This is a genomic window from Streptomyces orinoci (assembly GCF_003121295.1).
In the GTDB taxonomy this organism is placed as follows: Bacteria; Actinomycetota; Actinomycetes; order Streptomycetales; family Streptomycetaceae; genus Streptomyces; species Streptomyces orinoci.
On sequence record NZ_PHNC01000031.1, the window covers coordinates 1635768 to 1693438 of the forward strand.

The following is a 57671-nucleotide window of genomic DNA, read 5'->3' on the forward strand; positions in this document are numbered from 1 at the left end:
TACGCCGCTTCACCCGCCGCGCCTTCGCCGGCTCCACGCTGGCCGTGGCCCTGTTCTTCCTGGCCGTCTTCGGCGCCTTCTACTACCTCACCCAGCATCTGCAGTTCGTCCTGGGCTACTCGGCCCTGGACACCGGGGTGCGGATGCTGCCGCTGGCCGGAGCGGTGTTCGTGGGCGGCGCGCTGACCGCCTTCCTCACCCCCAAGGTGGGCATGAAGGTCACCGTGGCGCTGGGCATGACCGTCGGTACGGTCGCCATCGCGCTGCTGACCCGGGTGGACGCCTCCTCCACCTATGACGACTTCGTCCTGCCGCTGATCATCCTGGGCCTGGCCATCGGCCTGTCGCTGTCCCCCTGCACCAACGCCATCATGGGCTCCTTCCCGGAGACCCAGCTGGGCGTGGGCGGCGCGGTCAACAGCACCTCCATCGAGATGGGCGGCTCGCTGGGCATCGCCATCCTGGGCACGGTGCTGGCCAAGACCTACTCGTCCAACCTGGCCGACGCCGCCCACAAGGCGGCCGCCGCGGGCGCGCCCGGCCTCCCCGGCAAGGCGCTGTCCGCCGCCCAGGACTCGGTGGGCGCGGGCCTGTATGTGGCCAAGGAGGCCGGCAAGCAGGTGGCGGCCCAGGCCGCGCCCAAACTGGGCCCGGAGAAGGCCGCCGCGCTCGGCGCCCAGCAGGCCCAGCAGATCGTGGACGCCGTCCACAAGTCCTTCGCGGACGCGGTGGCGCACACGAGTGTGGTGGGCGCGGTGGTGCTGGGGGTTGGCACGGTGGTGGTCGCGCTTCTGCTGCCGGGTCGTAAGGCGACGGCCCACCAGGCCGAGCCGGTGAGCGAGTCCCGGGAGGCCGAGCGCGTCTGAGTCGCCCGGCCCGCCCGGGGCCCGCTTTCGGGTGCGGGCCGTCGGTGGCTGGTCGCGCCCACGCGGCGGAGCCGCATACGTGGCCGCCCCGCGCCCCCATGGGGCGCCCCCTGCGGGGCGCCCCACTCCTACCGGGCCGGGCGGAGCCAGACCGTGGCCAGGGGCGGCAGCGTCAGCTGGACGCTGGCCGGGCGGCCCTGGTGGTGGACCGGTTCGGCCTTGACGGGGTCGGGGTGGATCACGCCGCCGCCCCCGTAGCGCAGGGCGTCGGTGTTGAGGCACTCCTCCCACAGCGGGATGCCGCCCGGCACCCCCAGCCGGTAGCCCGGCCGCACCACCGGTGAGAAGTGGCTGACCACCAGCAGCGGGCTGCCATCGGCGGCGAACCGCAGAAAGGCGAAGACATTGTCCTCGGCGGCGTCCCCGTCCACCCAGGAGAAGCCCGCCGGATCGGTGTCCCGCTCCCAGAGCGCGGGCAGCTCGCGGTAGCGGGTGTTGAGGTCGCGTACCAGGTCGCGGACGCCCCGGTGGTCGGCCTCGGCCGCGTACGAGGGGTCCAGCAGCCACCAGTCGGGGCCATGGCTCTCCGACCACTCCGCCCCCTGGGCGAACTCCTGGCCCATAAACAGCAGTTGCTTGCCGGGATGGGACCACATAAAGCCCAGGAACGCCCGGTGGGTGGCGCGCCGCTGCCACCAGTCGCCGGGCATCTTGGACACCAGCGAGCGTTTGCCGTGCACCACCTCGTCATGGGAGATGGGCAGCACATAGTTCTCGCTGTAGGCATAGACCATGGCGAAGGTCATCTCGCCATGGTGGTACTTACGGTGGACCGGCTCCTTGGAGACGTACTCCAGGGAGTCATGCATCCAGCCCATGTTCCACTTCAGCCCGAAGCCCAGCCCGCCGAAGCCGCCCGGCCCGGTCAGATGGGTGGGCCGGGTGACACCGTCCCAGGCGGTGGACTCCTCGGCGATGGTGACCACCCCGGGGCAGCGGCGGTAGACGGTGGCGTTCATCTCCTGGAGGAAGGCCACCGCGTCCAGATTCTCCCGGCCGCCATGGGCGTTGGGCGTCCACTGGCCGGGCTGCCGGGAGTAGTCCAGGTAGAGCATCGAGGCCACCGCGTCCACCCGCAGGCCGTCGATATGGAACTCCTGGCACCAGTAGACCGCGTTGGCCACCAGGAAGTTGCGCACCTCGGTGCGGCCGAAGTCGAACTCCAGGGTTCCCCAGTCCGGATGGGCGGCCCGCTGCGGGTCCTGTGGCTCATACAGCGGACGGCCGTCGAACTCGGCCAACGCCCATTCGTCGCGCGGGAAATGGGCCGGTACCCAGTCCATGATGACCCCGATGCCCGCCCGGTGCAGGGCGTCCACCAGGTACTTGAAGTCATCGGGGGTGCCCAGCCGGGCGGTGGGGGCGTAGAAGCCGGTGATCTGGTAGCCCCAGGAGCCGCCGAAGGGATGCTCGGCGACCGGCAGGAACTCCACATGGGTGAAGCCCAGATCGGACACATAGGCAGGCAGCTGCTCGGCCAGCCGGCGGTAGCTCAGCCCTGGGCGCCAGGAGGGGAGATGGACCTCATAGACGGAGAACGGCGCCTGGTGCACCGGCCGTTCGCCCCGCCGGGCCATCCACTCCTGGTCCCGCCACACATGGTGCGACCGGTGCACCACGGAGGCGGTGGCGGGCGGGGCCTCGGTACGCCGGGCCATCGGGTCGGCGCGCATGGTGTGCGAGCCGTCCGGCCGGGTGATCTGGAACTTGTAGAGCTCTCCCTCGCCGACGCCGGGGACGAACAGCTCCCACACCCCGGTCGCGCCCAGCGAGCGCATCGGGTGGCCGGTGCCGTCCCACAGGTTGAAGTCGCCCACCACGCGCACCCCTTGGGCATTGGGCGCCCAGACGGTGAACCGGGTGCCGTGCACCCCCTGGTGCTCCATCGGCCGGGCGCCCAGCGCCTGCCACAGCTCCTCGTGCCGGCCCTCGCCGATCAGATGCAGATCGAGTTCGCCCAGCGCGGGCAGGAAGCGGTACGGGTCCTCGATCTCGGTCTCCGCCTCCGCGTAGCGCACCAGCAGCCGGTAGGCGGGGATCCCGGCCAGCGGCAGCACCGCGGCGAACAGCCCGTCCCCCTCGTCCAGCAGCTCGGCGCGCAGCCCCTTGGCGCAGACCGTCACCGACTTGGCGAACGGCCGCAGCGCACGGAAGACCACCCCGCCGGGGGCATGGTGCGCCCCCAGCAGGGCGTGCGGATCGTGGTGGGCGCCGCGCAGCAGCCGCTCGCGCTCCCCGGGGTCCAGCGGGCCGGCCGGCCGTACCCCATGGCGGCCCGGCGCGGGCACGGCGGGCACGGCGGGCGCCGATGGCGGTGCCGGCGGGTGCGCGGGCCGGGCGGGGCCGGGCAGAAAGGTGGCCGGGATGTGCCCGGGGCCGGGATCCCGGCGGGGCGGCGGGCCGGACGGCGGTCGTGCGGTCACGGGGTGGTCCTCCCAGAGGTGGTCGGTACGGGGCGGGGCTTCAGGGGGCGGCCGCGGTGCCCCGTTCCCGGCGGGCGCCGTCGGCCCGGGCGGCCAGCCGGCGGACGGCGGACATCGGGACCGGCAGCCAGTCCGGCCGGTGGCGGGCCTCGTAGAGGACCTCGTAGACGGCCTTGTCGGTCTCATGCGCCCGCAGCAGGAGCGGGTCCTCACGGGGGTCGGTGTGCACCCGGGCGTAGCCCTCGCAGAACGCCTCCCGGGCGCGCTCGGCCCAGCTGCCGCCCTCGGCCCGGCCCACCGCGGCCGCGTAGTCGAAGGACCGCAGCATGCCGGCGATGTCCTGGGCCACCGGCTGCGGGCGGCGGCGTTCGGCCAGCGGGCGGGCCGGCTCGCCCTCGAAGTCGATCAGTGACCAGCGGCCGTCGGCCGGGGTGCGCAGCGCCTGCCCCAGGTGCAGATCGCCATGGATGCGCTGGGCGCGCCGGACGGGCCCGCCGGTGCCGGAGGCGGCCAGGTCCGCATAGGCGGCCCCCAGCGCCGACCGGTAGGGGCGCAGTTCGGGCACGGCCTCGGCGGTGGCCTCCAGCCGCCGGGTCATGGCGGCGGCCAGCCGGTCCAGCCGGGCGGCGTCCAGCCCGGCGGTGGGCAGTACGGCGGCCAGCGTCCGGTGCACCTCGGCGGTGGCCTGGCCCAGGGCGCGGGCGCAGGCGGAGAAGTCGGCGGCCATTCCCAGTGCGCCCAGGGCCAGTTGCCAGCCGTCGGCGGAACCCGCCAGGAAGGGCTGGAGCACCCCGAGGGTGGCCAACTCGCTGCCTTCGCCGGGGAGTTCGGCCTCGGCCCAGGCGGCCGGGGCGGGTACCCGGGTGCAGCCCGCGCGGGCCAGGGCGCGGGGCAGTTCCAGGTCCGGGTTGAGGCCCGGGGCGATCCGCCGGTAGAGCTTGAGGATAAAGGCGTCCCCGTACACCACCGAGGAGTTGGACTGTTCGGCGCCCAGCTGGCGGGGGGCGAGCCCGGCGGGGATGTTGGTGCGCGGTTCGCGGCCGAAGCGCAACGGTCCCAGCCGGCCGGGCAGTCGCAGCCGCTCCAGCAGCACGGTGGCCAGGCGCGGGTCGGCCAGCGCGTCATGGACGGCGCGGCCGCGCAGCGGCCCGGTGGCGGGGCGGCCGATAAAGGCCGGGCCCAGCCGGGCGGGCGGGGAGTCCTGGGCGCCGAGCAGCAGTTGATAGCAGTCGCCGGGGTGCTCTCCGTCCTGCCGCACCCGCAGCAGCAGATGCAGCAGGGCGCCATCGGGCAGCAGTTCGGTGCTGGTGACCGGGGTCAGCCCGGTGATCGGCCGTCCCTTGCCGGCGAACCAGCGCTGCCTGGGCAGCCAGGCGGTGAGCAGTGGTGCGAGCGAGGCCAGCGGTTCCGCCATGGTGTCCGGATGGGGCGGTGCAGCGTCCGACATGCGTCGCGTCCTTTCCCCGGGGCACACGACAGATTCGGGCAAAGTGTCCCGGATTGCGGCTTTGAGCGGTGCGCGGTGCGGGACGTGTCGGGCGAGGATCGTCCGTACGGAAGGGACCGCCACGGAATCGATCGGCTGGGCCCGGCTCGTGTGTAGTAGGGAGGGTTTCCCGAGGACGGCGTGCGAAACGTGTCCTTGCGCGGGGGCGGCCGGGCCCCCGCGCGGACGGCCCGGCTAGTGGTCCCGGCGCAGCCGGAACCAGTAGAACCCGTGCCCGGCCAGGGTCAGCAGATAGGGCAGTTCACCGATGGCGGGGAAGCGCACCCCGCCGATCAGCTCCACCGGATGCCGGGTGCCGAAGGCCCGCAGATCCAGCTCGGTGGGCTGGGCGAAACGGGAGAAGTTGTTGACGCACAGCACCAGGTCGTCCTTGTACTCGCGCAGGAAGGCGAGCACCGCCGGGTTGCTGGACGTCAGTTCGGTGTAGCAGCCCAGCCCGAAGGCCGGGTTCTGCTTGCGGATCTCGATCATCCGCCGGGTCCAGTGCAGCAGCGAGGACGGACTGCTCATCGCCGCCTCCACATTGGTCACCTGGTACCCATAGACCGGGTCCATGATGGTGGGGAGGTAGAGCCGTCCCGGATCGCAGGAGGAGAAGCCCGCGTTGCGGTCCGGGGTCCACTGCATCGGGGTGCGCACCCCGTCCCGGTCGCCCAGCCAGATGTTGTCGCCCATGCCGATCTCATCGCCGTAGTAGAGGATCGGCGAGCCGGGCAGCGACAGCAGCAGCGCGGTGAACAGCTCGATCTGGTTGCGGTCGTTGTCCAGCAGCGGTGCCAGCCTTCGCCGGATGCCGATATTGGCCCGCATTCGCGGATCCTTGGCGTACTCGGCGTACATATAGTCGCGTTCCTCGTCGGTGACCATCTCCAGGGTCAGCTCGTCGTGGTTGCGCAGGAAGATGCCCCACTGGCAACGGGCCGGAATCTCCGGGGTCTTGGCCAGCACCTCGGAGACCGGGTAGCGCGACTCCCGGCGCACCGCCATGAAGATCCGCGGCATCACCGGGAAGTGGAAGGCCATATGGCACTCGTCGCCGCCCTTGGCGAAGTCGCCGAAGTAGTCCACCACGTCCTCCGGCCACTGGTTGGCCTCGGCCAGCAGCACGGTGTCCGGGTAGTGCGCGTCGATCTCGGCCCGTACCCGCTTGAGGAAGGCATGAGTGGCGGGCAGGTTCTCGCAGTTGGTGCCCTCCTCGGCGAAGAGATAGGGCACCGCGTCCAGCCGGAAGCCGTCGATGCCCAGGTCCAGCCAGAACCGCAGGGCGGCCAGGATCTCCTCCTGCACCGCCGGATTCTCGTAGTTGAGATCCGGCTGGTGGGAGAAGAAGCGGTGCCAGTAGTACTGCTTGCGCACCGGGTCGAAGGTCCAGTTGGAGGTCTCCGTGTCCACGAAGATGATCCGGGCGTCCTGGTACTGCTTGTCGTCGTCGGCCCAGACGTAGTAGTCGCCGTACGGGCCCTCGGGATCGGTGCGCGACTGCTGGAACCAGTCGTGCTGATCGCTCGTATGGTTCATGACAAAGTCGATGATGACGCGCATACCGCGCTGGTGTGCCGCGTCCACGAACTCCACGAAGTCCGCCAGATCGCCGAACTCCGGCAGCACCGAGGTGTAGTCGGAGACGTCATAGCCGCCGTCCCGCAGCGGGGACTGGAAGAACGGCGGCAGCCACAGGCAGTCCACGCCCAGCCACTGCAGATAGTCCAGCTTGGCGGTCAGCCCCTTGAGGTCGCCGATGCCGTCGCCGTCGCTGTCCTGGAAGGAACGTACGAGAACCTCGTAGAACACCGCGCGTTTGAACCAGTCGGGATCACGGTCCTTGGCCGGAGTGTCCTCGAAGGTGTCCGGTACGGGCTCGTTGACGCTCATGGTGTGGGTGACCCTCCGATCGGTGAGGACGGTCGCAGCGAGAACACATGCGCGGGCGCCGGGGAACGGCCCGGCTCCAGGCGCACATAGTTGTCCCTGCCCCAGTGGTAGGTCTCGCCGGTGAGCTCGTCGCGCACCGGGACGGAGTCGTGCCAGTCCAGGCCGAGCTCCGGCATGTCCAACGAGACCGTCGCCTCCTGGGTGTGGTGGGGGTCGAGGTTGACGACCACCAGCACACAACAGGAACCGGAGCGCTTGGAGTAGACGATCACCGAGTCGTTGTCGGCGTGGTGGAAGCGCAGATTGCGCAGTCGGCGCAGCGCCGGCAGGCTCCGGCGCAGCCGGTTGAGCACGGTGATCAGCGGGGCCAGGCTGCGCCCCGCCCGCTCGGCCGACTCCCAGTCACGGGGCCGTAGTTGGTACTTCTCCGAGTCGAGGTACTCCTCACTGCCGCTGTGCGCCGGGATGTTCTCGCACAGCTCGTATCCGGCGTAGACGCCCCAGGACGGGGAGAGGGTGGCCGCCAGCACCGCCCGCACCTCGAAGGCCGGCCGGCCGCCCTCCTGGAGATAGGCGTGCAGGATGTCGGGGGTGTTGACGAAGAGATTGGGACGCATCACCGAGGCCGTGTCACGGCTGAGCTCGGTGAGGTAATCGGTCAGCTCCTGCTTCGTGTTGCGCCAGGTGAAATAGGTGTAGGACTGCTGGAAGCCGATGGCGGCCAGGGTGCGCATCATGGCGGGGCGGGTGAAGGCCTCGGCCAGGAAGATCGCATCGGGGTCGGTGCGGCCGATCTCGGCGATCACCTTCTCCCAGAAACACACCGGCTTGGTGTGCGGGTTGTCCACCCGGAAGATCCGCACCCCATGGTCCATCCACAGCCGCAGCAGCCGCAGCGTCTCGCGCACCAGGCCGTCGAAGTCCGCGTCAAAGGCCAGCGGATAGATGTCCTGGTACTTCTTGGGCGGGTTCTCCGCATAGGCGATGGAGCCGTCCGCGCGGTGATGGAACCACTCCGGGTGCTTGTCCACCCAGGGGTGGTCCGGGGAGCACTGGAGCGCGAAGTCCAGCGCCACCTCCATCCCCAGCTCATGGGCCCGGGCGACAAAGCGGTCGAAGTCCTCGAAGGTCCCCAGATCCGGGTGGATGGCGTCATGCCCGCCCTCGGCGGAACCGATCGCCCAGGGGCTGCCCACATCACAAGGGCCCGCCGTCAGCGCGTTGTTGGGGCCCTTGCGGAAGGAGGTGCCAATGGGGTGGATGGGCGGCAGATAGACCACATCGAAGCCCATCGCCGCCACTGCGTCCAGCCGCTTGGCCGCGGTATTGAAGGTGCCGCTGCGCACCGGTACGCCGTCCCGGCCCAGCACCGCCCCCTCCGAGCGCGGGAACAGCTCGTACCAGGAGCCGAACAGTGCCCGTTCCCGCTCCACCAGCAGCGGCAGCGGGCGGGAGGCGGTGACCAGTTCACGCAGGGGGTGGTCGGTCAGCGCCCGTACCACCTGCGGCACCAGGGCGGCGGCCAGCCGGTCCGCCGGGCGCAGCCCCTCGTCGCGCAGGGCCTCGGCGGCCCGCAGCACCGCCTGGCGGCCGTTGTTCTTGGGCACATTGGCGGCGGCCCGCTCATAGAGCCGGGCGCCCTCCTCCAGGACCAGTTCGGTGTCGATGCCGGCCGGGACCTTGATCCGGGCGTTGTGCCACCAACTGCCCACCGGATCACTCCAGGACTCCACCGCATAGGTCCAGCGGCCGGCGGAGTCACAGGTCACCTCGGCGCCCCAGCGGTCGGTGCCGGGCGCCAACTCCCGCATGGGGCACCAGGGTCCGCTGCGGCCCGCCGCGTCCCGGAGCACCACATTGGCCCCCACGGCGTCATGGCCCTCACGGAACACCGTGGCGGTGACCTCGAAGCTCTCGCCGACCACGGCCTTGGCCGGTCTGCGGCCGCAGTCTACGAGCGGGGCGAGGTCCAGGACGGGAATACGGCCGATCATGGAATCACCTGGGGGTTCGGGGGAGGGCGGAGGGAGCGGGCCCGGAAACGGCGGGTTCTGCTCTTTCTATCCGCTCGGCTGGCAGTCGGCTGGCTTCGGGCATGACTGCTCCTGTCCGCTTTCACTCGGGTGGGCGGCGGAAGATGGACCAGAACGAAGCGGAATCCGGACCATGGTCGGTGAGGACGGAAGCGCGTTTCTGTATACCGGTGAGCTTTCCCAGCAGGCGCGGGCAAGCATGCCCGTACCGTGCGAACTACCGGTGCGTAGTTCATTGGCGTGCCCCCGGCGCCGCCTGGGACGGCTCCCCGGCCTCCGTCACTCGTACGGAGTCTGCTACCCGGGTCGATCGGCTGCAATGCGAGGAAACGGGACGACCACGGGCCGGACGGCCCAGCGGTGCCCAGGCCCGCAGTTCGAAGGTCGCAGCGACTTCTGGCCTTGGAATACCTTAGGCGGACACCGGACGTATTTCTCGGTCGTACCGAAGCATCAACCGGTGGCCGACTCCTGACGGTCGTCAACTACGCGCCCACCGGCGGAGGTTCGCACCGGGGAACCGGGCAGCCGCAGTGGCCCCACCAGGGGGTGGGGGAAGTCCTTGATGCCGGCGGCGCAGGCGCGCACCGGATACCGGGCCGGCAGGGCGGCGAACTCCTCGCCTTTCATGGTCAGTTCACCGATCGTCCGGGGCGGCACCGGGTCCTCGGCCGGGCCCGCCACCGAGGGCCGAGACGCGGTACGCCGCCCGGAGCGGGCCGGGCCCGCCAGATTGAGCAGATGGCTACGCTCATCCGTGCTCGGCCGGAGGGCGCCCGCGATGGCCCGGAGCACCGCGTCCGAGGCGTTGGCCGACTGCCCCTGCTCCAGCCGCGGGTAGTACGCCACGCTCACTCAGGCCGGCTGGGCCGGCGCGGGTGTGTCCATGCACACCAGTCAACACGGGCTGGGTGCGCCCCTGACGGGGCCCCGTATCAGGCATAAGGAGGGACTTGGCCGCTTGAGCCCAACGCGAGCGCGTCGCGCCGCTACCGTCGTGCGGGTGAAGGCCATTCGTCGATTCAGCGTGCGCCCCGTCCTTCCGGAGCCCCTACGACCGCTCAGCGAGCTGGCGCGCAATCTGCGCTGGTCCTGGCATCCCGAAACCCGCGAGCTGTTCCAGACCCTGGATCCCGAGGGCTGGCGGGCCGCCGGCGGCGATCCGCTGCGGCTGCTCGGCTCGGTCTCCGCGGCCCGCCTGGCCACCCTGGCCGAGGACCGGCGGTTCCGCCGCCGGCTGGCGGCCGCGGCCGACGATCTGCACGACTATCTCACCGGCCGTCGCTGGTACCAGGAGCGGCCGCCCGGCCTCCCGGCGGCCATTGCCTACTTCTCCCCGGAGTTCGGCATCACCGCGGCTCTGCCGCAGTACAGCGGCGGCCTGGGCATCCTGGCCGGGGACCATCTGAAGTCCGCCAGCGACCTGGGTGTTCCCCTGATCGGCGTCGGACTGCTCTACCGGCACGGCTACTTCCGGCAGTCCCTCTCCCGCGAGGGCTGGCAGCAGGAGCACTACCCGCTGCTGGACCCCAATGAACTCCCGCTGTCCATGCTGCGCGAGGCCGATGGCAGCCCCAGCCGGGTCGCCCTGGCCCTGCCCGGCGGCCGCCGGCTGCTGGCCCATATCTGGCGGGCCCAGGTGGGCCGGGTGCCGCTGCTGCTGCTGGACTCCGATGTGGAGGAGAACGACAGCGGCGAACGCGATGTCACCGACCGGCTCTATGGCGGCGGCAGCGAACACCGCCTGTTGCAGGAGATGTTGCTGGGCATCGGCGGGGTGCGCGCGGTGCGCAGCTACTGCCGGCTCACCGGCCATCCGGCGCCCGAGGTCTTCCACACCAACGAGGGCCACGCGGGCTTTCTGGGCCTGGAGCGGATCCGTGAACTCGTCGAGCGCGGCGTGGAGTTCGACGCCGCGCTGGAGAGCGTACGGGCCGGCGCGGTGTTCACCACACACACCCCGGTACCGGCCGGCATCGACCGCTTCGACCGGGAGCTGGTCGCCCGGCACTTCGGCCCGGACGCCGAACTCCCCGGGCTGGACACCGAACGCGTCCTGGCGCTGGGCACCGAGAGCTATCCCGGCGGCGACCCCGCCCTGTTCAACATGGCCGTGATGGGGCTGCGGCTGGCCCAGCGCGCCAATGGCGTCTCCACCCTGCACGGCCAGGTGAGCCGGGAGATGTTCCGCGGGCTGTGGCCCGGCTTCGACGCCGAGGATGTGCCCATCACCTCCATCACCAATGGGGTGCACGCCCCGACCTGGGTCGCCCCCGAGGTCTTCCGGCTGGGCTCCCGGCACATCGGGGTCAGCAAGGCCGAGGAGGCCCTGACCGTGGGCGGCTCCGAGCGCTGGGACTCCGTCGCCGAGATCCCCGACGCCGATATCTGGGAACTCCGCCGCACCCTGCGCGAACAGCTGGTGGAGGAGGTGCGCGAGCGGCTGCGCGCCGCCTGGCGGGAGCGCGGCGCCGGCACCGCCGAACTCGGCTGGATCGACGGGGCGCTGGATCCGGATGTGCTCACCATCGGCTTCGCCCGGCGCGTCCCCTCCTACAAGCGCCTGACCCTGATGCTCCGGGACCGCGAGCGCCTCACCCGGCTGCTGCTGGACCCCGAGCGGCCGGTGCAGATCGTGGTGGCGGGCAAGGCCCACCCGGCCGACGACTCGGGCAAGCGCCTGGTCCAGGAGCTGGTCCGGTTCGCCGACGACCCCCGGGTGCGGCACCGCATCGTCTTCCTGCCCGACTACGGCATGGGCATGGCCCAGAAGCTCTACCCCGGCTGTGACATCTGGCTGAACAACCCGCTCCGCCCGCTGGAGGCTTGTGGCACCTCGGGAATGAAGGCCGCCCTCAATGGCTGTCTCAACCTCTCGGTGCTGGACGGCTGGTGGGACGAGTGGTACGAACCCGACTTCGGCTGGGCCATCCCCACCGCCGACGGCTCCGGCACGGATGAGGAACGCCGCGACGACCTGGAGGCCGCCGCCCTCTATGAACTCCTCACCAACCAGGTCGCCCCGCGCTTCTATGACCGCGGACCGGACGGACTGCCCGGCCGCTGGATCGAGATGGTGCGCAGCACCCTGGCCACCCTGGGACCCAAGGTGCTGGCGGGCCGGATGGTGCGTGAGTATGTGGAGCGGCTCTATGGTCCCGCGGCCGAGGCACAGCGGGCGCTCACTCCCGAGGCGGCGTGGGAGCTCGCCGAGTGGAAGGCGCGGGTGACGGCCGCCTGGCCGGGCGTCGCCGTGGACCATGTGGAGGCCGTCTCGGACGGCCCGCTCAATGGCACCGCCGAACTGGGCGCCACCCTCTCGCTGAGGGTGAGCGTGCGGCTGGGCGAGCTGGACGCCTCCGATGTGGAGGTCCAGGTTGTCACCGGCCGGGTGGACACCGCGGACCGCCTCACCGCCACCACCGCCTTTCCCCTGAAGCCCACCGGCGCCCCCGCCCTGGACGGTCGCCGCCTCTACGAGGGCCCCCTCACCCTGGACCGCACCGGCCCCTTCGGCTACACGGTCCGTATCCTGCCCACCCACCGGCTGCTGGCCCATGGGGCGGAACTGGGACTGGTGGCGGTGCCGGCGGAGGTTTCGGGGGAGGCGGCGGGGGTGTTGATGCGCTGAGTCCCCGGCGGCGGGTCAATGGCGGGTCAATTCGCCATATGGATTCCCTATGGACCTGTCGCCTTGCGAGGTGAATTGCGCGACTGGAGTGCTTTGTCCTGTGCCTACGATGTGCGCCGATCTCGGTTGTGGAAGGAGAGGCGCATGGGGGAGCCACTGCAGTCGCGCATCCTCGACTACTACGACGAGGCGGACCGGGAGAAAGGCCAGGACGACGGACTGTCCTATGCCACCCCGGTATTCGTCCCGGCCCATCCTCGTTACTGAGCTTGTCGGTGTGATGTCGTGGGGGCTGACGGGTGGTGATCGTCGCGGTATGCCCGAGTCATGAGGTATCCGCAAGGCGGTGGCTTGACCGCCGAACGGCGGGCATTCCGTGAGCGCATCCGTGTGGAAGCGGCCAGGATGTTCGCCGCCGGACAGGACAACGCCGTGGTGGCCAAGCGATTACGGGTCAGCGTGCGGTCGGTGCAGCGGTGGCGCCGTTCCTGGAACGACGGCGGCCCGAAGGCCCTGCAGTCCAGGGGCTCACCAGGCCGCCCCAAGCTGAGCGAGGCCCTGTTCGCGGTGCTGGAACAGGAGCTGGACAAGGGGCCGGTCGCGCACGGCTGGCCGGACCAGACCTGGACTCTGGACCGGATCAGGACGCTGATCGGGCGCTGTTTCCACAAGAGCATCACGCTGTCGGCCATCGCGCAGATGCTGCGGCGGCACGGGTGGAGCCACCAGGTCCCGGCCCGGCGTGCGCTGGAGCGCGACGAGGACGCGATCACGGGATGGGTGAGGGAGACCTGGCCGCAGGTGGAAGCACCGCGGCGGCGCTCGGTGCCTACGTCGTCTTCGAGGACGAGGCCGGCTTCTCGATGACGCCGCCCACCACCCGCACCTGGTCGAGGCGAGGCCGGACTCCGGTGGTCCGGGTCCGCGGACGCTCCCGGCGCAGAGTCTCCCTGGCCGCCCTGTGCTGCTACCGCCCAGGCGAACGTTCACGCCTGATCTACCGGCCCATGATGCACAAGGACCACAAGACCAAAGAGCGCCGCAGCTTCGCCTGGACCGACTTCCGTGACCTGCTCGTGGCCGCCCACCAGCAGCTCGGCGCCCCACTCGTAGTGGTCTGGGACAACCTCAACACCCACCGCGCCGCCGGGATGCGCGACTTCATCGCCGGGCACGACTGGATCACCGCCTTCCACCTGCCGCCCTACGCGCCCGACCTCAACCCGGTCGAGGGCATCTGGTCACTGCTGCGGCGCAGTTCCCAGACCAACACCGCCTTCACCGACCCCGACCAGTTCGTCCGGCACCTGCGGCACGGCCTGCGCGAGATCCAGTACCGCAGTCACCTCATCGACGCATGCCTCACCGCAACCGGACTCCCGCAGACCAGATCACCCTGACGACATCACAACGACAAGCTCAGTATCCGGCGAACGGTGAAGCGCCGTTGATCGCCTTTGAGTTGTTGCAGCATCCCTCCGGACCGGCGGTGCCGGTGGCCTTCACCACCCTGGAGAAACTCGTTGCCGCGCTGGGCCCGGCGCAGCCCTGGCTGGCCTCCTCCATCGGCCCGTTCACCGAGGCCATGCGGGACGCGGGCCTGCCGATGGTGCACCTCGACCCGGTGATCGAGCCGGGACACCACAACTGGACGCCGCAGGACCTTGAGGAATACGCCCGGAAGGTGAGCTGATGGCCGACCACGCGGCCAAGTACGAGGCCCTTGAGACGATGTACACGACCTTTCACCGGGAAGGGAAGAATTTCCGGGGGCTGGCTTCGAAGGTCAGCCCGGCGGTCGCGTCATCGGGAGATGCGGCACTCGACCATTCGATCAATGCCGTCGCTGAGTTGATCAAGGAATTGCATGATGCCCTCGCCACCCGGATCGAGGACCACGGCAAGAAGGTGGAATACGCCACCAACTCCTTCCGCAACAACGACGCCAATGAGGCAGAGGTCTATGAGGACCTGACGGACGACAAACACAAAGCCTGGTAAGCACCGGGACCAGACGGAACGCATTACGGAACGAAGTACGGATCGAGTACGGGGGAAAGCGCGGTGACGGACAGCTGGGTCGGCGGCGACATCGGCGGACTGGCGGCCATGGGCCTGGCCTACACGGACGCGGAGAAGGATCTCAACGGTCCGCTCAAGCCCCTTGGCACATCGGTGGATTCACTGGTGAAGGTCATGGGGTGGCAGGGCGAGTCGGCCACCGCCTTCCTGGCCAAATGGAGCACCGACGCCATGACGGCGGGCGCCTTCAGCGCCTTTGTCAGCTCGGTCGGCAAGGTACTGACCGATCTCTCCAATGACCTGAAGACCGCGGAGAGCGCGCTGCACAACGCGGAGGATGTGGCGGTACGGGCCGGGGTGACCATGCGCGGCCAGGGCCAGTCCATGGATCCCCCGGCAGGCGCCGATGACAAGGTCGTCAAGGCCAGGAATGAGTACGAGACCGCCCGCGCCGAGTGCCTGCACACCGCCCAGAAGGCCAGGATCGACGCGGCCCGCCGGCTCAACGCGCTCTACGACCAGGTCACGGCCACCTCCGGGCTGCAGACCGGCGACAAGGTCACGCTGGCCGACTATCTGCGCGGGCTCTATGCCATCGACGCCGAGGCCCACCGGGCAAAGGGCGACAAGGCGGCGGCCCAACTGGACTCCGCGAAAAAGGAGATGGAGGAGTCCAAGAAGGCGCTGCAGAAGGAGGTCGAAGCCTTCACCAAGGAAGGCAAGTCCCTGCCCGCCGAGTTCCCGGCGAAGTCCCGCTATGCGGATGCCATCAAGCAGGTCATGCAGCTGGACGCCACCATCAAGGACGCGGGCTCCGGGCGGCTGCCCGCCGACGGTCCGCTGAATGTCAAGGTGGCCGACGCGGCCGAGGCGCTCAAGATGGGCAGGGGACTGGAGGCCCTGCCCAAGTTCCTCCGGGAGATCCCGGTGGTGGATGTGGCCGCGGCCGGGGCCTGCGGCATTCTGGGCGCCCAGACCGACCACGACAGGGGAATGTCCTGGAAGCGCTCCCTGGTGATCAATGGCACGTCCAACTTCGGTGGCCTGGCAGCCGGTACGGCGGTGACCGCGCTGGCGCTGGCGGACGCGCCGGTGGCGGTGGCGGCCGGGGTCGGCGGCGTGGTGGTGATCGGAAGCACCATGCTCATCGACAACGCGCTGCATGAGCACTGGAAGGAGGACATCCACGATCACGGGGTGATCGGCGGAATCGCCTTTGGCAGCAAGCATATTGCCTCCGAGACCGCGCATGACGGCTGGAATCTGGTCAAGGGTGCGGGGAAGGGCGTCTGGCATGGCCTCAAGAGCATCTTCTGACCCGCTCGCCCCCGCCAAGCTCCCCGGTCTGGGCACCAGTTGGCACCATCGCGGCCCCGGCTACTGGATACGCCGGGTGGCGTCCCCCGCCGGAAAGCTCCTGGTCTATCTGGCGGTTGGCGGCTTCGCCTTCGGCGTCTACCGCCTCGCGGTGGCCTCCCTCCCCTCCTGGGCGCGGCTGGCCTGCCATCTGCTCCTCGCCGCCGCCTGTCTGACCGGCCTGACGCTCGGCTGGCGCTCGGCCCGCAAGCGGCTCCGGGAGCGGCTGCTGAATCCTCCCACCCCCGAACAGACCTGGGAGGAGCACCGTTCCGGCCGCCAACGCGGCGTCTCCGCCGCCCTGAGCGGCCGGTTCGCCGCCCTGCTCGCCCTGCCGCTGCTGCCCGCGCTGGCGGCGTACGGCGTGGGCATGGTCTGCGCCAACGCCTTCGTCCGCGAACTGCCCTCCGAGGCGGGGGCCCGGAGGGCGCTCGGGCAGCGGCCATGACGGCCACCTCACCCTCGGCGGTTGGCGCCGGCTATTGGCTGTGGCGGGTGCGCAGGACCGTTCTCGGCCTGGCCTTCACCGCGGTTCTGGCCAGCCTCTTCTACGACGCCCACCGCTCGGTGACCGAACACCTCCCGGAGCCTTACCGTCTCGCGCTCAACGCCGTGCAATTGGTGGCCTGCGCCATCGCCCTCTCACTCGGCTGGACGGCGACGCGCAAGGCGGAACAGGCGGACGGCCGATGGCGCCATGGCCGCCTGATCGCCGTGCCGTTGCTGCTTCCGCTGACCGCATATCTGCTGGGCGCGCTGAGTGCCGAGCTGACCATAAGAGACCTGCCACGCCCGTCCCGTCCCGCCGCTCCCTCTCGCCCCACGCGCCCTCCGGCTCCAGACAAACCGCGCTGGTCAATGCGCCTGGGCGCCCTGTTCATCCTGCTGATGGCCCTCGGCATGGGCGGCTATGCGGGGAGCTCACTCCCCTATGCGCTGGGCTGGTCCGGCACCCAGGGCACGCTCACCGTCACCGGAACCTACTGCAGCTACACCAGCCGTGGCGGCTGCTCGGTGGGATCGACCGGCACCTTCCGGTCGGATGACGGCAGGACCGTCGATCCCACGGCGACCATCGACACGGAATACAGGGTCGGCCGGCATGTCGCGGTCTCCCGTGACGGCGGCACTTACTACTCCACCAACGCATCGGCCGCCTGCGGCTGGCTGGCGGCCCTCAGCTTCTCCCTCTGCCTTCTGTGCGCCGGCCTGCCGGGCGTGCTCCTGGGCAGACGCATCACCAAGGAAGAGCACCCCAAGGCGGCACGCTGGACGACCCGCGTCCTGACCGGCGCTTTTTGCGCTGCGGTGGTGCTGGGTGTGGGGGCGTTGGTCATCGGAGATTAAGTGGAGGTCAGCGCCGGTACGGCGCTGTTGCGCGGCGGCGTTTATACCGTCTCTCGAACATCGGCGTCAGGATGTGACACGGAGCGTCAGTTCGCGTAGTTGACGGCCGGTGCAAGTGATGTCGTATCGGCGCGCGTTACGGACAGCCGCCTTGGCCAGGGCCTTGCGCTGGTGGAAGTTCTGGCCCAGCTCGTCCAGGGCCGTGGCTAGCGAGCGCGGGTCGCCGGGAGCGTAAGGAACGCCCGAGCTCCCGAGGATTTCCCTCACGCCGGGGAGGTCGGAGTATACGACGGGGAGCCCGTGGGCCTGGGCTTCGATGAGGACGAGCCCGAAGGCCTCCAGACCCCTGGTCGTGAAGACGAAGGCGTCGAAGTGCGGCAGACGGCACCACAGTTCAGCGCGAGGCAGGTACTGATCGAAGTGGACCCGGTCCCGCAGGCCGAGTTCGACAGCTCGTTGTTCCAGATGCTCCCGCAGGGGCCCTTTACCGATCACGGTCAGGCAATGGGGCTGATCGGTGAGAGTGAGGGCTTCGATGGCCGTGATCGTGGACTTGTTGTCGTCCAGGCGACCGGCGTGCACCAGAGACAGGGGCCGCGTCCCGGCAACTGGCTGATGGCGTACCTGGGCATCGGCCAGACGAATGCCCCACGGGATGGTGGTGATGTGATCGGTGAACCGGCGCCCGGTGAGGCGGTCGATTTGGTCGGCGAGGACGGAGGTTGGGGTGACGATCGCGGCGCTGGCGGCGGCGACCTCGTTCATGGCCTCGTGTTCCGCTGCGCTGCGCTCGGCCGCCGCCACCTCGGGGCCGTGGGCGATGGCGACGATGGGGATGGTGCCGGCAATTCGGCTGAGGGCCAGACTGAGTGCGAACCCGACGTACTGGGCGTGGATGGCGTCCGGCCGGAGCTGCTCGATGAGCGCCCCGACCTCTCGCGTCAGTTGGTCAATGTACTGGCCGAATCCGGGACCCTGGGGGCGCTTTGTCGTGGAAAGGGGAATCAGGTGATCGAAAGCGGCCTTCCACGCCTGATCGACCGGTGTCCTTCCGAGGAAGGTCGTATGGGTGTCGGACATGGCGCGGTAGAGGTCGTTGACGAGGGTCAGGCTCCCGGACGACGGCTCGGAAGCGCGGTTGATGCCCGTGACGATGGTCAGGGGTTTCGTGGCCATGCGGAGATCCCCTTGATGGATGACCGGTGGGCGGGGCCCAAGGACGGGGCTTCGCGGTCCATTGTGGTCCGCGGGTTGGCTGTGGTCTTCCGTCCGCGGTGACGAGGTGGCGCCCACCACGACGCCAGGTGCGGCGTGAAGACGGCGCTGACCTCCTGGGCTGGGTGCAGGAAGCCTTTGCTGTCCTGCTTGGCCGTCCACGCTCTGATGGCCGACCGGGGGTAGACGGGGTGTATCCCGATCTCCCCCTTGGGGAGGATGCCGTTGAAGGGTGTAGGGATGCCCTCGTGGTTCCAGTAGTCCCATGCTTCCAGTGCCTTGGCCTTCTCGAAGCAGTGGTAGAGCTGCTGGTAGCGCGGCAGGTACCGGATCTCGCGGAAGATCATCTGGCCGATCAGTCCCGGCGCGACTTGCCAGAGCGTGCTGAGATCAGAGCCTTGGAAGGTGACCGATGCAGTGTCCTGGGATGGGTGCAGTGCGGTCCGGGCGAACAGGTGGGACAGCCGCCGCCGCACGTACTCGGCGACTCTCGGGGCGAGCGAGGGTTCCATGCCGTCGATGAGCTGGACGAGCTGCTGATGACGCGGATTGAAGCGGGCCAGGTCGAAGAGGTCGTGCATGCCGTCCACGGCGGCGAACGCGATTCTCTTGTACAGCCAGTTGTTCAACTCCCCGGCCTGGGCGCAGGACTTGGTCTCCGGAGTAGTGGAGTGGAGCATCAGGTACTCGGACAGCACCTCGAAATACAGGTAGCCGAGGAACGGCACAGCGGGCACGGCGGCAGCCAACTGGTCGATGAACTCGGGGGCTGCGGTCGCGCGGCCGGCTGCGTTGCGCAGGGCCGTGTCGAAGAACACGGCCGCGGCGCGCAGCCCGGCCAAAAGGGCGCGATCGAGCTGGTCATTCTCGGCCGGGGTAAGGAAGCTCTGGTAACGAACGTAGGTGCGCAGGTGGATCGCGCCGAGGTGCAGATAGTCCACGCCCTTGGTGGGGATCGGAGCGTCCGGGGTGACCTCGAAGATCATGGGCGTGGTGTTGGGCTTCGTCTGCATCAGGTAGGCGCCGAGGTTGTGCGGGCGCAGTCCCTTGCGCTGACGGACCAGAGGGGAACAGTACAGGGCTCCGACCAAGCACCCAGTGGAGACGTGCAGCTCACCGCTGGTGCGGATGGCGGTGATGTCCTTAGTGGTGTGCAGCAGGTACATGGGTCGTCCGCTGATGAGCGCTTCGGCCATCGCGCTGTGCTGGATCAGCCACCCGTTGGGGGTGGAGCCCTCCAGATAGCGGCGCCAATCGCTCTCGCTTTCGGCCAGCGAGGCAGGGGCCGGGCGCTGCGCGGGCCTGGTGAAGTCTGTGTGAGCGTGCTCCCAATCGTCGCGCAAGGGAACTCCTGGGGGTGAAGTCAGCAGCGGGCCGGGGAGTTCAGAAAGCTCTACAGGGTCTCGACGTTCGCTCCGGACAGGCGGTTTCGGCAGTCGAGTACATACGGTGCATTTTTCTCGATCATCACGAGGTCGAACCGGGTGTGGTCCATGAGGAGCACCACGGCGTCAGCGGCAGCCACCTCATGAGGGCTCGCATCGACCCGGGGCACGTTCAGCTTGCGGGTGTCGCTCTCCGGGACGTTCGGGTCGGCACCGCGGACCTCGGCGCCGAGGTCGATGAGAAGTTCGGCGACCCGCGCTGAAGGGGAGTTGCGGAGATCGGTGGCGTTGTACTTGTAGGTCAGGCCGAGCAGCAGGATGCGAGATCCCTTGACGGACAGGCCGCGCTTGTCGAGGCCGTCCACGACACGCTGGACGACGTAATCGGGCATGTGCCGGTTCACGTCGTCGGCGAGTCCTACGAACCGGAAGGGGACCCCCAGCTCCTGCTCGACCTTCCACGAGAGGAACAGCGGATCGACGGGCAGGCAGTGCCCGCCGACTCCCGGCCCCGGGGTGAACCGCGTGAAGCCGAAGGGCTTGGTCGCGGCGGCGTCGATCGCCTCCCAGATGTTCACGCCGAGGGGTGCTGCCAGCGTCGCAAGCTCGTTCACGAGGGAAATGTTGACCAGCCGGAAGGTGTTCTCCAGCAACTTCGCCAGTTCGGCGACCTTGGGCCCGGACACCGGGACCGTGGTCCGGAAGATGCCGTCGTAGAAACCCTTGATCACTTCCAGAGACCTGGCGTCGATCCCGGACACCACCTTCGGTGTCCCGTCGAACGACCAGCGTTTGTTCCCCGGAGCGATGCGCTCGGGACTGAACCCGGCCAGGAAGTCCTCCCCAGCCCGCAGGCCCGACACCTTCTCCAGGACCGGCAGAAGCAGCTCCTCGGTGCACCCGGGGTAGGTCGTGGACTCCAGGACCACAGTCCCGCCGGGGCGCAGGTGCTCGCCAAGGGTCCGCGCACAGGTCTCGACGTACGTCAGGTCCGGCACACCGTCTCGCAGCGGGGTCGGCACGGTGATCACCGCGATGTCGAAACCGGCCAGCGCGGTAGCGTCGGCAGTCGGCGAGTGGGCCCCGGTGTCCAGCACCGCGCGGAGCCGCGAGGAGGCCACGTCCTCCACGTAGGACTGACCGGCGGCGAGCTGCTGGACACGCTGCGGGTCCACGTCGTAGCCGATGACACGGTGACCCACCTCTGCGGCGCGTACGGCCAGTGGAAGCCCTACGTAGCCTTGACCAGCGACCACTACCTGCATGGCAGCTCCTACTCGATGGCGGTGCTTGAATGGACCGTCGTTCCTGGTCTGGCAAGGAGAAATGCTGTGCCCCTGGTGTCTGTCGTGATGCCCGTGTACAACTCGGCGACGACTCTCGGCGCAGCCGTCCGATCGGTGCTCACGCAGACCCACAGCGACCTGGAGCTGCTGGTCACCGACGACCAGTCCTCCGATGGCTCCATGGACCTGCTCCGCGAGTTCGCCGAGCAGGACGAGCGCGTCCTGCCGAAGTCGGCACCCGACAGGGGCGGTGCAGGCCGGGCCCGCAACCTCGCGATCGAGCGGGCCCGTGGGGACTACGTCGCCTTTCTCGACTCCGATGACCTGTGGCTGCCGGAGAAGCTGAAGCGGCAGCTCGACTTTGCGAAGGCGGGTGACGCGCCGCTGACGTACACGTCCTACTTCAAGATGGATGCCGGCTACGCCGGTGAGGCCGCCGACTTCGTGCCCAATGGGCGGGTGGTGCCGGCCCGGCCATGTGTGGACTACTCCGCGATGCTGCGCCGGAACTACATCGGCGCTTTGACGGCGATGTACGACCGCACGGTGCTTGGCACACGGCTCATGCCGGAAATGCCGAAGCGCCAGGACTACGCATTGTGGTTGAGCATCCTGCGGGATGGCTTCAAGGCTCGTGGACTGGCCGAGCCGCTCGCGGTGTACCGGGCTCACCGGCCAGGGTCGCTGTCGTCCAACAAGCTCTCGCTGGTCCCCTACAACTGGGCGTTGTATCGCGAACACGAGCACCTGTCGGTCCCCCGTTCTCTGCGGGCGCTGGGCGGAGACGTGTGGCAGTCGCTGCGCAACTCGCGCATCTAGAGCCGCGCACGAGCACCCGGAAAGCCCGGTGCGCGGCCGCTTCCGGAAGTGCTCGACGCGTCCCCGCCCCGTTGCCCGTGCCGCGTGATCGGCGGCTGGGCCCGGGGGTGGGACTCGGCGGGATACCGGTACGACCGGTCAGCTACGCGGCCGAGCTGACGTCGGCTGGCGCGCGCAGGAACAACTGGAGGAGCAGTCGGCGGTCGGCGACCGGGACGGCCTCCTGACCGCTCCGGAGCGCCTCCCGGCCGTGCAGGAAGCGGCGCTGGTTCACGATGAGGTAGTCCCCGGGCTGGAGCATCAAGGAGACCTGCCCCTGGATGAGCTCCGCAGCGAGATCCTGGGCGGCATCGGCGTGCGCTCGGCCGAGATCGGACCTCTCCAGCATCTTGGCGGTGAAGCGGACGAACCCCTCGTCCGCGGCGGAGCCGTCCAAGATTGGGAACGGCTTGTACTCCTCGCCGACGCCGTACAGGTCGAAGAAAGTCCCGTAGTGGTAGGCCGTCTCGGCCAGCAGGGCGCGGCTGTTCCCCGACAGCCGCGCAACTGCCGCGTGGGCGTCGGACAGGAGGCTGAGACCACCGCCGAGCGGGTCGGGGCGGACGCACAGGAGCGTGGTGTAGTCCGGGGGCAGGGTCGCGTTCACCAAGTCCATGTGGAACGCGTTGTACCCAATGCCGCTGGACTTGCCGGGGGCCTTATCGACCTTGACCCCGATGTCCTTCCACAGGGGCCACCGCGGGAAGGGCGAGAAGGGGATGGCCACCTCGGCCGCGAAGGCCGTCGCCAGCCGCAGGAACCGGTCGCCGGTCCCCAGCGCCTTGGCGAGGTTCCCCAGGCGCAGCACGGCGTATCCGCCGCCCGCCCTGGTCAGCGTATGGCGCAGGGACGCGGCGGTGTCCTCGAACCGCGGGGTGGCCCTCAGCTCGGTCCGGTACTCCTCCATGGTGGACCGGGCCGAGGATGAACCGTCCAGTTCCCAGGGTGGGAGTGGAAGGTCGATCAGAGCAGCTTCGAGTTCGCTCGGGATGTCGATGAACACGCGGAGCTCCCCTCTCTTTCCGATTTTGCTCGGGTACTGCTGCCGTCCAGGGCGCCGAAGCGGTCCGACAATGGGTGGGTCTCGTCGGGCTTTGTAGCCGCGGAGGCGTATGCGTCGTCAGGGTCACCGGCGAGGGTTGGCACAGCACAGCGGCGACGGCCACGCCCCCTCTCTCCCAGCCAGTGCGTCACCACTCGCAGAGACGTCCACGGCCCATACAGCGAGTACGTACAGGTCCGTGTGGTCGGCCGTGACCAGAATGAACGGCTTCCCGGAGCGCAGTTGGTCGTAAGTGGCCTGGTGCGACTCGGCATGCGCCGAGTTCCGCAAGGAGGTTGGAACGCCGTCCCGTTGGAAGTCGTTGGGGGACCCTGCGAAGGGCGCCGCACAGTGTCGAGGTTGCGTACGGACCGGGATTGAGCCTCTCGGCGATACGCAACGCCTGGCCGCGGAGCCGTCGCACTCCCCAAACCTGGGAAGGCGGTCTGACAGTCCAACACGACCTGAATGGCCGCGCGTTGGTCGTACGCCGGGCCTTCTCCGGTCGCTTCGCACCGTAGCTTCGTAGGCGGCTGAAGGTGCCGCTTACCTGTATCGCTGGGTGGGGTTCGTCTCGTAAGGCGTCCAGGCCATCACCGTATGCGCGCATTCCGGTCACCAGCTCTCCCGGGCGGCGCTTCGGCGGTTGATGACCTGGTCGAGCTGGAACCACAGTGACATCACTTGGTCCGGGTCCAGGATGAGCAGAGTCTCGTGCGTGTTCCCGCCGTCGTAGTGAACGAGCAATGGGACCGCGCTCTGCTCGGCCCGGGGGTCATAGACAACGTCACGCTTGAGCAAGGTGATTTGGGAGACGTACGGGTCACTTGTGGTCATGGTCGCCTCGCTGGTGGTCGTGCCGCTGATGTCCCGGTCCGGGCGTGCCTGCTCGTCCGTGGAGGCCGCATCACCAGGCATCGGGTGCGGGACGATCGGGTGGGCGTCCTTCAGCCGCTCCTGCAAGGTCTTTCTGGGGCGCGGCGTCTCGTCGAGCGGGGGCAAATTGGGCACGGCGGTGCCAGGCCAGTAGGGCATGGGTGAGCTCCGGAGTGGTCGGGGAGTGGAGCCTTGGGGCGCGGCGAGCCGCCGCACTTGGGAGAACCGGGGTCAGGTCAGGGCACCGTCGAAGCGCGTGGATGCCTCTTCGGGGACCGGCACCCGGTTCAGGCAACCAGTATCCGGGTCTGTGGGTTAGCTCACCATGCTCTGGGTATCGACGTTCCGGGTCGCGTATCAGTTGACTCGCTTATACAAGGGAGGGCTGAACTGTGCCAGCAGCCAGGGAACTTGACCCGCTGCGGAACCTAGCCTCTCTGGCTGGGAAGATGCTCAGGAACCGGCGCAAGGCGGCCGGCCTGACGCAGAAGCAGCTCGGTGAGCGGATTCCACTCTCGCAGGCAATGATCGCGGGTATCGAACTCGGAAACGAGATTCCCACCGCACCAACTGGACAGCTGATCGATGACGCCGTGGGGGCAGATGGCGAACTGGCGGCCATGTGGCACCACGTCCGCAAAGACCTCCAGCAACAGGCACTGTTCCCGATCTGGGCTCACGGCTACCTGGAGGCCGAGAGGGAGGCCACGCGCATCCAGCACTTCGCGCACGTCTTTCCCGGTGTGACGCAAACCGAAGACTACGCTCGCGCGATCTTCGAGTCTGCTGCCCCCCTCTTCGGTGGTGACATAGAGGAAAAGCTCGAGGTCCGCATGGAGCGGCGGAGCATCCTCGACCGCGACGACCCGGTGTGGTTCTGGAGCATCCTCGACGAGTCCGCGCTCTACCGGGTCGTCGGTAGCCACGAGGTCATGTGCGCGCAACTTACCCACGCACTCGAACTCGTCAAGCGCCCCCGCGTGACATTCCGCATCCTGCCCTACGACAAAGGCATGCCAGGTGGCGTTGTCGCTATTGGGGCCGTCCTGCTGCTATCGCGCCCAGGGAAAAACGAAGCAGTCTACTGGGAGAGCGGCCTCAACGGTGCCCTCCTGGAGATTCCTAGCGAAGTGGGGGTATACAGGGCGTTCTACGATCACCTGGATCTCGAAGTGCTGTCACCGAGAGCGTCAACTGAACTGATCCGCAAGGCTCGTGAGGAGCACCATGCCCACTGCACACGTCACTAGCATGTCTGGCCTTCATTGGCGCAAATCGACCCATTCCGGCAATGGTCACGAGTGCGTGGAGGTATCTGACGACCTCGCGCCTGATGGGCTCATTCCGGTCCGGGACAGCAAGAACCCAACCGGACCGAAACTGATCTTCTCGGACGCGGCCTGGTCCACGTTTGTCCGCAGCCGCTACGCAGGCGAGATCACCAACTAGGCGCCACCGCACAAACGCGGCTCGCCCCAGGTGTGTTGGGGCGAGCCGCGCTGTGCTGTCCGGACCACGGCAGTGTAGGCATTCGGCGTCCCGTATGGCAGTGCGCCGTCACTATCCGCTCACGCCAACCGGCCGCCCCGCCGGAGTTCCTCGTGCCGGTGACGGCGGAGGGGCCGAACCCCTCCGCCCAGGCGATCAGTTGACGTTCACGCCGTCCCAAGCGCGCTGAACCGCCTTGTACTGCTTGCTCTTGGTGCCGTACAGGTCGCGGGCCGCCTTCAGGGTGGCGGCGCGGGCGCCGTGGTAGTCGGTGGTGGAGGTCATGTGCTCGGTGAGCGCCTTGTACCAGATCTTCACCGCGGCGTCCCGGCCGATGCCGGTGACCGGCTTGTGGTCGTAGGTGGGGCTGTCGTAGTGGACGCCATTGATGGTCTTCTTGCCGCTGCCCTCGGCCAGCAGATAGAAGAAGTGGTTGCCGATGCCGGAGCTGAAGTGCATGTCCTCCTTGCCGATGCCGGGCTTCCAGTAGTCGGCCGAAGGCGGCCAGCCCTCGGCCCGGTTGGCCTCGGCGTCCCGGCTGGGGCGGTCCATATAGCGCAGCGGCTGACCGTTGCCCAGCAGGTTGACCTGCTCGCCGATCAGGTAGTTGCCCGGGTTCTTGGGGTTCTTGGCGTAGAACTCCACGGCGGTGCCCAGGATGTCGGAGGTGGCCTCATTGAGGCCGCCGCTCTCGGAGTTGGTGTAGCGCAGCTTGGCGGTGGCGGAGGTGACGCCATGCGTCATCTCATGGGCGGCGATGTCGATGGAGGTGACGGGGGTCTTGTTGTCCAGCCCGTCGCCGTAGTGCATACAGAAGCAGCTGTCCAGCCAGAAGGCATTGGCCTGGTTGTTGTCGTAGTGCACATAGAGCTTGGGCGCCTTGCCATTGCCCTTGATGCCATTGCGGTGCAGGACCTTCTTGTAGAAGTCCCAGGCGACCGCGGCACCGTACTCGGCGTCCACGGCGGCGGTCTGCGCGATGGTGGGCTTGCCGTTGCCCCAGACGTCCTTGGCGTTCCGGAAGGCGGGGGCGCTGTCCTCGTCCAGGCCGCCGCGCATGTTGAAGACCTGCATATTGCCGCGGTCCTGGTCGCGCAGCACCCACTGGCCGCCGATTTTGACCGAGCCCACCTTGACCCGGCCGCTGTACATGCTGTTGCCCTCGCCGGTCTCCACGGCCTGCCAGTCGGCGAGCTTCCTGCCGGTGGTGGCGTCGGTGACCACATGGAGTTCGCTGGGGGCGCCGCCGGGCTGGGTGCCGCCGATGACCGTCTCATAGGCGAGCACGGGCTTGCCCCCGGCGGCCCAGATCACCTTGCGCGGGGCCTGGTCCTGGACGATGGGGCTGCCGCCGCCCGCGGCGGAGGGGGCCAGCGACTCGGCGGAGCGGCGCGCGGCCGGCGGGGTCACCTTGGCCTTGGTGGTGGGGACCTTGATGGGGGCTTCGGTGGCCTTGTCCACGTCCTGGACCCGGCCGTCCCTGGTCTGCTGGACCACCAGGTCACCGCCGATGACCGGCAGCCCGTCATAGGTGCGCTCATAGCGGGTGTGCACGGTGCCGTCGGCATCCGTGATGGTGCCCTGGGGAACCAGCTTCTCCTTGGGGCCCAGGTGCAGGGCCTTGGCGGGGTCGTCGGTTCCGGTGGCGGCCTGCGCGGGGACGGCGGTGAAGCCGCCGGCGAGCAGGGCCGCCGCGACGGCGGCCGCACCGGTCGCCACGGCCGGGCGGCGGGCGCCGGAGCGGGCTATTCGGGACTTGCGCACACGAACTCCTGATCTGTGGACTCATCGGCCGAAGAGTGGGGCCGACTGCGCAAGTTTGATCGAACTCGCGTGCGCCGCGATGGGGAATTCGGGGCTGGAGATGCACCAGTTGCATAAACGCTGGGTCAATTGGTGCTGTGTACAGGGACTTATAGTGTCAAAAGGTGCATTTCGGTGTGAGGGAGTGCACATGGTGAGGCGCCGCCCGGGGGAGCGGAACTCACCCCGGACGGCGCCTGGTTCAAGGGGAACCGGTGGTGCCGGAAGGTCAGCCGTTGGTGCCCGCCCGGCTGCCCACATTGATGGCGGCCCAGGCGTTGGCCACGTTGTTGTAGGTGTCGCTGCCCACGCCGAACAGCTCACCGGCCGCCCACAGGGTGGCGTCCCGCGCCCCCGCATAGTCGGTGCTGGACTGCATCCGCTCGGTCAGCGCCTTGAACCAGATCTTGGCGGCGTTGTCCCGGCCGATGCCGGTGACGGGCTGGCCGTCATAGGTGGGGCTGTCGTAGTGGACGCCATTGATGTCCTTGGGGCCACTGCCCTCGGAGGCCAGATAGAACCAGTGGTTGGCCGGGCCCGAGGAGTAGTGCACATCGATGCCGCCCAGGCCGGAGTCCCAGTAGTCCTTGGAGGCGCCGTCCTTGCTGGGCTGGTCCATATAACGCAGCGGCGTGCCATCGCCATTGATGTCGATCTTCGCGCCGATGCGGTAGTCGCCCGGGTCCTGGGGGTTGTGCGCCCAGAACTTGACCGCGGTGGCCATGATGTCGCTGGTCGCCTCGTTGAGACCACCGGACTCACCGCTGTAGTTGAGGTTGGCGGTGGCCGCGGTGACCCCGTGGGTCATCTCATGGGCCGCCACATCGATGGAGGTCAGCGGCTTGGCGTCACCCTGGCCGTCGCCATAGGTCATGCAGAAGCAGCTGTCGTCCCAGAAGGCGTTGACATAGCCGTTGCCGTAGTGGGTCCTGCTGTATGCGCCCACGCCGTCACCGCGGATGCCGGAACGGCCCTGGACGGTCTTGTAGTAGTCCCAGGTCAGCTGGGCTCCATAGGCCGCGTCCGCCCCGGCCGTCGCGGGGTCGTTGACGGTGCCGTCGCCCCAGACGTCGGTGGAGTTGGTGAACAGCGAGCCGGTGCCGTCCGAGCCATGCCCCAGGTCATAGGTCTTGTGGCCGCCCCGGGTGCCGTCGGTGAGGGTGTACTGGCCGCCGGACTGGGTGGACTCCAGGGAAACCTGCCCGCTGTACTGGGTGTTGCCGGTGGCGGTCTCGATGCCCTGGTACTCGTAGAGCTTTTTGCCGGTGCGGGCGTCGGTGATGACATGCAGCTGGTTGGGCGTGCCATCGTCCTGGAGCCCGCCGACCACGGTCTCGTACGCCAGCACCGGAGTGCCCTTGGCCGCCCAGATCACCTTGCGCGGCGCCTTGGCGGCCTTGTCGGCCTTGGCGCCATGCGTCCGGGCCGATGTGACCGCCTGGCGCTCGGCGGTGGCGGCGGAGAGGGAGGGAGCGGTGGAGGCGATGGCCAGCCGGGCGTTGTTGGCCCTGGTCACGCTCTTGACGGTGCCATGGGCGGTGGCGTCCACCACCAGGTCGCCGCCGAGCACGGGCAGTCCGTCGTAGGTGCGCTCATAACGGGTGTGCACCGTACCGTTGTTGTCCTTGACGGTGTCCTTGACCACCAGCTTCTCCCTGGAACTCAGTCCCAGTTCGCGGGCGGTCTTCGCCTTGGTGGCATTGGCCTGGCGGATCAGCTCGGCGCGCTGGGAGGGGGAGAGCCTGGCGGGCTGGGCGCCGGGGTCCGCCTTGGTTATCAGCTGCTGGCGGACGGGTCGTTTCGCCTGCTCGGTACCGGCGTTGGCGGCGCCGCTCTGGACGCCTACGGCGAGCAGCGCGGTGACCGCGACCAAGGCGCCGCCGGCTACGGCGCGTTGACGGCTGGGGGAGCGTCGGGGGGTGGGTCTCACACTGACTCCTTCTGCGGTGGCCGCGCAGGGGGGATGCGGCCAAGGCCGATGTGAGGGGGTGGGGGGTTGGGGGGTGTGGGGGGTCCGACGTCGGTTGTGGTGCAGAGTGCCATCGATCTCATGAACATGTCAGGACTGCACCAATAAGTTGGCCGGAAAATGTCCGTTGGCCAAAGAGCGGTGTCCGCATATCGGGCGCGGGTAGCATCGCGCCGTCCGCCGACAACGCTGCGCTGAAAGGAAATTGAGACGTGACCGTGGAACGCATAGGCCCGCCACTGACCGCCGGGGAACGCGAAACCCTGCGCACTTTCCTGGACTTCCACCGGGCCACGCTCGCCATGAAGTGTGAGGGGCTCTCCGAGGAACAGTTGCGCCGCAAGGCCAGCCCGCCCTCGCAGCTGTCGCTGCTGGGGCTGGTGCGGCATATGGCCGAAGTCGAACGGGCCTGGTTCCGCCGAGTGATCAACGCGGAGGAGGTGCCATGGCTGTGGTCGGAGGTCGGTGACTATCAGGAGGCGTTCAATGCGGATGCCTCCACCATGGAAGAGGTGTTCACCGCCTGGGAGACGGAGATCGAGCACTCCCGGCGGATCGAGGCGGCGGCGGAGTCGCTGGAGGTGAGGGGTTATCAGCCGCGGTGGGAGAAGGAGGTGTCCTTGCGGCTGGTGATGCTGCATCTGATTCATGAGTATGCGCGGCATAACGGGCATGCGGATTTCTTGCGCGAGGCGATTGACGGGGTTACGGGGGCTTGAGGGTTCGCCCCGTGGGCCGGTCAACGGTGTGCGGCGATGGCGGTCGGGTGCGGGTTGGGTGTGGCTGGTCGCGCCCACGCGGCGGAGCCGCATAGTGAAGTCGCCCCGCGCCCCTTATGGGGCGCGGCTCTGGTCTTACTATGGATGGCTAAGCCACAACTATCGTTGGAGAAGGCGCGAGTCGCTTTATGGGCCGTAGCTACGATCAGTTCTGTCCGGCCGCGCGGGCCCTTGATGTGATCGGCGGGCGGTGGACCCTGCTGATCGTACGGGAGCTGCTGCTGGGGCCCCGGCGCTATACGGACCTGGTCGCCGGGCTGCCCGGCATCGGCCCCAATGTGCTGGCCGAGCGGCTGCGCGAGCTGCGCGAGGCGGGCATCCTCACCCAGGCCAAACTGCCGCCCCCGGCCGCCTCCACGGTCTATGAGCTGACCGAACTGGGCGCCGCCATGCGCCCCTTGGTGGACGAGCTGTCCCGGTGGGGGATGCGGCTGATGGGGCTGCCGCGGCCGGGGGAGCGGTTGCGGCTGGGCTGGGTGCTGGGCTGTGTACGCGCCAGTTTCCGGCCGGAGATGGCCCGCGGGGTGCATGAGACCTATGAGTACCGGGTCGATGGCGAGGCGTTCCATCTGCGGGTGGACGACGGGTCGCTGGAGGTGCGCCATGGCCCGGCCGCCGCGCCCGACTGTGTGCTCACCGCCGATCTGTGGACCGTACTGGCCATTGGCTCCCGCCTGCTGCCGGTCCGGGAGGCCCTGGAGGGCGGTCTGGCCCGGCTGGACGGTGAACTCGACGTGCTGGAACGGGCGATAGCCATTCTGGGCGGGCATCTGGAGGCCACCGGCGGGCGCTATGGGATCGTGGGCGCCGTTGGCGCCAGTTTCCGGCCGGAGGCGGCGCGGGGTGTCCATGAGAGCTATGAGTTCCGGGTCAACGGTGGTGCGCTGGTCTTCCATGCCGTGGTGGACGACGGGGCCGTGGAGATGCGGGCGGGGGCCGCGTCCGAGCCGGCCGCGATGCTCAGTACGGACCTGGCCACCCTGATCCGGCTCGGGGCCGGTTCGGTGAGTTTGGAGGAGGCGCTGGCCCGGGACACCACGTCGGTCGCCGGGGATCCGGAGGCGGGGCTGCGGATGGCGGCGGCCTTCGGGGCGGTGGTCAGCGCCCCGTAGGGGGCGCTCTCCGGGGACTGCGCCCCCTACACCACGCTCTCCCGCCAGGCCCGGTGCAGCTCCGAGAACCGGCCCGTGCCCGCGATGAGTTCGGCCGGGGGGCCGTCCTCGACGATCCGGCCGTGTGACATCACCAGCACCCGGTCCGCGATCTCCACCGTGGACAGCCGGTGCGCGATGATCACCGCGGTACGGCCACGCAGCACCGTGTGCATGGCGCGCTGGACGGCCTGTTCGCCGGGGATGTCCAGCGAGGAGGTGGCCTCGTCCAGGATCAGCACGGCCGGGTCGGCCAGCAGGGCCCGGGCGAAGGAGACCAACTGCCGCTGCCCCGCCGAGATCCGCCCGCCCCGCTTGCGGACATCGGTGTCATAGCCCTCCGGCATGGCGGTGATGAAGTCATGGGCGCCGATCGCCTTCGCCGCCCGCTCGATGTCCGCCCGGGTGGCGTCGGGACGGCCGATGGCGATGTTCTCGGCGATGGTGCCGGAGAACAGGAACGCCTCCTGGGTCACCATCACCACCCCGCGCCGCAGATCCGGCCCGGACAGCTCGCGCAGTGGCACCCCGTCCAGCAACACCTCGCCCTCGGTGGGGTCATAGAACCGGGCCAGCAGCTTGGCCAGGGTGGACTTGCCCGCGCCGGTGGAACCCACCACGGCCACCGTCTGCCCCGCGGGCAGGGTGAGGTCGAAGCGGGGCAGCACCTCGCCGCCGGTACGGTAGGCGAAACTCACGCCACGGAAGCTCACTTCGCGGCCGGGGCGGGCGGCCGGACGGTTCGGCAGCGGCCGTGGTGCGGCGGGCTCCGGAACCGAGGGGCGCTGGGCCAGCAGCCCGGCGATCTTCTCCAGGGAAGCGGCCGCCGACTGGTAGGAGTTGAGGAACATCCCCAGCTGGTCCACCGGGTCGTAGAGGCGGCGCAGATAGAGCACCGCCGCGGCCAGCACGCCCAGGGCCAGCCCCCCGTCGGCCACCCGGTAGGCGCCCCAGACCACGATCCCGGCCAGCGAGACATTGCAGACCAGCCGGGAGGTCATCACATACCAGGCCATGGCCGTCATGGCGGCCCGGTTGGTCTCCCGGTGACGGGAGTTGAGCCGGTCGAAGTGGGCGTCATTGACGCGCTCCCGGCGGAACGCCTGCACCGGCCGGATGCCATTGATGGTCTCGGTGAACTTCACGATCACCGCGGCGATGGCGGTGGACTTGTTCCGGTGGATCACCAGCGAACGCCGCCCGTACCAGCGCACCAGCAGCCACAGCGGAGTGAAGGACAGCAGCGCCACCACACCCGTCTCCCAGTCCAGCCAGATCAGGGTGACCGAGACCAGGAACAGCGAGACGGCGATGCCCATCAGCTCCTGCAGGCCGTCGTTGAGCAGCTCGCGCAGGGACTCGATATCGGTGGTGGCCCGGGAGATCAGCCGGCCCGAGGTGTAGCGCTCATGGAAGTCCACGCTCAGCGTCTGGGCGTGCCGGAAAATCCGGCCGCGCAGATCCAGCAGGGCGTTCTGGCCCACCCGGGCGGAGATCTGGATATAGGCGTGCATCAGCAGGCCGGAGGCCAGGGCGCAGCCGAGGTAGGCGGTGCCCACCGCGATCAGCGGCCCGTAGTCATGGCGGCGCACCGCCGGGACACCCCGGTCGATGGCGTAGGCCACCAGCAACGGGCCCGCCTGGACGGCGGCTTGCTGGAGCAGCAGGACCAGGACGGTCAGCCGGACCCGGCCCCGGGCGGGGGCCAGCAGCGAGCGCAGCAGGGCCAGTGAGGCGCCCTTGGGGACATGCAGCACATCCTGGCTGACGGCGTCGGCGGTCCGGGGATCCGGGGTCTGGCCGGTATGGTCCTCGGTGGCGGAGGGCTGGTCGGAGACGGAGGTGGTCATCGTCGGGCGTCTCCTTCGGCTTGCGGGTGGTGCTCCTGTCCGGACATGAGTCGGGCGTACTCCCGGTTACTGTGCAGCAATTCCTGGTGTGTGCCCACCGCGGCGATGCGCCCCCGGGACAGCAGGGCCACCCGGTCGGCGAGCAGCACGGTGGACGGGCGGTGGGCGACCACCAGGGCGGTGGTGGTGGCCAGCACCTCCCGCAGCGCCCGTTCCACCAGCGCCTCGGTGTGGACGTCCAGGGCGGACAGCGGGTCGTCCAGGACCAGAAAGCGCGGCCGGCCCACCACCGCCCGGGCCAGCGCCAGGCGTTGGCGCTGTCCGCCGGACAGGCTCAGGCCCTGCTCGCCGACCTGGGTGCGGTGGCCCTCGGGCAGGTCGTGGACGAAGTCCGCCTGGGCCACGGCCAATGCCCGCAGCAGCTCCTCCTCCCGGGCCTCGTCGGTGCCCATCAGGACGTTCTCGCCCGCGCTGGCGGAGAACAGGGTGGGTTCCTCGAAGGCCACCGACACCAGCCGGCGCAGCCGTTCCCGGGGCAGGGCGGCGATGTCCTGGCCGTCCAGGGTGATCCGGCCGGCGGTGGCCTCGTGCAGCCGGGGGATCAGCGCGGTCAGCGTGGTCTTGCCGCTGCCGGTGGCGCCGACCAGGGCCATGGTCTCGCCGGTCCGGATGTGCAGGTCTATGCCGCGCAGCACCGGCGGCGCCTCCGGCGGGGCGTCGGGGTAGCGGAACTCCACGCCCGTCATGCGCAGTCCGTCCCCGGGCAGCGGTGGCTCGGCGGTGGCCGGGGCGGCCGGGTCGGGGGAGGGCAGGGGAGCGTCCATCACCTGCATATAGCGGTCGGTGGCGGCCGCCGCGTCATTGGCGATGGCCAGCAGGAAGCCTATGGACTCCACCGGCCAGCGCAGGGCCAGGGCGGTGGAGAGGAAGGCCACCAGCGCCCCGGCGGTGAGGTGGTCGTCGGCGACCTGCACCATGCCCAGCATCAGGGCCGCCCCGATGGCCACCTCCGGCAGCGCCATGATCAGGCCCCAGAGCACGCCCAGCAGCCGGGCCTTGTGCATCTCGGTGCCGCGCAGCCGGGCGGAGAGCTCCGCGAACGCCCGTTCCTGGCCACGGTGCTGGCCGAATCCCTTGATGACCCGGATGCCCAGCACGCTCTCCTCGACCACCGTGGTCAGATCGCCCACCTGGTCCTGGGCGGTGCGCGCGGCCCGGGAGTAACTCACCTCGAAATAGCGGCAGAGGATCACCAGCGGGACCACCGGGGCCAGCAGCACCAGGCCCAGCGTCCACTGCTGGAGCAGCAGGATGACAAAACCCAGCGCGATGGTCAGCCCGTTGACCACCAGGAAGGTCACCCCGAAGGCCAGGAAGATGCGCAGCAGCATCAGATCGGTGGTGCCCCGGGAGAGCAACTGGCCCGAGGGCCACTGGTCGTGGAAGGAGACCGGCAGCCGTTGCAGCCGGCGGTAGAGGGCGGCGCGCATCCGGGCCTCGACCCCGGTGAGCGGGCCGGCCACCATCATCCGCCGGACGCCGAACAGCCCGGCCTCCAGCACCCCCAGCACCAACAGGGCCAGCCCGCCGAGCCACACTCCCGAGGGGTCCTTGTCGGCGATCGGCCCGTCCACGATCCACTTCAGGGCGAGCGGGATGACCAGGCTCATGGCGGAGGCCGTGGTGGCCACCGCCACGGCACCGAGGAACCTGCCGCGCACCGGCCGCACATAGGGCCACAGGCGCAGCAACGAGCGCACGGTGGAGCGGCGTTGGGCGGCGGGCTTCTCTTCCTCGGTTCCGGTCATCAGTGGCGAGACTACGGTCCGCCACTGACACCGCTCATGTGGTTTTCCCGCCCTGGGCCGTTGGCGGTGGGGTGTCCAGGACCGCCAGCAGCAGCACCGACCTGGGCGGCACCATGGTTCGGGTGCCCGCGCGGCGGCGTACGCCGGGGGGCGTGCGCTGGTCCTCCCGGGAGGTGTCCACCAGCAGTTCATAGCCCTCGGCCCAGGGCGGGCCGGGCAGGGTGAACTCCACCGGCGCGGCGCCCGCGTGGAAGAGGGCCAGGAAGCTGTCGTCGGTGATCTCGGTGCCGTCCGGGGCCCGCCGGGCGATCCGCCGGCCGGAGAGGTACATGCCCAGGGTGGCCCCGGGGGCATACCAGTCGGCCTCGGTCATCTCGGTGCCGGCGGTGGTGAACCAGGCCAGGTCGCAGGGGCCCTCCTGGTCCCCGGGGCAGCCGGTGAAGAAGGAGTGGCTGCGCAGCACGGGGTGGGCGCGGCGCAGCGCCAGCAGCCGGGTGGTGAGCTCGGCCAGCGGGCGCCAGGCGGGGGTCTCCAGCAGTGACCAGTCCACCCAGCCGGTCTCGTTGTCCTGGCAGTAGGCGTTGTTGTTGCCGCCCTGGGTGCGGCCCATCTCATCCCCGGCCAGCAGCATCGGCACCCCGGCGGACAGCAGCAGGGTGGTGAGCAGATTGCGGGCCTGCCGCCGGCGCAGGGCGAGCACCGCCGGGTCGTCGGTCTCGCCCTCCACCCCGCAGTTCTGCGAGCGGTTGTCATCGGCGCCGTCCCGGTTGCCCTCGCCATTGGCCTCGTTGTGCTTGCGCTCGTAGGACACCAGGTCGCGCAGGGTGAAACCGTCGTGCGCGGTGATGAAGTTGATGGAGGCGTAGGGGCGTCGGCCGCCCCAGCCGTAGAGGTCGCTGGAGCCGGAGAGCCGGTAGCCCAGGTCCCGTACGTCCGGCAGGGCGCCGCGCCAGAAGTCGCGTACCGCGTCCCGGTAGCGGTCGTTCCACTCCGACCAGGGCGGCGGGAAGCCGCCCAGCCGGTAGCCGCCGGGGCCCAGGTCCCAGGGTTCGGCGATGAGTTTGACGGTGCGCAGCACCGGGTCCTGGGCCAGGGTGGACAGAAACGGCGAGAGGGTGTCCACCTCGTGGGCGGTACGGGCCAGGGTGGAGGCCAGGTCGAAGCGGAAGCCGTCCACTCCCATCTCGGTGACCCAGTAGCGCAGCGAGTCGGTGATCAGCCGCAGCACATTGGGCTGGAGGACATTGAGGGTGTTGCCGCAGCCGGTGAAGTCGGTGTAGCGGCGGGCGTCGTCCTGCAGCCGGTAGCAGCGCCGGTTGTCGATGCCGCGCAGCGAGAGGGTGGGGCCGAGCTCGCCGCCCTCGGCGCTGTGGTTGTAGACCACGTCCAGGATGACCTCGATGCCGGCCGTGTGCAGGGTGCGCACCATCTTCTTGAACTCGCCCACCTGCTGGCCCCGGCTGCCGGAGGCGGAGTAGGCGGCGTGCGGGGCGAACCAGCCGATGGAGTTGTAGCCCCAGTAGTTGCGCAGCCCGCGCCGCAGCAGATGGTCCTCATGGGCGAAGTGGTGGACGGGCAGCAGTTCCACGGCGGTTATGCCTAAGCGGTCCAGGTGTTCCACGGTGGCCGGATGGGCCAGGCCCGCGTAGGTGCCGCGGAGGGCCTCGGGCAGCTGGGGGTTGAGCCGGGTGAAGCCGCGCACATGGAGTTCGTAGATGACGGTGTCGGCCCAGTCGGTGGCCGGGCGGGACTCGCCGGCCCGTTCGCCGTCGGCCACCACCACCCCCTTGGGGACATGGGGGGCGGAGTCGCGTTCATCGCGGACGGTGTCGGCGATGTGCTGGTGCGGCCAGTCGCGGACATGGCCGTAGACCTGGGGCGGCATGGTGAAGTCGCCGTCCACCGCCCGGGCGTAGGGGTCCAGCAGCAGTTTGGCGGGGTTGAAGCGGGCGCCGGTCCAGGGGTCCCAGCGGCCGTGCACCCGGTAGCCGTAGCGCTGGCCGGGCAGCACCCCGGGCAGGAAGCCATGCCAGACCTCATGGGTCAACTCCCGCAGCTGATGGCGGGTTTCCCGGAGGGTGCCGGACTCGTCCTCGGTGAACAGGCAGAGTTCGACGGCCTCCGCGCCGGCCGCCCATAGGGCGAAGTTGGTCCCGGCCACCTGGCCGGGGCCCACCGTGAAGCGGGCGCCCAGCGGTTCGGGCGAGCCCGGCCAGGCGGTGGTGCCGGGCGGCCTGAGCTGTCCGTTGAGCTCGGCCGGACTGCCGGGAGGGGGTTGCGCCGTTCCGGTGGTGAAGATGACGCTCTGTTCCGTGTGTTGCTCGGATGCGCTGGGCACGTGTCGCCTCCGGGCGGCTTTCGGGTGGCATGCCGCGATGTCGCCTGTCCCCCCTTTCTTCCCACTCCAGCGCGATAGTGCGCATGCGCTCACACGTGTGACCGGTTGCAGCAAGGGAGTGCAGCGACGTTTCCCGGGAGGAAACGTGTCGTTGGGACCGTTGTGACACCTTTTGCGCTTCCGCGCGCCCTGCGCGGGCTGTTTGTGCTGGCCGCACTGGCCCTGCTCGGGGGATGCGCCCCGGGCGCCCCCGAGCCCGCGTTGACGGATGACGAGCGGCCCGCCGCCGAGCTGATCCGGGTGGTGCCCGGCGACGGCGCCAAAAATGTCCGGGCCAATGACGCGTTCGAGGTGCGGGTGTCGGAGGGCCGGCTGGAGCAGGTGCGGGTCACCGAGATCTGGGACAGCGGGCGGCGCGCGGTGGAGGGGCGGGTGATGGACGGCGGGCGCAGCTGGCGGCCGACCGGCGGGCCGCTGGGGCTGGCCGCCCGCTACACGGTGGACGCCGTGGCCCGGGACGCCGCCGGCCACCGGGCGGCCCGGCACACCGAGTTCAGGACCTATGTGCCGGAGCACCGGTTCGTCGGCTATCTGACTCCGGCGCCGCACTCCACGGTGGGCACCGGAATGATCGTCTCCTTCGGCTTCAGCCGGCCGATCAGCGACCGGGCCGCGGTGGAGCGCGCCATCCAGGTCCGTTCCCGGCCGCCGACCCAGATCGCCGGGCACTGGTTCGGCTCCTCCCGGCTGGACTTCAGGCCGCGCGAGTACTGGAAGCCGGGCACCGTGGTCACCGTGGATCTGCGGCTGCGCGATGTGCGGGGGGCGGACGGGGTGTACGGGGCGCAGCGCAAGACGGTTACCTTCACCGTGGGGCGCAGCCAGGTCAGCACGGTGGACGCGGCGGCGCACATGATGACCGTGGTGCGCGACGGGGCGCCGCCGGCCAGGGTTCCGGTGACCACGGGCGGCCGGGCGAACCCGACTTATCACGGCAAGATGGTGATCAGCGAGAAGTTCGAGGTGACCCGGATGAACGGGGACACCGTGGGCTTCGGCGGCGAGTACAACATCCGCGATGTGCCGCACGCCATGCGGCTGACCGGTTCCGGCACCTTTCTGCACGGCAACTACTGGGCCAAACCGGAGGTGTTCGGCACCCAGAACGTCAGCCATGGCTGTATCGGTCTGCGGGATGTGCAGGGCGGCGGGCGGGACACCCCGGCGGCCTGGTTCTACAACGGCTCGCTGATCGGCGATGTGGTGGAGGTGGTCAACTCCGCCGGGCGGCCGGTGACCGCGGACAACGGGCTGGGCGGCTGGAACATGTCCTGGCAGGACTGGCGGGCCGGCTCGGCGCTGCGCGAACTGGACTGACTTGGGCTGACTTGCCCGGCGCGCGGGGGAGTTGGCGCCCCCGGCCGCCGGGCGGTTGGGACGGAATGGTGACATTCGCGGGGGCGAATGATGTCCTATGTGTGTGGTTGTCTGGCGCCATGCGCGCATGGCGCGTTGGCGGCTTCGCCGGTTCGCCGACTCGCCGGCGGGGGAGGCCGTCTGGGGGGCACCGCGGGGCCGCGGGCCGGGCGAGGGGAGACAAGCGTTGTGATTGCGCAGCCGATGTCCGACAGCCGTGGGCGCCGCCGGGCGCTGGCCGCACTGCTGCTGGGGACGGCACTGGCCCTGACCACCGCGTGCGGTGGCTCGTCCGGCGGGGGAAGGACGGGCGGCGGGCGGGGCGGGGAGGAGTCCCGGGCGGTGGTGACGATCACGCCCAGGGACGGCGCCAGTGATGTGGGGACCAGCGGGGCGCTACGGGTCACCGCGCGGCAGGGCAGCCTGACTTCGGTGAAGGTGACGGACGGCAAGGGGCGTCCGGTGGAGGGCCGGATATCCGGCGACGGCTCCTCCTGGGAGCCCTCCGGTCATCTGGCCGCCGCCACCAGGTACACGGTGGACGCCATGGCCAGGGACAAGGACGGCCGGCAGTCCGCCAAGCACGCCGTCTTCACCACCCTGACGCCCAAGAACACCTTTGTCGCCTACTTCACCCCGGAGGACGGCAGCGAGGTCGGCGTGGGGATGCCGGTGTCGCTGGACTTCAGCCGGGGCATCACCGACCCCCGGTCGGTGGAGAAGGCGGTCCGGGTCACCGCCGACCCGCCGGTGGAGATCAGGAGCCACTGGTTCGGCAACGACCGGCTGGACTTCCGGCCGGAGAAGTACTGGACGCCCGGCACCAAGGTCACGCTCAGCATGAACCTGGACGGCGTCCAGGGCCGGGAGGGCGTCTACGGCACCCAGAACAAGACCGTGCGGTTCACCATCGGCCGCAGCCAGATCAGCACGGTGGACACCCGCAGCCATGAGATGACCGTCCGGCGGGACGGCAAGGCCGTCAGGACCATTCCCATCTCGGCCGGCGGCCCCGGACACACCACCTACAACGGCCAGATGGTGATCAGCGAGAAGTTCGAGGTGACCCGGATGAACGGGGACACCGTGGGCTTCGGCGGCGAGTACGACATCAAGGACGTGCCGCACGCCATGCGGCTCTCCAGCTCGGGCACCTTCATCCATGGCAACTACTGGTCGGGCGAGGGCACTTTCGGCTCGGCGAACGTCAGCCACGGTTGTGTGGGCCTGTTCGACGAGCGCGGGGGCGGCGACCCGTCCACCCCGGCCGCCTGGTTCTACAACCATTCGCTGATCGGCGATGTGGTCGTGGTGGAGAACTCTCCCGACAAGACCATCCAGCCGGACAACGGGCTCAACGGCTGGAACATGCCCTGGTCCCAGTGGACGGCGGGCGGCTGAGCCGGGCGGGCACCGCGGTCCGTTCACCTCAATTCACAACGACTGTGCCGTGCATGGACGGGTGGATCGTGCAGATGTAGCTGAAGGTGCCGGAGGAGTTGAAGGTGAAGCTGTAGGAATCGCCAGGGCTGAGCGTCGGCGAGTTCAGCCCGGAGCCGGTCACGGTGTGCGATACGGAATCGTTGTTGGTCCATGTCACCGTGGTGCCCTTGGTCACCGTCAGGGTTGACGGCGAGAATGCGAAGCCGGCGATGGTCACTTGGCTCGCCGCCGCCGGTGCGCTCGGCGCCGCGGGGGCCATCGCGACCGTGGCAGGGCCTCTGGAGTATCCGTGGTCACCGGTCTCCCGGCCGTGCCCGTCGCCGCACCACGCGGCCGCCGTTGAGACGCTCGCGGCGGTGACAGCGGCGACCAGCAGGCTTGTGACGCGACAGCGGCGGGCCCACTTCGGGGAATCCATGCCTGATCCATGAGTCATGATGCGACCCAATCTGTGCGGGTCCACGCGCGTCCCGCGAGGATGCGGGTCGCGCATCCAGACATTTCCGACGATACGTGGCGCATCCATGAGCTGTACAGGGCGGTCGCCGGGTCCGCTTCGTGGCTGAATCATTGCCTTCTTGGCGTGAAATTGATCCTTCAATCAGCCAGCCATGTGCTCGCCGACGCCGGACCGAGATCTGACGCCCCAAAACTTGTTAGGCAAGCCTTTCCTGTCCTACGTTCTGCGCCACCAAGCCAGGTCCGGCGCCGTGCGAAGCCCCATGGATATGCGCACTCAATGCCATCCGCCTGACTGGATCCCAATCGTCCCGGGTGGAGCCGCAGCGGCCGAACCCTGCTCGTCATGGAGGGGCCCACCATGCTCCGAACTTTTCGGCCCGCCATCGGCCTGGCACTCGGCACGGTGTGCGCGCTGGCGCTGACCGCTTGCGGCGGCTCGGGCGACAACGCCGGTGACAGCGCATCGGCCGCGCAGGGCGGTGCCTCGCTCAAGGGCCAGACGATCACCGTCTACAGCGGCCAGCATGAGCAGACCGTCAAGGCACTGGCGGCGGACTTCGAGAAGCGCACCGGGATCAAGGTCAAACTGCGCTCCGGCGACGAAGCGGAGCTGGCCAACCAGATCCTCCAGGAAGGCCCGGCGTCCCCCGCCGATGTCTTCTACGCCGAGAACCCGCCCGCACTGACCACCCTGGAGGAGAAGGGGCTGCTCGCCCCGGTCCGGCCCGGGACGCTCAAGTCCGTTCCCGCCGGGGACAGTTCACCCAAGGGCGACTGGGCCGGTGTCTCCGCCCGTACCGCCGCCTTCATCGCCGCCGAGGGCAAGGGCGCCGACACCGCGCCGCCCGCCTCCGTACGCGACCTGGCCAAGCCCGAGTGGAAGGGGCGGCTCGGCATCGCACCCGGCGAGACCGACTTCGCCCCCGTCGTCACCCGCATGATCAAGACCGATGGCGAGGACGCCGCCAGGAAGTGGCTGGCGGGCCTGAAGGCCAACGCCAGGACGTACGACAGCAACGAGGACCTGTCGGCGGCCGTCAACAAGGGCGAGGTCGAGGGCGGCGTCATCGACCACTACTACTTCTACCGTCTGCGCGACGAACAGACCGCCGCCAGGACCCACGCCAAACTGCACTACTTCGCCAAGGGCGACCCCGGCGCACTCATCGACGTCTCCGGCGCCGCCGCCCTCAAGAACGGCAAGCACCAGCAGGCCGCCCAGGCATTCCTCGCCTACCTCGACAGCGTCCCCGCGCAGCAGGTGATCGCCGGCTCCGAGAGCTATGAGTACCCGCTCGTACCCGGCGTGAAGGGCAAGAAGGAACTGCCCGAGCTCGCCACCATCGGCACGGTCGCGAACGGCGCCGGCCTCGGCGACGGCAAGGACGCCCTCAGGCTGCTCCAGGACACCGGCCTTCTGCCATGACCGGACTCCCCAACCCCGCAGGCCCGTCACCGCTGGGACGGTGGCGGGGCGCCGGCCTGCTCGCACCGGCCGCCCTCGCCATCGCCGCCGCCGTGGCCTCACCCCTGGTCCTCATCGGCGTCCAGGCCGGTGAGGCCGGCTGGGAGCAGGCCCGGCGCCTCCTGGGCCGCCCGCTCGTCGGCGACCTGCTGTGGAACACGGTCACGCTCGCCCTCGCGGTCACCCTCGCCACCGCCGTCCTCGGCTTCGGCGCCGCCTGCCTGGTGGAACGCACCGATCTGCCCGGCCGCCGCTGGTGGACCACCGCCCTCGCCCTGCCGCTGGCCGTGCCCGAGTTCGTCCGCGGCTACTCCTGGGTCTCCCTCACCTCCTCGGTGCGGGGCTACTGGGGAGCGGTCCTGGTGATGACCTGCTCGCTCTACCCACTGGTCTTCCTCCCGGTCGCCGCCACCCTGCGCCGCGCCGACACCGCGGCCGAGGAGGTCTCCCGCAGCCTCGGCCGGGGCCCGCTCGCCACCCTGTGCCGCGTCACCCTGCCCCTGGCCCGCCCGGCCCTGGCCGGCGGAGCACTCCTCGTCTCGCTCTATCTGCTCGGCGAGTACGGGGCGTTTGCAATGCTGCGCTACACCACCTTCGCCACCGCCATCTTCACCGAGTACAAGCTGGGTTTCGACGCCGCATCCGCCGCCCAGCTCACCCTCGTCCTGGTCGCCCTCGCCCTGCTGCTGGTCGTCCTGGAGGCGGGCACCGGACGCCGCGGCCGCACGGTACGCCGCGCCACCGCCGGGCGCGGCGCGGCCCCGGCCCGGCTCGGCCGCTGGACTCCCCTGGCCCTGGCGGCACTTGGCTCGCTGACCGCCACCGCGCTCGGCGTGCCGGTCTACGCCCTCGGCTACTGGCTGGTGCGCGGCAGCTCCACCACGCTCCCACAGGCTTCGGTGATCACCGCCGTTCTCACCACGCTCGGCTACTCCGCCGCGGCGGCCCTCGTCGCCACCGCCGCCGCGGTTCCCGTCGCCCTGTACGCCTGGCGGCGCGGCACCCGGCTCGCCCGGGCCGCCGAGGGAGCCGCCTACCTCACCCGGGCACTGCCCGGCATCGCGATCGCGCTCTCCGTCATCCACTTTGTGATCCGTTATGCGCAGCCGCTGTATCAGCAGCCCCCGATGCTCGTCGCCGGCTACGTGGTGCTCTACTTCCCGCTCGCCCTGACGGCCGTACGGGCCGCCCTGGCCCAAGTGCCGCCCGGCGTCGAGGAGGTGGCCCGCTCGCTCGGCACCCGCCCGGCCGCCGTACTGGCCAGAATCACCCTGCCGCTGGTGCTGCCCGGGCTCGGAACGGCCGCGGCCATGGTCGCCCTCACCGCCGGCACCGAACTGACCGCCACCCTGCTGCTCCGCCCGACCGGTACCGAGACCCTCGCCACCCGCTTCTGGACATACACCAGCGGCCTTGCCTACGGGGCCGCAGCGCCGTACGCCGCACTGATGGTGGCCCTGTCCGTACCGCCCGTCCTGCTGCTCACCCGCCGCACGCTCGGCGCCGATCCCCGTACGGAGACAACGCGATGAGTGGTCTGTCGGTCAAAGGACTGCGTGCCGCACACGGCCGGAACGAGATCCTCGCCGGAGTGGACCTGACGGTCGAGGACGGGGCACTGGCCTGTGTGCTCGGACCGTCCGGGTGCGGCAAGAGCACACTGCTGCGCGTCATAGCCGGTTTCCATCCGGCCATGGCGGGTGAAGTCGCCCTGGGCGAAAGGCCGCTGGACGACGGACGCCGCCGCCTGCCCGCCCAGCACCGCCGCGTCGGCTACGTTCCGCAGGACGGCGCGCTCTTCCCGCACCTCACCGTGGCCGGAAACATCGGCTTCGGGGTGCCGCGCGCCCGCCGCCGCGCCAAGGTGGCCGAACTCCTCGCCCTGGTCGGCCTCGACGGCCTCCAGGACCGCCACCCCCACCAGCTCTCGGGCGGCCAGCAGCAGCGCGTAGCCCTCGCTCGCGCACTGGCCGCCGAACCCGAACTCCTGCTGCTGGACGAGCCCTTCGCCGCACTCGACGCCGCCCTGCGCACGGAACTCCGTGCCGAGATCGCCGCCACCCTGCGCCGCGCCGGAACCACCGCCGTCCTGGTCACCCATGACCAGGAGGAAGCGCTCTCCTTCGCCGACACCATCGCCGTCATGCGCAATGGCCGCATTGCCCAGCAAGGCACCCCCCAGCGGCTCTACCACGAACCCGACGACACCGCCGTCGCCCGCTTCCTCGGCGAAGCCAACCTCATACCGGCCGCCATCACCGCCGACAAGGCCCTCACCGTGCTGGGCCCGCTCCCCCTGACCGCCCCGGCCGAAGCCAACGGCCACGGCCTGGTGATGCTGCGCCCCCACCAGCTGAGGCTGTCCGCCGAACCCGGGCCCGGCGCCATCCATGCCACCATCACCGACAACCGCTTCCGTGGCCATGACCATCGCCTGGAGCTGCGCCCCACCGTCCCCGACGGCCTGCCGGCCACCCTGATCGCCTATACCGGCACCCCTTGGAACGCCACCGAGGCATGGGTCGGGGCACAAGGTGCCGCCCATCCGGTGAGCGAGCCGCCGGGATCCGCTCCTCGCCGGCCCGCCCATGAACCGGCCGGCCAAGCACAGCCCTCAAGGACACCGGTACCGCGGGCTGTTAACGGCAGCTAACCTGCTGCCATGACTGTGCATCTTGAGGTCGCCGAGGGCGTGGCCACCGTCCGGCTGGACCGACCGCCGATGAACGCCCTGGACATCGCCACCCAGGACCGGCTGCGCGAGCTGGCCGGGGAGGTGTCCCAACGGGCGGACGTAAGGGCCGTGGTGCTGTGGGGCGGGGAGAAGGTGTTCGCGGCCGGGGCGGACATCAAGGAGATGCGGGAGATGGACCACGCGGCCATGGTGGCCCGTTCCCGCGGTCTGCAGGACGCCTTCACCGCGGTGGCCCGCATTCCCAAGCCGGTGGTGGCCGCGGTCACCGGCTATGCGCTGGGCGGCGGTTGTGAGCTGGCGCTGTGCGCGGACTACCGGATCGCCGCGGAGAACGCCAAGCTGGGCCAGCCGGAGATCCTGCTCGGCCTGATTCCGGGCGCCGGCGGCACCCAGCGGCTGTCCCGGCTCATCGGCCCGTCCAAGGCCAAGGACCTGATTTTCACCGGCCGTCAGGTCAAGGCGCCGGAGGCGCTGGCCCTCGGGCTGGTGGACCGGGTGGTCCCGGCGGAGGAGGTCTACACCCAGGCCCACGCATGGGCGGCCCGGCTGGCGGCCGGACCGGCCATCGCGCTGCGTGCCGCCAAGGAGGCGGTGGACGCCGGCCTGGAGACCGATATCGACACCGGGCTGGTCATTGAACGCAACTGGTTCGCGGGCCTGTTCGCCACCGAGGACCGTGAGATCGGTATGCGCAGCTTTGTCGAAGAAGGTCCCGGCAAGGCCAAGTTCAGCTGATCCGGATGGTGTTGGGGGTGAGTGGTATACCCCCGGTGGTCACCGGGGGTTGACACTTGTGAGGGAATTCCGGGGAACTTCGCACTCCCCGGGGTTGACCTTCTCCCGCCCGCCCGGCCGGGCTTGGCGCTCCTGGTCTGCCCAGGTCATCCCGGGGATTCCGTCGGCGACGAAGCCACTGGCATATGTCACGGCGGAGCCCTGGAAGGGATTCTTCCGCTCTGTTCAATCCCGTCGTTCCCCTTCGCAGCGGCTCTCCGGCGGCCATGATGGAGGGCATGGCGGGCCTGGAGGGAACGGATCGGCCGCAGCAGAGGGTGGGTACCGCCCCTGCGCGGCGGATCCCCACCGTTGACGAAGAACTGGCGCTGAAGGCGCTTGAGCAGTACGGCAGTCCGCACCTCGGCGAGGCGCGGCTGCCCTCTTGCCCCGAGTCCACGGTGGCCGTGCGCCGGCTGACCCGGTCGGTGGCGCTGCGCCAGTGGGGGCTGTCGCCGCAACTCACCGACTATGCCGTGCTGCTGGTGTCCGAGCTGGTGGGCAACGCCATCCAGCACACCGGCGCCCGCTGGTTCGGGCTGCGTATGCTGCGCCGCCGGGGGTGGGTGCGGATGGAGGTGCGCGACCCCTCGCGAGGGCTGCCCTGTCTGCTGCCGGTGAGCGAGACGGATGTCACCGGGCGCGGCCTGTTCCTGGTGGACCGGCTCTCCGACCGCTGGGGGGTGGACCTGCTGACCAGGGGCAAGACCACCTGGTTCGAGATGCGGGTGGTGGACCGCTGAAGCCCGGCCGCCGATACGCGACCACTGTCGCACGGCCTGCTGATACACGAAGGGCCCCCGCCGTCCGCCTGGGACGGCCTGGGGGCCCTGTCGGGTCGCCGCGAAGAATTGGGGTGTGTTTCGCGGCGTATGAACGACCTTGCCCGGGTCAATGGGGGTCGTGGCCTCGACTATGGCAGACGGGACGCGGGGAGCCAAAGCGGCTTTGCGGTCAGAGCCGGGCAAATCCGGCAATGACTCTCGGTAATCGAAGGTGAGATGGAACACTCACCTTGCTTTCCATGAATAAACCGCACGGTGGTGCCTATTTTTATGCACTGCTGGTCCAGTCCAGGTCATTTCCCGCGCCAGTGCTTGCGGGGCGGCCCCGAGCCGGGTGTCATGTCCTCGTCCCAGCGTGCCGGCGGCCCGGCAGCGACTTCGGAGGCCCCGTGGAAGAGACCGAGCAGTCCTATCCGCCCACCCACTGGATACCGGCCAGCAGCGCCAACTTCACGGTCTCCGGCCGGCCCACGGCCTACCCGGTGGACTTTGTGGTGATCCATGTGACCCAGGAGACCTTCCCCGACGCCATGCGGATCTTCGAGGACCCGCAGGCCAAGGTCTCGGCGCACTATATGGTCGCCTCCGCCGACGGCTATATCGGGCAGTTCGTCAGGGAGCGGGACATCGCCTGGCACGCGGGCAACTGGGACTACAACACCCGCAGCATCGGCATCGAGCACGAGGGGTGGATCGACCGGCCCGACTACTTCACCGAGGAGATGTACCGCTCCTCGGCCGCGTTGACGGCCGCCGTCTGCGAGCGGTACGGGATCCCCCGGACCCGGGAGCGCATCATCGGCCATGTCGAAGTGCCCGGCTCCACCCACCACGATCCCGGCCCCTACTGGGACTGGGACCGCTATCTGCGCCTGGTGAACGCCGCCTGAGCGGGCGCCCGAGCGGCCGTCCGGCCGGACCGCCGCGCGGGGCCGCTCAACGCCTGCCGCGCGGCGCCGCTCAACGACCGCCGCGCCGCTGGGCGTTGGCCCGCCGGCGGGCGTCATTGCACAGCAGGCAGCGGCCCCAGCCGGGCGGCAGCGGATCCTCCTTGTCCCCGTAGAGCGGGTCCACCGCGCCCTTGGGGTGCCGGGCGCAGCCGGTGGTGCCGGCCCCGCCGCCCAGGGCGCGCGCCGCGGCCAGCGCCCGCTGCAGCGCGTCCACCAGCTGCTCGCTCTCCTGGGCGGAGACGGCGGTGGCGTCGAGGGCGAAGGCGATGTCATAGGCGGTGTGCAGCGCACCATGGAGTTCGCGCAGGTCTGCATGGCTCATGTCAAGGAGCCTACGTGCCACCACCGACAACGCCCCGTGCCCGCTGCGGTACGGTCGGCGCCATGTCCGAGGCCATCCAGTACATCGCGGTGACGACCACCACCGACAGCGAGGAGTCCGCCCGCCGGCTCGCCTCCGCCGCGATCGAGCAGCGGCTCGCCGCCTGTGCCCAGATCGACGGACCGATCACCAGCGTCTACCAGTGGCAACGCAAGATCCGTACCGACACCGAGTGGCGCCTGCACTACAAGACCACCCGGGCCCGGTACCCGGAGCTGGAGGCGTACCTCAAGGCCGAACACCCCTATGACGTGCCGGAGATCATCGCCACCGAGATCACCACCGGCAGCGCGGACTATCTGGCCTGGGTGCGCCGGGAGACCCGCTCCTAGCGCACCACGGGCCGTGTCCGGCTCAGCACTCGATGACGTTGACCGCGAGCCCGCCGCGGGCCGTCTCCTTGTACTTGACCTTCATATCGGCGCCGGTCTCCTTCATGGTCTTGATGACCTTGTCGAGGGAGACATGGTGCCGGCCGTCGCCGCGCAGGGCCATCCGGGCGGCGGTGACGGCCTTGGCGGCGGCCATGCCATTGCGCTCGATGCACGGGATCTGCACCAGGCCGCCGACCGGGTCGCAGGTCAGGCCCAGGTTGTGCTCCATGCCGATCTCGGCCGCGTTCTCCACCTGCTCGGGAGTGCCGCCGAGCACCTCGGCCAGGCCGCCGGAGGCCATCGAGCAGGCCGAGCCCACCTCGCCCTGGCAGCCCACCTCGGCGCCGGAGATGGAGGCGTTCTCCTTGAAGAGCATCCCGATGGCACCCGCGGCCAGCAGGAAGCGGACGATGCCGTCCTCGTCCGCGCCGGGCACGAAGTTCATGTAGTAGTGCAGCACGGCCGGGATGATGCCGGCGGCGCCGTTGGTGGGGGCGGTCACCACCCGGCCGCCGGCCGCGTTCTCCTCGTTGACGGCCATGGCGTAGATGGTGATCCACTCCATGGCGCGGGCCTGCGGGTCGCCCTCGGCGCGCAGCTGGCGGGCCGAAGTGGCGGCGCGGCGGCGGACCTTGAGGCCGCCGGGCAGGATGCCCTCCCGGGACATGCCGCGGGCGACACAGGACTGCATCACCCGCCAGATCTCCAGCAGGCCCTCGCGGATCTCGGCCTCGGTGCGCCAGGCCTTCTCGTTCTCCAGCATCAGCGCGGAGATCGACAGCCCGGTCTCCCGGGACAGCCGCAGCAGCTCGTCACCGGTGCGGAAGGGGTACTTCAGCACGGTGTCGTCCAGGACGATACGGTCCTGGCCCACCGCGTCCTCGTCCACCACAAAGCCGCCGCCGACCGAGTAGTAGGTCTTCTCCAGCAGGGGTGCGCCGGCCGCGTCATAGGCGAACAGCGTCATGCCGTTGGCGTGGTACGGCAGGGCACGGCGGCGGTGCAGGATCAGCTGGGTGGACTCATCGAAGTCGATCTCATGGGCGGAGCCGATCTCGGTGCCCAGGAGCCTGAGGCGCTTGGTGGTGCGGATGCGCTCCACCTCGTCGTCGGCGATCTCCACATCGACGGTGCGCGGGGAGTGGCCCTCCAGGCCCAGCAGCACGGCCTTGGGCGTGCCATGGCCATGGCCGGTGGCGCCGAGGGAGCCGAAGAGCTCGGCGCGCACCGAGGCGGTGTGCGCCAGCAGGCCCTCGTTCTTCAGGCGGCCGACGAACATTCGTGCCGCCCGCATCGGGCCCACCGTGTGGGAGCTGGACGGGCCTATGCCGATCGAGAACAGATCGAAGACGGAGATGGCCACGGTGGCAGCTCCTTGCTGAATCGGGGGTGGTGCGGGGAGGGAGTGCCCGCTCTTCAGTGTGCGTGATGCGGGCGGATTTGTGCCGGTGGGCGGCCGTGATACGGGGCACCCCGCGCACCTTCCAGTGTGCGTGGTGCCCCGTAACGCAGCGTTAATGCCGGGTTACTTCAGCCCGGGGTACAGCGGGTGCTTGTCCGCCAGGGCCGTGACCCGGGCGCGCAGGGCCACCGCGTCGTAGGAGGGCTTGAGCGCCTCGGCGATGATGTCCGCGACCTCGCGGAAGTCCTCGGCGGTGAAGCCGCGGGTGGCCAGGGCCGGGGTGCCGATGCGCAGACCCGAGGTGACCATCGGCGGGCGGGGGTCGTTCGGGATGGCGTTGCGGTTGACGGTGATGCCGACCTCGTGCAGCCGGTCCTCCGCCTGCTGGCCGTCCAGCTCGCTGTTGCGCAGGTCCACCAGGACCAGGTGGACATCGGTGCCGCCGGACAGCACCGAGACGCCGGCCTCGGTGACATCGGGCTGGACCAGGCGCTCGGCCAGGATCCGGGCGCCCTCCAGGGTGCGGCGCTGGCGGTCCTTGAACTCCTCGGTGGCCGCGACCTTGAAGGCGACCGCCTTGGCGGCGATCACATGCTCCAGCGGACCGCCCTGCTGACCGGGGAAGACCGCGGAGTTGATCTTCTTGGCCAGCTCGGCGGTGGACAGGATGACCCCACCGCGCGGACCGCCCAGGGTCTTGTGGGTGGTGGTGGTCACCACATGGGCGTGCGGCACCGGGGAGGGGTGCAGCCCGGCGGCCACCAGACCCGCGAAGTGGGCCATGTCCACCATCAGATAGGCGCCCACCTCGTCCGCGATCCGGCGGAAGGCGGCGAAGTCCAGCTGGCGCGGGTAGGCGGACCAGCCGGCCACGATCAGCTTCGGGCGGTGCTCCTTGGCGAGCCGCTCGACCTCCTCCATATCGACCAGGTTGGTCTTCTCGTCCACGTGGTAGGCGACCACGTTGTAGAGCTTGCCGGAGAAGTTGATCTTCATGCCGTGGGTCAGGTGCCCGCCGTGGGCGAGGTTGAGGCCCAGGATGGTGTCGCCGGGGGAGAGCAGGGCGAACATGGCGGCCGCGTTGGCCTGGGCGCCGGAGTGCGGCTGGACGTTCGCGTGCTCGGCGCCGAACAGCGCCTTGATCCGGTCGATGGCGATCTGCTCGACGACATCGACGTGCTCGCAACCGCCGTAGTAGCGGCGGCCCGGGTAGCCCTCGGCGTACTTGTTGGTGAGGACCGAGCCCTGGGCCTCCATGACCGCGACCGGAGCGAAGTTCTCCGAGGCGATCATCTCGAGGGTGGACTGCTGGCGGTGGAGTTCGGCGTCGACGGCGGCGGCGACGTCGGGGTCGAGCTCATGGAGGGAGCTGTTCAGCAAAGACATGAGTTCTTCCTGGACTTCCTGGGCGGGAGGGGCGAGGTCAGCCGGCGAAGTCGGTGTACTCGTCGGCGGTCAGCAGGTCCGCCGGCTCTTCCGTGATCTTCACCTTGAACAGCCAGCCGCCCTCGAAGGGGGCGGAGTTCACCAGCGAGGGATCGTCCACGACATCCTGGTTGGCCGCGACGACCTCGCCCGTGACGGGGGCGTAGAGGTCGCTGACCGACTTGGTGGACTCCAGCTCGCCACAGGTCTCGCCCGCGGTGACCGTGTCGCCCACCTCGGGGAGCTGGGCGTAGACCACGTCACCGAGCGCGTTGGCGGCGAACTCGGTGATGCCGACCGTGGCGACGCCGTTCTCGTCGGCGGCCGACAGCCACTCGTGCTCCTTGCTGTAGCGCAGCTGCTGGGGGTTGCTCATGGGTTGATTCTCCTGTACGTGCGACGGTGCTTGTGCAAGGGGGCTGGTACGCGGGAGTGGGCGGGTCCGCTTGGAGTCAGCGGTTCCGCTTGTAGAAGGGCAGGGCCACCACCTGGTACGGCTCCCGGCCGCCCCGGATGTCCACGGTGACGCCCTCGGTGCCGGGCTCGGCGTGGGCCGCGTCCACATAGGCCATGGCGATCGGCTTGCCGAGGGTGGGGGAGGGGGCGCCGGAGGTCACCTCACCGATGATCTCCTCACCCGCCAGCACCGGGTATCCGGCGCGCGGAATACGGCGGCCCTGGGCGATCAGGCCCACCAGCTTGCGCGGCGGGGCGGCCGCGGCGCGCTCGGCGGCGGCCTCGAGGGCGGTACGGCCCACAAAGTCGCCGGGCTTGTCGAACTTCACCACCCGGCCCAGGCCCGCGTCGAAGGGAGTGATGGCGGTGGTCAGCTCGTTCCCGTACAGCGGCATGCCCGCCTCCAGGCGCAGGGTGTCCCGGCAGGACAGCCCGCAGGGCACCAGACCGGCCTCGGCGCCCGCCTCGGTCAGCGCCTGCCAGAGCTTCTCCGCATCGGCGGGGGCGACAAACAGCTCAAAGCCGTCCTCGCCGGTGTAGCCGGTACGGGCGATCAGCGCGTCCACGCCGGCCACGGTGCCGGGCAGGCCCGCGTAGTACTTCAGGCCGTCGAGATCCGCGTCGGTGAGCGACTTGACGATGGCGGGGGAGGCCGGGCCCTGGACGGCGATCAGCGCGTAGTTCTCGCGGTCGTCGCGGACGGCGGCGTCGAAGCCGGCGGCACGCTCGGTGAGGGCGTCCAGCACGGTCTGGGCGTTGGAGGCGTTGGCCACCACCATGAACTCCCGCTCGCCCAGGCGGTAGACGATCAGGTCGTCCAGGATGCCGCCGCGCTCGTCGCAGATCATGGTGTAGCGGGCGCGGCCCACGGCCAGCGCGGAGAGGTGGCCCACCAGGGCGTAATCCAGGGCCTCGCCGGCCTGCGGGCCGGTCAGGGTGATCTCGCCCATGTGCGAGAGGTCGAAGAGCCCGGCGCGGGTGCGTACCGCCTGGTGCTCATCGCGCTCGCTGCCATAGCGCAGCGGCATCTCCCAGCCGGCGAAGTCGGTCATGGTGGCGCCCAGCGCGCGGTGCAGCGCGTCCAGGGCGGTGCGGCGGGGGACAGGGGTCATCTTCGGGCTCCCGGGCAGACGTCGCGAGGATCGGCCTCCCCATCTGTCATCGGAACCTGAGAGGTTCACCGAGAGCGCGGGGCCTCGGCTTGCACCTTGGGTGGGGCCGCCGTCCGTGGTGGCGGGGCCCGCTTTTCAGATCTGCCTCATCGCACGCGGTACGGGGCCTGAGAGATTCAAGGGAGGGACTTGCTCCTTCGGCGCCCGGTGGGACCCGGGACTCTCCCGCGCGGATTCGAGCGGCCGGTATGCGGTTGTGTTGCTACGGCGGTTGTGCGGATCGCCGGTTGGCGCGGACATCATTGCACGTATGGGTGGCGCATGGATCGCCTGTGCGCTGTGAATTTGTCCGCGGACCGGCTGTGGCTGGTCGCGCAGTTCCCCGCGCCCCTGACGGGGCGCACCCTCCGCGTTGTGGGCAGTCGTGCCGCAGGGCGATGGGGGCACCCCCGGCCGGAGGCTGGGGGAGGGTGGGCACAACGCGACCACCGGGCCGCACCCGCAAACGAAACCCCCGTTGACTCGCACCCCCCGCGCAGCCGTTATCGTGCGGGCGTCTGAACGTAACAACGCGCACGGGGTGGACGGCAATGATGGACGCGGGCGTTACCGCTTGGCCGGGCAATGAACTGGAGCGGACGCTCGCGGCGGCGGTCGGCGCCCCCGACGCCGGCCCGCGCATCGTCGATGTCCTCGGCCGCGCCCCGGTGTGGATACCGCTGCCCAACGGCGGCGGTCCGGAAAGCCGCGAACTGGACCTGCCCACCGTGGAGCTGGGCGGCGCCGCCTTTGTCCCGGTGTTCAGCTCCGAGGCGGAGTTCCGGCGGGTGGCCGGAGAGCATATGCCGCACGCCGTGGCCCCGGCCGTGGAGTTCGCCCGTGGCCTGCCCCCGCAGGTCGGCATCGTGGTCAACCACGAGGGGACGGTCACCGTCCCGCTGCCCCCCGCCGCCGTGGCCGAGCTGTGCCGGGCCGGCCGGGTGCGGCTGCCCGGCGAGCCCAACGGCGGCCGGGTGCGGCTGCGCGAGCCCGACTGGCAGGAGGAGCCCACCGGCTTCCTGGCCGCCGCCGGGCTGGAGTTCGCCAATATCCAGATGGTGCGCACCGCCCGCCGCGCCCTGGCCGAGGTCGAGTGCGAGGCGCCCGCCCTGTTCGTCGGCGTGGAACTGGACCTGCCCGACGACGCCTCCCGGGCCGCCGCCCTGGACGCGGTGGGCCGGGCGCTGGGCGCGGCCCCGGTGCCATGGCCGGTGCAGCTGGTCTTCCTGGATGTGGCCCAGGACCCGGTCGCGGAGTGGCTGCTGGGCCGGGTCCGTCCGTTCTACGACCGTGACCGGTGACCGCGCCACGCGCGGCGCACGCCTCGTAAGCTGGTGGGACCCTCGGCCGGGACCGCGCCGGGGGATCCAGTAGCACGGCCGGGAGAAGAGGCGGAACCAGGTGAGCGGGGGCGCGGAGGGCGGCGTGGAGCAGGTGCTGCGCCAAGTGGCGCCCGGGCGGTATGACACCTATGAGGCGTTGCTGAAGGCGATAGCCGAGGACCGGCTGTGGATGCTGCTGTGGCACGGCCAGGCCGGCTCGCCGGACGCCCAGTACGGCAACATGGAGGTGGACGGCCTGGGTTACGCCCCCTGTGTCACCTCCGCCGCCGAACTGGCCGCCAGCGGCTGGAACCGCGCGCATGAGGTGGTGCCCGGCCGCCGGCTGGCCGCCTCGCTCTACCCCGGGCGCTGGGGCCTGTGGCTCAACCCGCATGCCCCCGGCGGCGGAGTGGGCATCCCCTGGCTCGATCTGCGCCGGATCGCCGGCGGTCTGGACCGGCTGCCCGCCGGCCCGCTGCAACTGAGCGAACCGGCCGCCGAGTCGGCGGACGCCGGTCGGTTCTACGCCCTGCTGGCCCAGCACGCCCAGCGCACCCCGGCGGTGCGCGCCCTGCACCGCGCCTGGGTGCGGCCGGCGCTGGGCGCCGCGTACCTGGCCATCGGCCTGGATCTGTACGACGGCTCCCAAGCCACCGTGGAATCCGTGCGGTTGATGATGCGTCAGGCGATCGACGCGGTGCCGGACGGGGTGCCGGTGTCCACCGTGGCGATGTCCGACGACTACGACCCGGTGGTGATGTGGCTGCGCGCCAACTCCCGCCCGTTCTACGACCGTCAGGCCCAGCCCGGCGCCGTCGCGGTGCCCGGCTACGGCTATCCGCACCAGCCCTCCCACTAGGGCCTGTCCGGATAACGGAATCCCCTTCCGCACATCACGGTTGCGCATCCTTTGGCGGCCGGGTCTGGCGGGTGATCGCTAACGCGTTGAAGACTCCCGCACCAAGGACCCACCGGTCCGGTACGACCTGCTCTGCGTGAACGTCCCGCACCACTTGCACCAGTGATGTGAACCGGCCGCCGTCGGCGGCAGGTTGTGCGCCGGCCCCAAGTGCCGGTTGAGAGGGGTCCTCACCATGACGGCACCATTGCCCGAGACCAGTCCGGCCGATCCGATGGACGTGGTCGGCGATGCTCCCGCCAAGGCCATCGAGGGCCGCTCCCCCTGGCGGATCTCCTGGATGCGCCTCAAGCGCGACAAATGGGCGCTGGGCGGCGGGGTGGTGGTGCTGCTGCTGATCCTGGTGGCGGTCTTCGCCCCGGTGATCGTGCATCTGCTGGGGCATCCGCCCAATGACTTCCACGAGGACCGGATCAACGCCTTCGACGGCATGCCCAAGGGATCCCTGGGCGGCATCAACTCGGACTATCTCTTCGGAGTTGAGCCCACCAACGGCCGGGATGTGTTCAGCCGGGTGGTCTACGGGGCCCGGGTCTCGCTGCTGGTGGCCTTTCTCTCCGCCGTGGTGGCCGTGGTCATCGGCACCGTGCTGGGGGTGATCGCCGGTTACTTCGGCGGCTGGATCGACTCGCTGGTCAGCCGGGTGATGGACGCCCTGCTGGCCTTCCCGCAGCTGCTGTTCATCATCGCGCTGATCTCGGTGGTGCCCAACGAGCTGTGGGGACTGAGTGGTTCGGGCGTACGGATGGCCGTACTGATCGCGGTGATCGGCTTCTTCGGCTGGCCCTATGTGGGCCGTATCGTACGCGGCCAGACGCTCTCGCTGCGCGAGCGCGAGTATGTGGAGGCGGCGCGCAGCCTGGGCGCGGGGCGGCGCTACATCCTCTTCCGGGAGCTGCTGCCCAATCTGGTGGCGCCGATCACCGTCTACGCCACCCTGATGATCCCCACCAATGTGCTCACCGAGGCGGCGCTGAGCTTTCTGGGCGCCGGAGTCAAGGCACCCACCTCGTCCTGGGGGCAGATGCTCTCCCGGGCCGTACAGACCTATGAGGGCGACCCAATGTTCATGATCATCCCGGGTCTGGCCATCTTCGTCACCGTGCTGGCGTTCAACCTCCTCGGCGACGGCATCCGCGATGCCCTGGACCCGAAGGGCTCCCGCTAGCCGAAGCTGCGTACCAACTCACCCGTTCCCGGGCCGGCTTGTCGGCTCCGGTCACCACGGAGGTCGCGACATCTTGGCAACGCAAGGCAATTCCAGGCGCAGACTGACCGCCACGGCGGCGCTGGTCGCGGCGGCACTGATCGGTGTCGCCGGCTGCGGCGGCGGCAAGGGCGACAGCAAGGGCGGCAAGGCCCCCGGCTACAACGCGGGCATCAACAAGGTCGCCAGCCCGTCCACCAAGAAGGGCGGTGAGCTGAAGTTCATCTCCACCCAGGACGCCGACTCCTGGGACCCACAGCGCGGTTACTACGGCTTTATGTGGGACTTCTCCCGCTACTACGTCCGTACGCTGGTGACGCCCAAACCGGCGCCCGGCGCACAGAGCAGCGAGGTGGTCCCGGACATGGCCACCGACACCGGCACCGTCTCGCCGGACAAGAAGACCTACACCTTCCATCTGCGGGACGGACTCACCTGGGAGGACGGCAAGCCGGTCACCACCCAGGACATCAAGTACGGCATCGAGCGCACCTGGGCCCAGGACAAGATCTCCGGTGGCCCGACCTGGCTGATGCAGGTGCTGGACCCGGGCCGGGAGTACAAGGGCCCCTACAAGGACACCACTTCGGACAAGCTGGGGCTCAAGCCCATCGAGACGCCCGACGCCAAGACCATCGTCTTCCATCTGGCCAAGCCCAACGGCGACTTCCTGCAGATGCTGGCGCTGCCCGCGGCCGGGCCGGTGCGCCAGGACAAGGACACCGGGGAGAAGTACGGCCTGCACCCCTTCTCCGACGGCCCCTACAAGTTCAAGTCCTACGACAGCAACAAGAGCCTGGCGCTGGTCCGCAACGACAAGTGGAACCAGAGCTCGGACCCCATCCGCAAGGCACTGCCGGACAAGATCTCGATCAAGTTCACCACCAACGCCGACGACATGGACAGCCGTCTGATCAACGGCGAGTACGACCTGGACCTCGCCGCCACCGGCATGGGCGCGGCCGGCCGGCAGAAGGCCATGCAGTCGAACAAGGCCAACCTGGACAACCCGCAGACCGGCTTCATCCGTTTCGCCGCCTTCCCCAAGTCGGTGGCCCCCTTCGACAACGAGCACTGCCGCAAGGCCGTCATCTACGCCTCCGACCACACCTCGCTGCAGACCGCCCGCGGCGGCCCCGAGGCGGGCGGTGACATCGGCACCAGCATGCTGCCGCCGGTCGTCAAGGGCTATGACGCCAACTACGACCCGTACCAACTGAAGCAGGGCAAGCCCGACCTGGCCAAGGCCAAGGAGGAGCTCAAGGCCTGCGGCCATGAGAACGGCTTCAAGACCACCATCGCGGTGCGCAACAACAAACAGCCGGAGATCGCCACCGCCGAGTCCATGCAGGCCGCGCTGAAGAAGGTCGGCATCGACACCCAGATCGACCAGTACGACGGCGCCCAGTCCACCGGCATCGTCGGCTCGCCCAAGAACGTCAAGGCGAAGAACTACGGGATCATCATCTTCGGCTGGGGCTCCGACTTCCCCAGCGGCCAGGGCTTCCTCCAGCCGCTGGCGGACGGCCGGTTCATCGAGCAGAGCGGCAACCAGAACTACCCCGAGATCAGCGACCCCGAGATCAACAAACTCTTCGACGAGGGCATCGCGGAGAGCGACCCGGCCAAGGCCGGAGCCATCTTCCAGGAGGCCGACAAGAAGGTGATGGAGGGCGCCTGGTACATGCCCTTCACCTACGAGAAGAACATCATCTGGCGCAGCTCCCGGCTGACCAATGTCTATACGGCCGACGCCTACAACGGCCGTTACGACTATGCGGCGTTGGGCGTCACCAGGTGATTTCCGTCCGTTCCAGGCGCACTCGCCGCTGAGCAGCCCGAAGGGCAGGTGAGGGCCGAGTGCGGTGGCCCGGGGGCCGTTGAGGCCCCCCGGCCCCCGCCGGGCCGACCGCAGTGTTCGCATATATCGTCCGGCGGCTGTTCGCCGTCATCGTGATGCTGCTGGTGGTCACCCTGGTGACCTTCGGCATCTTCTTCGCCATCCCCAAGCTCACCGGGACCGACCCCGCCTCGCTCTATGTCGGCAAGCAGGCGGACCCGGCGACCATCGAGGGCAT

The 57671-nt window shown here is 69.7% G+C and carries 49 protein-coding genes and 1 riboswitch (2 of these 50 cut by a window edge); of the genes, 28 read left to right on the forward strand and 21 right to left on the reverse strand.

Annotation, left to right across the window (positions count from 1 at the left end; translation table 11 throughout):
• Positions 1–866, forward strand: partial view of an MFS transporter gene (locus CV755_RS29860; protein ID WP_109283356.1) — the 3' portion only. Its footprint begins 796 nt before the window's first position; 866 of the gene's 1662 nt are visible here — the last part of the coding sequence; the start codon falls outside the window, past its left edge; the stop codon is at positions 864–866.
• 128 nt (positions 867–994) lie between these two features.
• Here the strand turns inward: CV755_RS29860 and glgB are convergent, their stop codons facing one another.
• The 5 genes from glgB to CV755_RS29885 form a co-directional block, all read right to left on the reverse strand.
• Positions 995–3349, reverse strand: a complete 2355-nt coding sequence (gene glgB / locus CV755_RS29865) for a 1,4-alpha-glucan branching enzyme (protein ID WP_241561447.1) — start codon at positions 3347–3349, stop codon at positions 995–997.
• A gap of 40 nt (positions 3350–3389) precedes the next feature.
• Positions 3390–4796 (reverse strand): maltokinase N-terminal cap-like domain-containing protein, encoded by a 1407-nt coding sequence (locus tag CV755_RS29870; protein WP_109283357.1) that lies wholly within the window; start codon positions 4794–4796, stop codon positions 3390–3392.
• 234 nt (positions 4797–5030) lie between these two features.
• Positions 5031–6728 (reverse strand): maltose alpha-D-glucosyltransferase, encoded by a 1698-nt coding sequence (treS, locus tag CV755_RS29875; protein WP_109283358.1) that lies wholly within the window; start codon positions 6726–6728, stop codon positions 5031–5033.
• Complete coding sequence (locus CV755_RS29880; RefSeq protein ID WP_109283359.1) at positions 6725–8722, reverse strand: alpha-1,4-glucan--maltose-1-phosphate maltosyltransferase; 1998 nt, start codon at positions 8720–8722, stop codon at positions 6725–6727. Before CV755_RS29880 ends, treS begins: the two co-directional genes overlap by 4 nt.
• Before the next feature lie 492 nt (positions 8723–9214).
• A complete protein-coding gene (locus CV755_RS29885; protein ID WP_109283360.1) occupies positions 9215–9610 on the reverse strand; it encodes an MmyB family transcriptional regulator in 396 nt (131 codons plus the stop codon).
• Positions 9611–9764: 154 nt separating this feature from the next.
• On the opposite strand from CV755_RS29885, the gene glgP reads away from it, so the two are divergent.
• From glgP to CV755_RS29925, 8 genes are all read left to right on the forward strand, one after another.
• Complete coding sequence (glgP, locus tag CV755_RS29890; RefSeq protein ID WP_109283623.1) at positions 9765–12392, forward strand: alpha-glucan family phosphorylase; 2628 nt, start codon at positions 9765–9767, stop codon at positions 12390–12392.
• Positions 12393–12536: 144 nt separating this feature from the next.
• Positions 12537–12659, forward strand: coding sequence for a hypothetical protein (locus CV755_RS36820; protein WP_277751871.1), 123 nt, complete (start codon positions 12537–12539; stop codon positions 12657–12659).
• Between the two features lie 60 nt (positions 12660–12719).
• A protein-coding gene (locus CV755_RS37265) for an IS630 family transposase (protein ID WP_422070576.1) occupies positions 12720–13792 on the forward strand; the annotation gives its coding sequence in 2 pieces (ribosomal slippage) (positions 12720–13163 and positions 13166–13792; 1071 coding nt in all).
• Positions 13793–13839: 47 nt separating this feature from the next.
• On the forward strand, positions 13840–14085 hold the full coding sequence (locus CV755_RS29905; protein ID WP_109283361.1) for an SAV_915 family protein: 246 nt from the start codon (positions 13840–13842) through the stop codon (positions 14083–14085).
• On the forward strand, positions 14085–14393 hold the full coding sequence (locus tag CV755_RS29910) for a DUF6317 family protein (RefSeq protein WP_109283362.1): 309 nt from the start codon (positions 14085–14087) through the stop codon (positions 14391–14393). Before CV755_RS29905 ends, CV755_RS29910 begins: the two co-directional genes overlap by 1 nt.
• 63 nt (positions 14394–14456) lie before the next feature.
• Entirely contained in the window at positions 14457–15731 is a 1275-nt protein-coding gene (locus tag CV755_RS29915; RefSeq protein ID WP_109283363.1) for a hypothetical protein, read from the forward strand.
• Complete coding sequence (locus CV755_RS29920) at positions 15709–16218, forward strand: hypothetical protein (protein WP_153068769.1); 510 nt, start codon at positions 15709–15711, stop codon at positions 16216–16218. The genes CV755_RS29915 and CV755_RS29920 overlap by 23 nt, the downstream gene beginning before the upstream one ends.
• Positions 16215–17117, forward strand: a complete 903-nt coding sequence (locus CV755_RS29925; RefSeq protein WP_109283365.1) for a hypothetical protein — start codon at positions 16215–16217, stop codon at positions 17115–17117. Before CV755_RS29920 ends, CV755_RS29925 begins: the two co-directional genes overlap by 4 nt.
• Before the next feature lie 66 nt (positions 17118–17183).
• On the opposite strand, the gene CV755_RS29930 is transcribed toward CV755_RS29925, so the two are convergent.
• The 3 genes from CV755_RS29930 to CV755_RS29940 are packed head-to-tail and all read right to left on the reverse strand — an operon-like array spanning position 17184 to position 20982.
• A complete protein-coding gene (locus tag CV755_RS29930; RefSeq protein WP_109283366.1) occupies positions 17184–18293 on the reverse strand; it encodes a glycosyltransferase family 4 protein in 1110 nt (369 codons plus the stop codon).
• The gene (locus CV755_RS29935) at positions 18275–19675 is read right to left on the reverse strand and encodes a hypothetical protein (RefSeq protein ID WP_109283367.1); all 1401 of its coding nucleotides are present in this window, start codon (positions 19673–19675) and stop codon (positions 18275–18277) included. Before CV755_RS29935 ends, CV755_RS29930 begins: the two co-directional genes overlap by 19 nt.
• Positions 19676–19725: 50 nt before the next feature.
• Positions 19726–20982, reverse strand: a complete 1257-nt coding sequence (locus CV755_RS29940; RefSeq protein ID WP_109283368.1) for a nucleotide sugar dehydrogenase — start codon at positions 20980–20982, stop codon at positions 19726–19728.
• A 66-nt stretch (positions 20983–21048) separates the two neighbouring features.
• On the opposite strand from CV755_RS29940, the gene CV755_RS29945 reads away from it, so the two are divergent.
• Positions 21049–21822 (forward strand): glycosyltransferase family 2 protein, encoded by a 774-nt coding sequence (locus tag CV755_RS29945; protein ID WP_109283369.1) that lies wholly within the window; start codon positions 21049–21051, stop codon positions 21820–21822.
• Positions 21823–21964: 142 nt separating this feature from the next.
• Here the strand turns inward: CV755_RS29945 and CV755_RS29950 are convergent, their stop codons facing one another.
• Both CV755_RS29950 and CV755_RS29955 read right to left on the reverse strand, forming a co-directional pair.
• Complete coding sequence (locus CV755_RS29950; RefSeq protein ID WP_241561448.1) at positions 21965–22864, reverse strand: TauD/TfdA family dioxygenase; 900 nt, start codon at positions 22862–22864, stop codon at positions 21965–21967.
• 654 nt (positions 22865–23518) lie between these two features.
• The gene (locus CV755_RS29955) at positions 23519–23938 is read right to left on the reverse strand and encodes a hypothetical protein (protein WP_109283371.1); all 420 of its coding nucleotides are present in this window, start codon (positions 23936–23938) and stop codon (positions 23519–23521) included.
• A 290-nt stretch (positions 23939–24228) separates the two neighbouring features.
• Here CV755_RS29955 and CV755_RS29960 point away from each other — a divergent pair, with 290 nt between their 5' ends.
• Entirely contained in the window at positions 24229–25029 is an 801-nt protein-coding gene (locus CV755_RS29960; protein ID WP_109283372.1) for a helix-turn-helix domain-containing protein, read from the forward strand.
• A gap of 1 nt (position 25030) precedes the next feature.
• Complete coding sequence (locus CV755_RS29965) at positions 25031–25228, forward strand: DUF397 domain-containing protein (protein ID WP_338323716.1); 198 nt, start codon at positions 25031–25033, stop codon at positions 25226–25228.
• Between the two features lie 195 nt (positions 25229–25423).
• On the opposite strand, the gene CV755_RS29970 is transcribed toward CV755_RS29965, so the two are convergent.
• Positions 25424–27031, reverse strand: coding sequence for a M4 family metallopeptidase (locus tag CV755_RS29970; RefSeq protein WP_109283374.1), 1608 nt, complete (start codon positions 27029–27031; stop codon positions 25424–25426).
• A gap of 268 nt (positions 27032–27299) precedes the next feature.
• The gene (locus CV755_RS29975) at positions 27300–29000 is read right to left on the reverse strand and encodes a M4 family metallopeptidase (protein ID WP_109283375.1); all 1701 of its coding nucleotides are present in this window, start codon (positions 28998–29000) and stop codon (positions 27300–27302) included.
• A 251-nt stretch (positions 29001–29251) separates the two neighbouring features.
• Between CV755_RS29975 and CV755_RS29980 the strand changes: the two genes are divergently transcribed.
• A complete protein-coding gene (locus CV755_RS29980) occupies positions 29252–29758 on the forward strand; it encodes a DinB family protein (RefSeq protein WP_109283376.1) in 507 nt (168 codons plus the stop codon).
• A 188-nt stretch (positions 29759–29946) separates the two neighbouring features.
• The gene (locus CV755_RS29985) at positions 29947–30930 is read left to right on the forward strand and encodes a winged helix-turn-helix transcriptional regulator (RefSeq protein WP_109283377.1); all 984 of its coding nucleotides are present in this window, start codon (positions 29947–29949) and stop codon (positions 30928–30930) included.
• A gap of 26 nt (positions 30931–30956) precedes the next feature.
• Here CV755_RS29985 and CV755_RS29990 read toward each other — a convergent pair whose 3' ends face one another.
• Genes CV755_RS29990 through glgX form a run of 3 tightly spaced genes read right to left on the reverse strand, consistent with a single transcriptional unit; the run spans position 30957 to position 36965 of the window.
• On the reverse strand, positions 30957–32819 hold the full coding sequence (locus tag CV755_RS29990) for an ABC transporter ATP-binding protein (RefSeq protein WP_109283378.1): 1863 nt from the start codon (positions 32817–32819) through the stop codon (positions 30957–30959).
• On the reverse strand, positions 32816–34627 hold the full coding sequence (locus CV755_RS29995) for an ABC transporter ATP-binding protein (protein ID WP_109283379.1): 1812 nt from the start codon (positions 34625–34627) through the stop codon (positions 32816–32818). Before CV755_RS29995 ends, CV755_RS29990 begins: the two co-directional genes overlap by 4 nt.
• 34 nt (positions 34628–34661) lie before the next feature.
• A complete protein-coding gene (gene glgX, locus CV755_RS30000) occupies positions 34662–36965 on the reverse strand; it encodes a glycogen debranching protein GlgX (protein ID WP_109283380.1) in 2304 nt (767 codons plus the stop codon).
• A gap of 162 nt (positions 36966–37127) precedes the next feature.
• Here glgX and CV755_RS30005 point away from each other — a divergent pair, with 162 nt between their 5' ends.
• Positions 37128–38342, forward strand: a complete 1215-nt coding sequence (locus tag CV755_RS30005) for a L,D-transpeptidase (RefSeq protein ID WP_109283381.1) — start codon at positions 37128–37130, stop codon at positions 38340–38342.
• 243 nt (positions 38343–38585) lie between these two features.
• A complete protein-coding gene (locus CV755_RS30010) occupies positions 38586–39782 on the forward strand; it encodes a L,D-transpeptidase (protein ID WP_109283382.1) in 1197 nt (398 codons plus the stop codon).
• 28 nt (positions 39783–39810) lie between these two features.
• On the opposite strand, the gene CV755_RS36420 is transcribed toward CV755_RS30010, so the two are convergent.
• Entirely contained in the window at positions 39811–40242 is a 432-nt protein-coding gene (locus CV755_RS36420; RefSeq protein ID WP_109283383.1) for a cupredoxin domain-containing protein, read from the reverse strand.
• Between the two features lie 402 nt (positions 40243–40644).
• Here CV755_RS36420 and CV755_RS30020 point away from each other — a divergent pair, with 402 nt between their 5' ends.
• The 6 genes from CV755_RS30020 to CV755_RS30045 all read left to right on the forward strand — a co-directional run bounded on the left by CV755_RS30020 (position 40645) and on the right by CV755_RS30045 (position 46895).
• The gene (locus tag CV755_RS30020) at positions 40645–41712 is read left to right on the forward strand and encodes an iron ABC transporter substrate-binding protein (protein WP_161968767.1); all 1068 of its coding nucleotides are present in this window, start codon (positions 40645–40647) and stop codon (positions 41710–41712) included.
• Positions 41709–43283: an ABC transporter permease gene (locus CV755_RS30025; protein WP_109283385.1), complete on the forward strand. Its 1575-nt coding sequence runs from the start codon at positions 41709–41711 to the stop codon at positions 43281–43283. Before CV755_RS30020 ends, CV755_RS30025 begins: the two co-directional genes overlap by 4 nt.
• A complete protein-coding gene (locus CV755_RS30030) occupies positions 43280–44404 on the forward strand; it encodes an ABC transporter ATP-binding protein (protein ID WP_109283386.1) in 1125 nt (374 codons plus the stop codon). The genes CV755_RS30025 and CV755_RS30030 overlap by 4 nt, the downstream gene beginning before the upstream one ends.
• A gap of 9 nt (positions 44405–44413) precedes the next feature.
• On the forward strand, positions 44414–45181 hold the full coding sequence (locus CV755_RS30035) for an enoyl-CoA hydratase/isomerase family protein (protein WP_109283387.1): 768 nt from the start codon (positions 44414–44416) through the stop codon (positions 45179–45181).
• A 266-nt stretch (positions 45182–45447) separates the two neighbouring features.
• On the forward strand, positions 45448–45963 hold the full coding sequence (locus CV755_RS30040) for an ATP-binding protein (protein WP_109283388.1): 516 nt from the start codon (positions 45448–45450) through the stop codon (positions 45961–45963).
• Between the two features lie 281 nt (positions 45964–46244).
• The gene (locus CV755_RS30045; RefSeq protein WP_109283389.1) at positions 46245–46895 is read left to right on the forward strand and encodes an N-acetylmuramoyl-L-alanine amidase; all 651 of its coding nucleotides are present in this window, start codon (positions 46245–46247) and stop codon (positions 46893–46895) included.
• 70 nt (positions 46896–46965) lie between these two features.
• On the opposite strand, the gene CV755_RS30050 is transcribed toward CV755_RS30045, so the two are convergent.
• A complete protein-coding gene (locus CV755_RS30050; protein ID WP_109283390.1) occupies positions 46966–47277 on the reverse strand; it encodes a hypothetical protein in 312 nt (103 codons plus the stop codon).
• Positions 47278–47339: 62 nt separating this feature from the next.
• Here CV755_RS30050 and cutA point away from each other — a divergent pair, with 62 nt between their 5' ends.
• The gene (gene cutA, locus CV755_RS30055) at positions 47340–47669 is read left to right on the forward strand and encodes a divalent-cation tolerance protein CutA (protein WP_109283391.1); all 330 of its coding nucleotides are present in this window, start codon (positions 47340–47342) and stop codon (positions 47667–47669) included.
• Positions 47670–47691: 22 nt separating this feature from the next.
• On the opposite strand, the gene CV755_RS30060 is transcribed toward cutA, so the two are convergent.
• The 4 genes from CV755_RS30060 to gcvT form a co-directional block, all read right to left on the reverse strand.
• Positions 47692–49074 carry an L-serine ammonia-lyase gene (locus tag CV755_RS30060; RefSeq protein ID WP_109283392.1) on the reverse strand — a complete coding sequence of 461 codons (1383 nt, stop codon included), beginning with the start codon at positions 49072–49074 and terminating at the stop codon, positions 47692–47694.
• Between the two features lie 162 nt (positions 49075–49236).
• Positions 49237–50499, reverse strand: a complete 1263-nt coding sequence (glyA, locus tag CV755_RS30065) for a serine hydroxymethyltransferase (RefSeq protein WP_109283393.1) — start codon at positions 50497–50499, stop codon at positions 49237–49239.
• 37 nt (positions 50500–50536) lie between these two features.
• Positions 50537–50914, reverse strand: coding sequence for a glycine cleavage system protein GcvH (gene gcvH, locus CV755_RS30070; protein ID WP_109283394.1), 378 nt, complete (start codon positions 50912–50914; stop codon positions 50537–50539).
• Positions 50915–50990: 76 nt separating this feature from the next.
• Positions 50991–52106, reverse strand: coding sequence for a glycine cleavage system aminomethyltransferase GcvT (gcvT, locus tag CV755_RS30075; RefSeq protein ID WP_109283395.1), 1116 nt, complete (start codon positions 52104–52106; stop codon positions 50991–50993).
• Between the two features lie 146 nt (positions 52107–52252).
• Positions 52253–52344, reverse strand: a riboswitch (glycine riboswitch).
• A gap of 355 nt (positions 52345–52699) precedes the next feature.
• On the opposite strand from gcvT, the gene CV755_RS30080 reads away from it, so the two are divergent.
• The 5 genes from CV755_RS30080 to CV755_RS30100 form a co-directional block, all read left to right on the forward strand.
• Entirely contained in the window at positions 52700–53446 is a 747-nt protein-coding gene (locus CV755_RS30080; protein WP_109283625.1) for an enhanced serine sensitivity protein SseB, read from the forward strand.
• A 100-nt stretch (positions 53447–53546) separates the two neighbouring features.
• Entirely contained in the window at positions 53547–54326 is a 780-nt protein-coding gene (locus tag CV755_RS30085) for an enhanced serine sensitivity protein SseB C-terminal domain-containing protein (RefSeq protein WP_241561450.1), read from the forward strand.
• 235 nt (positions 54327–54561) lie between these two features.
• Positions 54562–55554: an ABC transporter permease gene (locus tag CV755_RS30090; protein WP_109283396.1), complete on the forward strand. Its 993-nt coding sequence runs from the start codon at positions 54562–54564 to the stop codon at positions 55552–55554.
• Positions 55555–55627: 73 nt separating this feature from the next.
• A complete protein-coding gene (locus CV755_RS30095) occupies positions 55628–57394 on the forward strand; it encodes an ABC transporter substrate-binding protein (RefSeq protein WP_241561451.1) in 1767 nt (588 codons plus the stop codon).
• 113 nt (positions 57395–57507) lie between these two features.
• Positions 57508–57671 carry the beginning of an ABC transporter permease gene (locus CV755_RS30100; protein WP_109283398.1) on the forward strand. 835 nt of this gene lie beyond the right edge of the window, so the window shows 164 of its 999 coding nt (coding positions 1–164); the start codon lies at positions 57508–57510; its stop codon lies beyond the right edge, outside the window.

What these genes read in the sequence shown, in the direction of transcription:
- CV755_RS36420 (WP_109283383.1), bottom strand. Translation starts at nt 40,242, where the DNA reads ATGGATTCCCCGAAGTGGGCCCGCCGCTGTCGCGTCACAAGCCTGCTG.
- CV755_RS30035 (WP_109283387.1), top strand. Translation starts at nt 44,414, where the DNA reads ATGACTGTGCATCTTGAGGTCGCCGAGGGCGTGGCCACCGTCCGGCTG.
- CV755_RS36820 (WP_277751871.1), top strand. Translation starts at nt 12,537, where the DNA reads ATGGGGGAGCCACTGCAGTCGCGCATCCTCGACTACTACGACGAGGCG.
- CV755_RS29925 (WP_109283365.1), top strand. Translation starts at nt 16,215, where the DNA reads ATGACGGCCACCTCACCCTCGGCGGTTGGCGCCGGCTATTGGCTGTGG.
- gcvT (WP_109283395.1), bottom strand. Translation starts at nt 52,106, where the DNA reads ATGACCCCTGTCCCCCGCCGCACCGCCCTGGACGCGCTGCACCGCGCG.
- CV755_RS29930 (WP_109283366.1), bottom strand. Translation starts at nt 18,293, where the DNA reads ATGGCCACGAAACCCCTGACCATCGTCACGGGCATCAACCGCGCTTCC.
- CV755_RS29870 (WP_109283357.1), bottom strand. Translation starts at nt 4,796, where the DNA reads ATGTCGGACGCTGCACCGCCCCATCCGGACACCATGGCGGAACCGCTG.
- CV755_RS29960 (WP_109283372.1), top strand. Translation starts at nt 24,229, where the DNA reads ATGCTCAGGAACCGGCGCAAGGCGGCCGGCCTGACGCAGAAGCAGCTC.
- CV755_RS29880 (WP_109283359.1), bottom strand. Translation starts at nt 8,722, where the DNA reads ATGATCGGCCGTATTCCCGTCCTGGACCTCGCCCCGCTCGTAGACTGC.
- treS (WP_109283358.1), bottom strand. Translation starts at nt 6,728, where the DNA reads ATGAGCGTCAACGAGCCCGTACCGGACACCTTCGAGGACACTCCGGCC.
- CV755_RS29995 (WP_109283379.1), bottom strand. Translation starts at nt 34,627, where the DNA reads ATGACCGGAACCGAGGAAGAGAAGCCCGCCGCCCAACGCCGCTCCACC.
- CV755_RS29910 (WP_109283362.1), top strand. Translation starts at nt 14,085, where the DNA reads ATGGCCGACCACGCGGCCAAGTACGAGGCCCTTGAGACGATGTACACG.
- CV755_RS29920 (WP_153068769.1), top strand. Translation starts at nt 15,709, where the DNA reads ATGGCCTCAAGAGCATCTTCTGACCCGCTCGCCCCCGCCAAGCTCCCC.
- CV755_RS30010 (WP_109283382.1), top strand. Translation starts at nt 38,586, where the DNA reads ATGTCCGACAGCCGTGGGCGCCGCCGGGCGCTGGCCGCACTGCTGCTG.
- CV755_RS30020 (WP_161968767.1), top strand. Translation starts at nt 40,645, where the DNA reads ATGCTCCGAACTTTTCGGCCCGCCATCGGCCTGGCACTCGGCACGGTG.
- CV755_RS29985 (WP_109283377.1), top strand. Translation starts at nt 29,947, where the DNA reads ATGGGCCGTAGCTACGATCAGTTCTGTCCGGCCGCGCGGGCCCTTGAT.
- CV755_RS30045 (WP_109283389.1), top strand. Translation starts at nt 46,245, where the DNA reads ATGAATAAACCGCACGGTGGTGCCTATTTTTATGCACTGCTGGTCCAG.
- CV755_RS30090 (WP_109283396.1), top strand. Translation starts at nt 54,562, where the DNA reads ATGACGGCACCATTGCCCGAGACCAGTCCGGCCGATCCGATGGACGTG.
- cutA (WP_109283391.1), top strand. Translation starts at nt 47,340, where the DNA reads ATGTCCGAGGCCATCCAGTACATCGCGGTGACGACCACCACCGACAGC.
- CV755_RS29940 (WP_109283368.1), bottom strand. Translation starts at nt 20,982, where the DNA reads ATGCAGGTAGTGGTCGCTGGTCAAGGCTACGTAGGGCTTCCACTGGCC.
- glyA (WP_109283393.1), bottom strand. Translation starts at nt 50,499, where the DNA reads ATGTCTTTGCTGAACAGCTCCCTCCATGAGCTCGACCCCGACGTCGCC.
- CV755_RS29990 (WP_109283378.1), bottom strand. Translation starts at nt 32,819, where the DNA reads ATGACCACCTCCGTCTCCGACCAGCCCTCCGCCACCGAGGACCATACC.
- CV755_RS29955 (WP_109283371.1), bottom strand. Translation starts at nt 23,938, where the DNA reads ATGCCCTACTGGCCTGGCACCGCCGTGCCCAATTTGCCCCCGCTCGAC.
- gcvH (WP_109283394.1), bottom strand. Translation starts at nt 50,914, where the DNA reads ATGAGCAACCCCCAGCAGCTGCGCTACAGCAAGGAGCACGAGTGGCTG.
- CV755_RS30050 (WP_109283390.1), bottom strand. Translation starts at nt 47,277, where the DNA reads ATGAGCCATGCAGACCTGCGCGAACTCCATGGTGCGCTGCACACCGCC.
- CV755_RS30025 (WP_109283385.1), top strand. Translation starts at nt 41,709, where the DNA reads ATGACCGGACTCCCCAACCCCGCAGGCCCGTCACCGCTGGGACGGTGG.
- CV755_RS30080 (WP_109283625.1), top strand. Translation starts at nt 52,700, where the DNA reads ATGGACGCGGGCGTTACCGCTTGGCCGGGCAATGAACTGGAGCGGACG.
- CV755_RS30030 (WP_109283386.1), top strand. Translation starts at nt 43,280, where the DNA reads ATGAGTGGTCTGTCGGTCAAAGGACTGCGTGCCGCACACGGCCGGAAC.
- CV755_RS30040 (WP_109283388.1), top strand. Translation starts at nt 45,448, where the DNA reads ATGATGGAGGGCATGGCGGGCCTGGAGGGAACGGATCGGCCGCAGCAG.
- CV755_RS29965 (WP_338323716.1), top strand. Translation starts at nt 25,031, where the DNA reads ATGTCTGGCCTTCATTGGCGCAAATCGACCCATTCCGGCAATGGTCAC.